Origin of the sequence: Pseudoalteromonas luteoviolacea S2607, from assembly GCF_001625575.1 — a bacterium.
Taxonomy (GTDB): domain Bacteria; phylum Pseudomonadota; class Gammaproteobacteria; order Enterobacterales; family Alteromonadaceae; genus Pseudoalteromonas; species Pseudoalteromonas luteoviolacea_E.
This window is the reverse complement of sequence record NZ_AUXV01000007.1, coordinates 57,672-115,342: the sequence shown is the minus strand read 5'-3', so window position 1 is coordinate 115,342 and position 57,671 is coordinate 57,672. Positions and strand designations below refer to the sequence as shown.

At 42.9% G+C, this 57,671-nt stretch carries 48 protein-coding genes (2 of these 48 cut by a window edge); 34 read left to right on the top strand and 14 right to left on the bottom strand.

Annotated features, from left to right (window positions below; translation table 11 throughout):
• From N480_RS06010 to N480_RS05990, 4 genes are all read right to left on the bottom strand, one after another.
• A protein-coding gene (locus tag N480_RS06010; protein ID WP_063371621.1) for a TonB-dependent receptor domain-containing protein crosses the window boundary here: on the bottom strand, positions 1–646 show its 5' portion. It extends 2,183 nt beyond the left edge of the window; 646 of the gene's 2,829 nt are visible here — the first part of the coding sequence; the start codon lies at positions 644–646; its stop codon lies beyond the left edge, outside the window.
• A gap of 794 nt (positions 647–1,440) precedes the next feature.
• A complete protein-coding gene (locus N480_RS06000; protein WP_063371619.1) occupies positions 1,441–4,248 on the bottom strand; it encodes a TonB-dependent receptor in 2,808 nt (935 codons plus the stop codon).
• Positions 4,249–4,960: 712 nt separating this feature from the next.
• Positions 4,961–7,630, bottom strand: coding sequence for a TonB-dependent receptor domain-containing protein (locus tag N480_RS05995; RefSeq protein WP_063371618.1), 2,670 nt, complete (start codon positions 7,628–7,630; stop codon positions 4,961–4,963).
• Positions 7,631–8,123: 493 nt separating this feature from the next.
• Positions 8,124–10,496, bottom strand: a complete 2,373-nt coding sequence (locus N480_RS05990; protein ID WP_231102230.1) for a DNA polymerase II — start codon at positions 10,494–10,496, stop codon at positions 8,124–8,126.
• A gap of 23 nt (positions 10,497–10,519) precedes the next feature.
• On the opposite strand from N480_RS05990, the gene dinG reads away from it, so the two are divergent.
• The 7 genes from dinG (at position 10,520) to N480_RS05960 (ending at position 16,364) form a co-directional block, all read left to right on the top strand.
• Positions 10,520–12,589 carry an ATP-dependent DNA helicase DinG gene (gene dinG / locus N480_RS05985; RefSeq protein WP_063371617.1) on the top strand — a complete coding sequence of 690 codons (2,070 nt, stop codon included), beginning with the start codon at positions 10,520–10,522 and terminating at the stop codon, positions 12,587–12,589.
• A 3-nt stretch (positions 12,590–12,592) separates the two neighbouring features.
• The gene (locus N480_RS05980) at positions 12,593–13,372 is read left to right on the top strand and encodes a sulfite exporter TauE/SafE family protein (RefSeq protein ID WP_063371616.1); all 780 of its coding nucleotides are present in this window, start codon (positions 12,593–12,595) and stop codon (positions 13,370–13,372) included.
• A complete protein-coding gene (locus tag N480_RS05975; RefSeq protein ID WP_063371615.1) occupies positions 13,369–13,968 on the top strand; it encodes a primosomal replication protein in 600 nt (199 codons plus the stop codon). Before N480_RS05980 ends, N480_RS05975 begins: the two co-directional genes overlap by 4 nt.
• Before the next feature lies 1 nt (position 13,969).
• Positions 13,970–14,872, top strand: coding sequence for a histone deacetylase (locus N480_RS05970; protein ID WP_063371614.1), 903 nt, complete (start codon positions 13,970–13,972; stop codon positions 14,870–14,872).
• 118 nt (positions 14,873–14,990) lie between these two features.
• The gene (locus N480_RS05965; RefSeq protein ID WP_063371613.1) at positions 14,991–15,266 is read left to right on the top strand and encodes a late competence development ComFB family protein; all 276 of its coding nucleotides are present in this window, start codon (positions 14,991–14,993) and stop codon (positions 15,264–15,266) included.
• Positions 15,259–15,429, top strand: coding sequence for a pleiotropic regulatory protein RsmS (gene rsmS, locus N480_RS24950; RefSeq protein ID WP_081225474.1), 171 nt, complete (start codon positions 15,259–15,261; stop codon positions 15,427–15,429). Before N480_RS05965 ends, rsmS begins: the two co-directional genes overlap by 8 nt.
• 140 nt (positions 15,430–15,569) lie before the next feature.
• Positions 15,570–16,364 carry an NPP1 family protein gene (locus tag N480_RS05960; protein ID WP_063371612.1) on the top strand — a complete coding sequence of 265 codons (795 nt, stop codon included), beginning with the start codon at positions 15,570–15,572 and terminating at the stop codon, positions 16,362–16,364.
• A 36-nt stretch (positions 16,365–16,400) separates the two neighbouring features.
• Here the strand turns inward: N480_RS05960 and N480_RS05955 are convergent, their stop codons facing one another.
• Positions 16,401–16,859: a hypothetical protein gene (locus N480_RS05955; protein ID WP_063371611.1), complete on the bottom strand. Its 459-nt coding sequence runs from the start codon at positions 16,857–16,859 to the stop codon at positions 16,401–16,403.
• 585 nt (positions 16,860–17,444) lie between these two features.
• Here N480_RS05955 and N480_RS05950 point away from each other — a divergent pair.
• The 3 genes from N480_RS05950 to N480_RS05940 all read left to right on the top strand — a co-directional run bounded on the left by N480_RS05950 (position 17,445) and on the right by N480_RS05940 (position 22,796).
• A complete protein-coding gene (locus N480_RS05950; RefSeq protein ID WP_063371610.1) occupies positions 17,445–20,564 on the top strand; it encodes an efflux RND transporter permease subunit in 3,120 nt (1,039 codons plus the stop codon).
• A gap of 10 nt (positions 20,565–20,574) precedes the next feature.
• Positions 20,575–21,660: an efflux RND transporter periplasmic adaptor subunit gene (locus tag N480_RS05945; protein WP_063371609.1), complete on the top strand. Its 1,086-nt coding sequence runs from the start codon at positions 20,575–20,577 to the stop codon at positions 21,658–21,660.
• Between the two features lie 200 nt (positions 21,661–21,860).
• Positions 21,861–22,796, top strand: coding sequence for a glycoside hydrolase family 16 protein (locus N480_RS05940; protein WP_196761457.1), 936 nt, complete (start codon positions 21,861–21,863; stop codon positions 22,794–22,796).
• Here N480_RS05940 and N480_RS05935 read toward each other — a convergent pair.
• Positions 22,793–24,430 (bottom strand): tetratricopeptide repeat protein, encoded by a 1,638-nt coding sequence (locus N480_RS05935; RefSeq protein ID WP_063371608.1) that lies wholly within the window; start codon positions 24,428–24,430, stop codon positions 22,793–22,795. The genes N480_RS05940 and N480_RS05935 overlap by 4 nt on opposite strands.
• Positions 24,431–24,810: 380 nt before the next feature.
• Between N480_RS05935 and N480_RS05930 the strand changes: the two genes are divergently transcribed.
• The 6 genes from N480_RS05930 (at position 24,811) to N480_RS05905 (ending at position 32,483) form a co-directional block, all read left to right on the top strand.
• On the top strand, positions 24,811–26,772 hold the full coding sequence (locus N480_RS05930) for an FAD-dependent L-amino acid oxidase (protein WP_063371607.1): 1,962 nt from the start codon (positions 24,811–24,813) through the stop codon (positions 26,770–26,772).
• 73 nt (positions 26,773–26,845) lie between these two features.
• Complete coding sequence (locus N480_RS05925) at positions 26,846–28,636, top strand: alpha-keto acid decarboxylase family protein (protein ID WP_063371606.1); 1,791 nt, start codon at positions 26,846–26,848, stop codon at positions 28,634–28,636.
• Between the two features lie 146 nt (positions 28,637–28,782).
• Entirely contained in the window at positions 28,783–29,484 is a 702-nt protein-coding gene (locus N480_RS05920; protein ID WP_063371605.1) for a spondin domain-containing protein, read from the top strand.
• 9 nt (positions 29,485–29,493) lie between these two features.
• Entirely contained in the window at positions 29,494–30,192 is a 699-nt protein-coding gene (locus N480_RS05915) for a spondin domain-containing protein (protein WP_063371604.1), read from the top strand.
• 84 nt (positions 30,193–30,276) lie between these two features.
• Complete coding sequence (locus N480_RS05910) at positions 30,277–31,008, top strand: response regulator transcription factor (protein WP_063371603.1); 732 nt, start codon at positions 30,277–30,279, stop codon at positions 31,006–31,008.
• Positions 31,005–32,483 (top strand): sensor histidine kinase, encoded by a 1,479-nt coding sequence (locus tag N480_RS05905; protein WP_063371602.1) that lies wholly within the window; start codon positions 31,005–31,007, stop codon positions 32,481–32,483. Before N480_RS05910 ends, N480_RS05905 begins: the two co-directional genes overlap by 4 nt.
• A 33-nt stretch (positions 32,484–32,516) precedes the next feature.
• Here the strand turns inward: N480_RS05905 and N480_RS05900 are convergent, their stop codons facing one another.
• Positions 32,517–33,893 carry an MATE family efflux transporter gene (locus tag N480_RS05900; RefSeq protein WP_081231772.1) on the bottom strand — a complete coding sequence of 459 codons (1,377 nt, stop codon included), beginning with the start codon at positions 33,891–33,893 and terminating at the stop codon, positions 32,517–32,519.
• A 309-nt stretch (positions 33,894–34,202) separates the two neighbouring features.
• On the opposite strand from N480_RS05900, the gene adhP reads away from it, so the two are divergent.
• From adhP to N480_RS05875, 5 genes are all read left to right on the top strand, one after another.
• A complete protein-coding gene (adhP, locus tag N480_RS05895) occupies positions 34,203–35,216 on the top strand; it encodes an alcohol dehydrogenase AdhP (RefSeq protein WP_063371601.1) in 1,014 nt (337 codons plus the stop codon).
• Positions 35,217–35,450: 234 nt separating this feature from the next.
• Positions 35,451–36,254 carry a TetR/AcrR family transcriptional regulator gene (locus tag N480_RS05890; RefSeq protein WP_196761456.1) on the top strand — a complete coding sequence of 268 codons (804 nt, stop codon included), beginning with the start codon at positions 35,451–35,453 and terminating at the stop codon, positions 36,252–36,254.
• A 156-nt stretch (positions 36,255–36,410) separates the two neighbouring features.
• Entirely contained in the window at positions 36,411–38,762 is a 2,352-nt protein-coding gene (locus N480_RS05885; protein ID WP_063371599.1) for an efflux RND transporter permease subunit, read from the top strand.
• Positions 38,763–38,829: 67 nt separating this feature from the next.
• Entirely contained in the window at positions 38,830–39,624 is a 795-nt protein-coding gene (locus N480_RS05880) for an outer membrane lipoprotein-sorting protein (protein ID WP_063371598.1), read from the top strand.
• A 2-nt stretch (positions 39,625–39,626) separates the two neighbouring features.
• The gene (locus N480_RS05875; RefSeq protein WP_063371597.1) at positions 39,627–40,793 is read left to right on the top strand and encodes a hypothetical protein; all 1,167 of its coding nucleotides are present in this window, start codon (positions 39,627–39,629) and stop codon (positions 40,791–40,793) included.
• 66 nt (positions 40,794–40,859) lie between these two features.
• On the opposite strand, the gene N480_RS05870 is transcribed toward N480_RS05875, so the two are convergent.
• Both N480_RS05870 and N480_RS05865 read right to left on the bottom strand, forming a co-directional pair.
• Complete coding sequence (locus N480_RS05870) at positions 40,860–41,270, bottom strand: ACT domain-containing protein (protein ID WP_063371596.1); 411 nt, start codon at positions 41,268–41,270, stop codon at positions 40,860–40,862.
• Positions 41,271–41,327: 57 nt separating this feature from the next.
• Entirely contained in the window at positions 41,328–41,549 is a 222-nt protein-coding gene (locus N480_RS05865) for a hypothetical protein (RefSeq protein WP_063371595.1), read from the bottom strand.
• A gap of 163 nt (positions 41,550–41,712) precedes the next feature.
• Between N480_RS05865 and N480_RS05860 the strand changes: the two genes are divergently transcribed.
• Entirely contained in the window at positions 41,713–42,420 is a 708-nt protein-coding gene (locus tag N480_RS05860) for a hypothetical protein (RefSeq protein WP_155732771.1), read from the top strand.
• On the opposite strand, the gene N480_RS05855 is transcribed toward N480_RS05860, so the two are convergent.
• The 5 genes from N480_RS05855 to N480_RS05835 form a co-directional block, all read right to left on the bottom strand.
• Entirely contained in the window at positions 42,401–43,024 is a 624-nt protein-coding gene (locus tag N480_RS05855; RefSeq protein WP_063371593.1) for a GNAT family N-acetyltransferase, read from the bottom strand. The two genes, N480_RS05860 and N480_RS05855, sit on opposite strands and share 20 nt — an antisense overlap.
• On the bottom strand, positions 43,008–43,733 hold the full coding sequence (locus tag N480_RS05850; RefSeq protein WP_063371592.1) for an SIR2 family NAD-dependent protein deacylase: 726 nt from the start codon (positions 43,731–43,733) through the stop codon (positions 43,008–43,010). The genes N480_RS05855 and N480_RS05850 overlap by 17 nt, the downstream gene beginning before the upstream one ends.
• 104 nt (positions 43,734–43,837) lie before the next feature.
• Positions 43,838–44,299, bottom strand: coding sequence for a hypothetical protein (locus N480_RS05845; protein ID WP_063371591.1), 462 nt, complete (start codon positions 44,297–44,299; stop codon positions 43,838–43,840).
• 270 nt (positions 44,300–44,569) lie between these two features.
• Complete coding sequence (locus N480_RS05840; RefSeq protein WP_063371590.1) at positions 44,570–45,070, bottom strand: winged helix-turn-helix domain-containing protein; 501 nt, start codon at positions 45,068–45,070, stop codon at positions 44,570–44,572.
• A gap of 255 nt (positions 45,071–45,325) precedes the next feature.
• Complete coding sequence (locus tag N480_RS05835; protein WP_063371589.1) at positions 45,326–46,213, bottom strand: DMT family transporter; 888 nt, start codon at positions 46,211–46,213, stop codon at positions 45,326–45,328.
• Positions 46,214–46,342: 129 nt separating this feature from the next.
• Here N480_RS05835 and N480_RS05830 point away from each other — a divergent pair, with 129 nt between their 5' ends.
• From N480_RS05830 to N480_RS05785, 12 genes are all read left to right on the top strand, one after another.
• Complete coding sequence (locus N480_RS05830) at positions 46,343–46,915, top strand: hypothetical protein (protein ID WP_155732770.1); 573 nt, start codon at positions 46,343–46,345, stop codon at positions 46,913–46,915.
• A 125-nt stretch (positions 46,916–47,040) separates the two neighbouring features.
• Positions 47,041–48,444 carry a hypothetical protein gene (locus tag N480_RS05825; RefSeq protein WP_063371588.1) on the top strand — a complete coding sequence of 468 codons (1,404 nt, stop codon included), beginning with the start codon at positions 47,041–47,043 and terminating at the stop codon, positions 48,442–48,444.
• Between the two features lie 110 nt (positions 48,445–48,554).
• On the top strand, positions 48,555–49,541 hold the full coding sequence (locus tag N480_RS05820; protein WP_063371587.1) for a polysaccharide deacetylase family protein: 987 nt from the start codon (positions 48,555–48,557) through the stop codon (positions 49,539–49,541).
• Positions 49,525–50,970, top strand: a complete 1,446-nt coding sequence (locus N480_RS05815) for a glycosyltransferase family 4 protein (protein ID WP_063371586.1) — start codon at positions 49,525–49,527, stop codon at positions 50,968–50,970. The genes N480_RS05820 and N480_RS05815 overlap by 17 nt, the downstream gene beginning before the upstream one ends.
• Before the next feature lie 7 nt (positions 50,971–50,977).
• Positions 50,978–51,805 carry a glycosyltransferase family 2 protein gene (locus N480_RS05810; protein ID WP_196761455.1) on the top strand — a complete coding sequence of 276 codons (828 nt, stop codon included), beginning with the start codon at positions 50,978–50,980 and terminating at the stop codon, positions 51,803–51,805.
• Positions 51,806–51,838: 33 nt separating this feature from the next.
• Positions 51,839–52,003, top strand: coding sequence for a hypothetical protein (locus N480_RS25240; protein WP_155732769.1), 165 nt, complete (start codon positions 51,839–51,841; stop codon positions 52,001–52,003).
• Between the two features lie 194 nt (positions 52,004–52,197).
• Positions 52,198–52,359: a hypothetical protein gene (locus tag N480_RS25235; RefSeq protein ID WP_155730426.1), complete on the top strand. Its 162-nt coding sequence runs from the start codon at positions 52,198–52,200 to the stop codon at positions 52,357–52,359.
• A gap of 62 nt (positions 52,360–52,421) precedes the next feature.
• On the top strand, positions 52,422–54,041 hold the full coding sequence (locus N480_RS05805) for a hypothetical protein (RefSeq protein ID WP_155732768.1): 1,620 nt from the start codon (positions 52,422–52,424) through the stop codon (positions 54,039–54,041).
• A 12-nt stretch (positions 54,042–54,053) separates the two neighbouring features.
• Positions 54,054–55,373: a UDP-N-acetylglucosamine 2-epimerase gene (locus N480_RS05800; RefSeq protein ID WP_063371583.1), complete on the top strand. Its 1,320-nt coding sequence runs from the start codon at positions 54,054–54,056 to the stop codon at positions 55,371–55,373.
• Positions 55,374–55,375: 2 nt separating this feature from the next.
• A complete protein-coding gene (locus tag N480_RS05795) occupies positions 55,376–56,458 on the top strand; it encodes a hypothetical protein (RefSeq protein ID WP_063371582.1) in 1,083 nt (360 codons plus the stop codon).
• Positions 56,449–57,147 (top strand): sugar phosphate nucleotidyltransferase, encoded by a 699-nt coding sequence (locus N480_RS05790; protein ID WP_063371581.1) that lies wholly within the window; start codon positions 56,449–56,451, stop codon positions 57,145–57,147. Before N480_RS05795 ends, N480_RS05790 begins: the two co-directional genes overlap by 10 nt.
• An 80-nt stretch (positions 57,148–57,227) precedes the next feature.
• Positions 57,228–57,671 carry the 5' portion of a hypothetical protein gene (locus N480_RS05785; RefSeq protein ID WP_063371782.1) on the top strand. The gene runs 3 nt beyond the window's last position, so only the first 444 of its 447 coding nucleotides appear in the window; the start codon lies at positions 57,228–57,230; its stop codon lies beyond the right edge, outside the window.

Below are 57,671 nucleotides of genomic sequence, written 5' to 3'. Positions count from 1 at the left end.
TCCAAGCGTTACCTGAATCCCAAGTGTTACCTAGAGTAACGTTTAAGCTGTGCTTTTCACGGTCACCACGGTCAGAAAGACCTGTTTGACCTGATACTTCTACACCTTCAATATCATCACGTAAGATGATGTTTACAACACCAGCTACAGCATCAGAACCGTAGATAGCTGAAGATGCACTTTTAAGGACGTCAATACGCTCAATTAAGCGAGCTGGGATCGCGTTCAAGTCAACTGCATAACCAGCTGATGGGATCATACCAGATACGAAACGACGGCCGTTTACTAGAATAAGTGTACGCTCTTCACTCAAACCACGAAGTTCAGTAGTGTTCAAACCAACTGAAGTCGTTGTGAATGCAGAAGACGTTTGGTCAGAACCCGCAAGTGCAATTGGTGAACGAGAAAGAATGTCTTGGATGTTCAGAGTACCAGTTTCACCGATCTCTGCTTTACCGATTGTAGTTACTGGAACAGCAGTCTCTAAATCAGTTCTTTTGATACGTGAACCAGTTACTTCGATGCGCTCTACTTTATCTGCGCCTTCTTCGCCTGCTGCCATAACTTGGCCAGCGAAAGTTGCTGACGATGCAGCACCAAATGCGATCGCTAAGCGAACCGCTTTTGAAACTCTATTGTTTAACATTTGTTTTCTCCCTGGAGCTTTTTGCAAAGCTTTTATTTTATTTTTTACTTCAATATAAGGTTAAGCAGGTTGCTTTTATGTGTACCCCATATGAAACAACGCGGGTATAGTAACCACAAAGTAAATACCCATGCAAGTTTGTGAAATGGAATTGAAACAAACAAAAGTTGCATTTTACACAATTATCAATTGAACAAAATTAATACTAATAAACAAACGTTTATGTGGCTTATCGACACTATACATTCGTGCAGAATCGTACTAACCAGGCCAGCTTAGACTGACCAATCTCTCATTCATACAAGCAATACACAGAGATATAACCCGTTCCAAAAAACAAGCCAAACCCCATATAAAACAAAGACCGCCCACCGAAATCTTTTACATGAATGATGTAGAAAAATTCACTTTCGCCCAAAGAGGTAGGCGATACTTTTTGAATAGTTTGATGACAATTGAATAAATAGCATACGCCAGTTTCACGTAAAAACAGCGGTGTAAAAGGTTTGCCAACCAATCACACAAAGAAAACACCATACACAATTTATAAACAAAAAAGTTGACAAAAAAGAAATAAAACAAAGAAAAAAAAACCCCACTTGTGTGGGGTTTTTAGTCAGTCTTTAATTAAAAAAGTATGCTGTGTTACAGTAGCTAACGTTAATGTACAAATTTCAGGTACCGTACTTACATACTCATAATGAATTTCGAATTTTTCTTACTAAGAACTCAAAAATCGACTTATAAATTCAAGCCTTGAGTAAGTAATCTCAAAGCTTGAACCTTAGGCTAGATTAGAATGTGTAATCAGCTTGTAAGTAGAATGAACGACCGTATGCATCTGCATAACGTGGGTCATAACCAACTTGGTGACCTGCCGCAGCATTAAGCGTGAACGGAGGCTCTTTATCAAATAGGTTCTTGATACCGAAACCGATGTTTGCGTTATCACCCCAAGCATACGCTAGACGGTAATCGAAAGTCATGTAAACAGGAACATGCTTCTGGATTACACTACCATCAACAGCCTCGTTCCAATCATCAGCTTGAGCAACATAGAAGCTTGTGCTTGCTGGTGCATCAGTGTAACCACTACGAGCCTTGATGTTGAAGCTGTGAGTGAAGTCACCGTGCGTGAACGTGTTGTTGAAGTTTACGATGTTACGGAAAGTAACAGCTTCGTTTGTACCAACTTGACCTAGGCTTGTATCCCAGATGTTGTCACTACCTACACGTAGGCTTTCGCTCTCAATCATATAAGTACCCATTAACTGAGACTTAAGCGTACCGAAAGAGAATTCAGTCGTAAAATCAAAGTGCCAATCGATACCTGAGTTTCTAGATTCACCAACGTTATCAGCAGCCTGAATGATAGCAACAACAGTGTCACCTGTACCTGGATCTACCTTAGTAGTGAACCACTCAGCATAAGTTACTGGGTCGCCGAAGATCTGGTTTTGAGTTAGACGAGTAACCTGGTTTTCCATCTGTACATTCCAGTAGTCCATACCGAAACTTGTACCTTGGTCGCCAGACCATACGAAACCGTAAGTATATTGCTTAGAAGTTTCTGGCTGAAGATCCGCGTTACCTTCACGATATACATCATATTGAAGTTTGTCTGTGTAGCAGAATTGAGCGATCTCTTGTCTCAAACCTTCTGGACACTCATATGCTGATGCAGTTACACCAAACTCTAAACGAGGTGCAGCGATTTGACGCATTGTTGCAGCTTTAAAACCAGTACCGTAAGAAGCACGTAATAGTAGCTCATCAGTTGGACGGTATGAAACGCTCAACTTATAAGTTGTGTCGTCAACGCTTTGGTTAACTGTTTGGTTACCTGTACGCTTTGAATCAGTGATTTCACCAATTTCGTCATAACGTAGTGAACCTGTAACTTCTAAGTTCTCTAGTACTGGAACTACTACTTCAACGAATGCACCGTAGCTGTCACGCTCTAAGTCAAACTCAGTACCAGCCGACTCAAAAAGAACAACTTCGTCGTTTTGACCTTTACCATTTGTTAGTGAGTAGCTTGATTTACGGTAATCCCAACCCGCAGCCATGTACACAGTACCTGCGTCAAGCTCTGCGATTGGACCAGACACTTTACCATCTACAGCGAATAGATCAGTATCTGTTGTTTCCCAGTTGCCGCTAAACATTGTGTTTCTAACCGCTGCATTTTGCTCGTCAGTCAAGCTTGCAGGGTCTGCGAAGATATCTACTGCACCAGAAGTTACAAGCGCCATGAATTCTTCTTCAAGTGGGTAACCAGTAATACGGTTTTGCTCACGCTCAGCACCTGAACTTGTGATTGCAAAATCATAGTTCCATTCGCCGAAATCACCGCGTACACCAGCAACGATATGGTTAGTCGTTGTGCTCCACTCATCAGTACGGTTACCGCCAGGAAGTACACGCCAACGTGCAGCAACTCTAGTCATATCCGCTTTAACGTTCTCTGGTAGATACTTAGTAACATTTTCTTGCACTAGAGCTGAATCGGCATCAAGTGAGAAAGTACCTGTTGGGTATGGTGCAATACGAGTTGTCATTTCAAACTTTGAAGCAGACGCCGTTACATATGCTTCTGTTTCGTCGTTGATTGCGAAAGTACCTTGTAAGAAACCGTTTACACGCTCGCTTTCCGGCTGGATTTCAAGTGTACTTGTGTAGTCGAATTGACATGCATTACCAGAAGGTGCACTTGTTGCGTGACAGTCACCATTTGCTTCTCTATAAGGGTTTAGAGAATAAGTAGCAGTAACGTTTTTGCCCGCGTCATTAAGAACAAGGTTACCATCTTCATCACGAGTATTATAAGTAACGTATGCGTTACCTGGAATTGCGTTTGAAGAACCCGCAATAGCAATTAGGTTTTGACCAGCATGCTCGAATTCAACAAAGCCAGTTTTTGCAAAGTCACGGTCAACTGAGCGAAGGTTATCTTGTTGGTCATAGCTTAAACTTGCCATGATGTTGAAACCATCTGAGCTCAAATCACCAAAACCACCTGTGAAAGAAAAGTTCGAGCTAGAAGTATCTTTTGGCTTGTCATGACGAGCTGTGATAGTGAAGTCTGTCACGTCATCTTTGAGGATGAAGTTAACAACACCCGCAATTGCGTCAGAACCATATAGTGCAGACGCACCATCTTTTAGAATTTCAACACGCTTGATAGCTGCAAGCGGGATTGAGTTAATGTCGATACTTGAACCTGAGTCTGAAGAAGCCATACGGCGGCCATTGATAAGTACAAGTGTGTACTCAGCGCCCAAGTCACGAAGTGAAGCAGTTTGGATACCACCACCGCCACCACCTACAGATTCACCTGCAGCAGTGAAGCCCTGCATTGACGGGATGTTTGCGATAAGGTCAGGTACAGACGTTACACCTGACTTTGCAATATCAGCAGAGTCAATAACGTCTACTGGCAAAGCACCTTCAAGGTCTGTACGTTTGATAGCAGAACCTGTGATTTCAATACGCTCTACTTCTTGCGTATCTGCTTCTTCTGCAACAGTAACAGCAGAAGCTGATACCGCACCTAAAGCCAATGCTAGACGCACAGCCTTGGTTACTTGATTGTTTAACATTTGAATCTCCCTGGACCACATTTGTGTGGTTATAATTATTTAATTGGTGTAAACCAAATCTTTATTGTTGCGCTTGCAGCAACATGGTGCAGGAATACTAAACAATCCAAACCCGAAGCGTCAACAATTTTATTTCATATATCATTGCAAAAATAAACATAAACTAACAACATCAGTTACATTGGGTACACATATAAAACATTAACCCCCTGTTTTTAATTGAGATATTTTAGGTTAGCTCAAATTCTCAGAATATCCAGAATAATTACAAAAACAATACACCCAGATAACTAGATCAAAAAACACAATAATAACCCAAAACCACCCGTACCCAATTAACAAACTGTGTACAATTAAAAAATAACCTCTTATAAAACAGTTAGATAAAAATAAAACAAGGTAAAAACCCATAGGTTATCCCTTTGTTAACAGTCAACTTTAGATAAAATAAAGTAAACACAACAAGGTAAATCAGAATCCAGTTTACATAATGGATACAGAATAAACCTTTACTTGATCTTTTACCTATTTAAGAAACAAAAAGATGCACACTGATTAAATTGAATTTATGCAACAGTTGAATCTAGCCTAAAGTAAGGCAATACATTTGGCGTATAGATGGAATTGATGTGTGAGACAAAACTATTGGAGATAGGGATAATCAAAAAAAGCCTCGAATTAATTCGAGGCTTTTACGTGTTTAATTTCTAGATTAGAAACTGATACTGTAACCTGCGAAGATCTCTCTTCCGATATGGCCGGTGTTATACATTGCGTCATCCACCCACTTACCGTTCTCATCAAATAGTACATCTTTGTCGAATAAGTTACGCGCGCCTAAAGTGAATGTACCGTAAGTCTCAGTGTAGAACTTCATGTTCAGGTTGTGAGTCACATACGTTGGCAAGTTACCCGTGTACACAATGTAAGGGTTGTCATTTGCATCAACCTGTACAACGTCATTTTCGTACGTGTTTGAAATAATGTCAGTCGTCCAGTTCAATGAGAAATTATCTAAAGAGTAATTAACTGTGAATTGTGAACGCCAATCAGGTTGTTGTGGTCCACCTTTCTGATCGCTAGTTGGACCAGAGAAGTAAACATCTTCACCAACTTCTGTTAGAAGAGTCGTTACGCTCTTAAACTTAAACTCACCAAAGTGTGTGTCTAGCTTGTATGACAAATCAATATCAAAGCCTTTGCGTGACATAAATGAACCATTCGCAGACTGAGTATAAGATTTACCAGCAATAGAACCATTTGAACCACGGCTTAAGCTCACATCAGGGAACTTTGCATAAATCTCATCAAGACGATTGCCATTCTCCAAGTGAACTAAATCTTGGATAGTGATCAGTGAAATTACGTTGTCCACCTCTAGTTCAAAGTAATCCACTTTGATAGAAACGTCTTCAAGGCCAGAGTAAACAACACCTAAGTTGATATATGTAGACTCTTCAGGGCCTAGATCTGGGTTGCTCTGCCTAACTTCTTTGAATGAGCTCGTAGGGCATTTCGCATACGCTTGAGCAATTTGTGATTGCGTTGCATTTGCACCAAGCTGATTACGACATGCAACATAGTCCGTTGTAGTCGGGCTACCTTCAGAGTCAGCACCGTATAGCTCTTTTAGCGTCGGAGCACGGAAACCTTCAGAGTATGAACCACGTACTAATAGGTCATCCATTGGGCGGTATTCGACCTTAATGCTTGGATTACCAACGCTACCAAAGTCACTGTAGTCATCGTAACGATATGCTGCGCTTACAATTAGGTTATCTAGGACTGGGAGTGCTACTTCGTAAAACAATGCAGACACATCACGCTCACCGTGGCCAGAACCACCTGCATTACCGCCGATCAAGCCTGCGTCATTTTGTGCATCATACTTTGAAGATAAGATCTCTTCAAAATATTCACCACCCACATAGTGGCTGATCATACCGCCTGGCAATTCACCAAACTCAAAACCTAGGCCTGCAAAGAAGTGATCCAGTTCACTTTGGTTCTCAGCATACGTTGTTGCACGCATGTTGTTGATACCTTCCTCTGAACCCATATCAATTTCATTTAGCTCATTGTATGCAAGACCAGCATAACTTAGGTAATAGCGACCAGCAGTGCGGTAGTCTAATCTTGCTTTATGGTAAGACACCTCCCACTCAGCCGTGTCACCAGCCATACCCTTAAGACCAATTAGTAGGTCTTGTTGATAATCTGTCACTTCACCGTCACGATTACCCAGTTGGTACCAACGGAATTGACCATTTACTACGTCATTAGTTGGGTTGTGCTCGTTGTCAGCAGCCATGTTTTCCCACTCAGCTGCTGGCGGTGCGTAACGGCCAAAAGAATCGTTACGGCTAAACATACCGCGTGCATACAATTCGATGTCATCGGTTAATTCGTACGTAAGGCTCGTCATGATTGAATCACGCTTTGTAGAAGCCATGTTTGCCGATACATCTGCAAATGCATAACCACATACTTCACCTTTACCAATACCACCTAAAGCACTACCTTGATCTAGCTTACCAACAAACCCAGGTACATTTTTAGATAGCTCATCACACTTAGGTGAAGCTAAATAGTTACCATCTTTACCTTGAACCGTTGCACCAAAATAACTAATGCCCGTTGTTTCGTTGTAAATTGAGATTACACCGTCGTTGTTTGAGTCTTCCATCGTCGCAGATGTGTATGAACGGTCACGGTCGAAGATTGCACGACGCTCCTGGTGGTCATAAACAAACGTAATATTACCTTTGTCCGAGCTCACACCAAATGACATAGACATTTGTTTCGTCTCGCCACCATCAGCCTCTGGGCGGCCAACTTGAATATCGAATGCAGCACCTTCAAAATCTTTTTTCAAGATTACATTGATAACACCAGCAATTGCATCAGAACCATAAATTGCAGATGCACCATCTTTTAAAATCTCGATACGCTCTACTGCCGCCATCGGGATAGAGCTAAGGTTTGCACCACCTGCATTAAGTGATGGAGAACCACCTAAACGTTTACCGTCTACTAGTACCAGCGTACGGCCAGCACCAGCGCCTAATAGGCTCACAGTGCTTTGTGACTGCCCACTGCTACCAGAAGTTGGGGCAACTGAACCAAAGCTATTTGAAGTAACGCTCTGCAGCGCCTCTGCTACAGATACGCGACCTTGGCTCTCAAATTCAGCTGTCGAGATAACCTCAACAGGGCTTGCGCCTTCCATGTCAACACGCTTGATGCGTGAACCGGTAATTTCGATACGTTCTACTTTTTCAGCGCCTTCTTCAGCCATCGCTACATTCGCGACAGCAGCAGAAGAAGCTGCACCAAATGCCAATGCAATACGCACAGCTTTAGTAACTTTAGTGTTCAACATGTGATTCTCCCTGGGCTTACTACAGTTGGTAAGCTTGAGTTTTATAAGTCTTTATATCTGGCTCTAATGGCCTGATTTGAAAATTCGCGGAGGATACTAATCGGGAGGCATGTTAAGCGTCAAACTTGATACAGTTAACACTCACTTACACAGAGTAAACATACAAAACCCCATTATTTAAAGGCTTTAAAACGTAAATAAACACTTACTTCAAAATAATGAAATAAATTAATTAATTTCACAGTTAGCAAGTTCACTATTTAGGCGCAAAAAACTAAAGCTGAAGAAATCAACAGCTAGAAAGGTTAAAAAAAATATTTTTTCTTTTTGTCTAAGTGCCTAAAATTTATCCAAGCCCACTAAATTAATACATTTTCTTTGCATTGCAGGGAGGGAGATTTACAAGATGATAATCGGCATTTTGAACACTGACTAAGTGCTGAACAGTTAATTCGTGAATATTACAAAGCGATAAACAATCTTTTTCAGAGGTTTACAAGTCCAATGAACGCTGCCCAGCCAAATTGATGGCATTTTCATCTATTTCGGGCAGCATTTTGTATATAGGCAGTATTTGCTTCTCTATATAATGTGTGTAATCGAGATATGTCATGCTATTAATAAACAGCTTAGGACCGGTGCCACTAATATAGTAAGCAACTTGGCTCCCCTTCCCTAAACCTGAAACAATTCCTTGTTGCGTTGCCTCTTTAGCCGCTCTGACGTGAGGGGGAATATTCTTAACGTATGATTCCAAGGATTTCCCCAGCCGCTTTTTGTAGATTAGCTTTTCATCTACCTGACCAGAGATTATTTGGTTGATATAGTCTTCCGTTACTTCCACTACATTCTTTCCATCAAATAAAGCCCGTATCACCGCTTGCTGATACTCCTTGGCTATTTGTGTCCAATCGCTGCGTACTGTTTCCATCCCTTTAAACACCAGCTCTTGCGAACCTGCTTTTTCTATTTGCCCAACGTAGCGCTTCTTAGATCCTGTCTCTTGCCCACGAATCGTCGGCATAAAAAACGGGTTATAGTGCGTTTCGAATTCAATTTCTAAATAGCTCTCCAGTTGATATTCATCAAGGATAAGCTTGGACCAGCGCTGATTGATATCTTGCATCAGCTTCGCACCCAATTGTTTACACTCAACCTGTGATAAATGGTCTGCAACTTTTACAAAGGTAGAGTCCGTATCCCCATAAATAACCTCATAGCCCATCTCTTCTATCCAGCGTCGAGTTGTCTGCATGATTTCATGGCCTCGCATCGTAATTGAGCTCGATAATCTCGGATCATAAAACCGACATCCTTTGGACCCCAATACGCCATATAAGCTATTCATGATGATCTTAATGGCTTGTTGTAACATCTGCTCACCCTGTAGCTTCGCTTGCTGCCTTTCATCGGCAAGTTTTGCTACTAACCTAGGAAGGTGGTGTAACTCTCGAGAGAATTTCCCTTTATTAAATCCAGGAATGGCTTTTTCTGGCGCTTGCTCCCCCTCAATCAACCCCATTGGGTCAATACAAAATGAACGGATTATAGACGGGTAAAGACTTTTAAAATCGAGCACCAATACATTCTTGTATAGCCCAGGTTTTGAGTCCATCACATACCCACCTGGGCTATCAAAGTTTAGCCCGTGTTCACCTAGATTTGGGGCTATGTATCCACTGCGATGCAGTAAAGGTAAATACAGGTTGGTAAATGCAGCAACAGAGCCTCCCATTCTCTCCAACTCAAGCCCCGTCAATTTAGTTCGCGCGATTGCAAACTCCAATAACGACAGCTTGCAAAAGATATCCCAAACTAGCACGCAGTCCTGCAAGTTATAATTGGCTAGTGACACCTTATCTTCATGGAATTGGCGTACTATTTCTTCCAATCGGTCATCTTGACCAATCAATTTGGTGCGACCAAGTACTTCATGCGCGATAAAGCTCAATTTAAACGTTTCGAAGTGGTAAGTTGCATTTTTCATGGTATCGATGCCGTCAATGACCACACGACCTGGGATGAGTACACGGGTAAAGTGACCACTGGAAACCAGCATGGCTTTACCGTCTCTACCAATATTAAGGGCGACACCGAGTGCCTGCGCTCGCTCGTGCAGTACGACACAGTCAAACTCTATAACATTCCAACCAATCAGCACATCTGGGTTAAGTCGGTTTATTTCTTCGCACAAAGTATTGAGTAAGGCTATTTCGTCTTTAACCCAAATGATTTCCATATCACTGGATTGCGCCTCACCAATCATAATCACTAAGCGCTGCGCTTGTGTGACTATGCCCACCGAGAATAAAATGCCATCTCCACTGCACTCAATGTCAAAAGACAACATCTTAAAGTGCGGCATAAATGCATCATTGGCTTTAAGCTTGGCATGGTTTAGCTCGGTGTATCCTAATTTTTGATTTGGCTCACCGGTTACCCAAACACCGCCTTTGATATAACGCTCCATCAAATAACGATCAGCGTGGCGAATATCCTCTTCATATATAGGGAGTACTTTGTCCAAAGCTTCTTTGGCACGGTAGAAACCGCTCAGGTGAGAAAAGTACACCCCTGTCATTGGCGATTGATCGAAGTGTTTAAGTGGCAAAGATGACATGCTATATTCACCTTCAAGCAGCTCTAATGCGTGCTTGGCCTTTGCAATATCTGCCGTTTTAATAAAAAACACACACCGCTCATTATCAACAAACGCTTTGACAACCCCTTGCTCAGTTTTTAGCCAATAACATAAACGCAACCGCCCTCGATGAGACACTTGCTGCCTTGATAAAATAAAGCCCTGATATACTGCTTGTGCCAAATGTGAACCCCGCCTAAAATACACCCCTGTAATTATATCCATACTTTTTTGCTTAGGCGATCCACATGTTGTCAGACTCATTAAAAAAAACCGTACGTCATGCCCATCAGAACATCGCCAATCAATTGGAAGACTATCGCCCGCGTAGCAGCCAAAATTACCTAGTCGCAGAAATCGCCAAAACGCTCGCTGGTGAATATCATAAGTCTCAGCGTATTTGTGTCATAGAAGCCGGTACTGGTACCGGTAAATCTTTAGCCTACTGCCTCGGCGCGCTTCCTTTGGCCCTCGCAAAAAAGAAAAAGCTCGTTATCTCGACCGCCACGGTTGCACTGCAAGAGCAGCTTATAGAAAAAGAGCTACCTTTCTTTAAAGAACACAGCGGGATCGACTTTAAGTTTGATTTAGTAAAAGGCAGACAAAGATACATTTGTGTGCAAAAGTTGATGGCGGCTGTCAATGAAGATGACACACAACTCTCTTTGGTACCTACCACCACTTCCCCCCTCTCTGATATGGAGCAAAAGTGCTTGAGAGAGCTTGCAAATGCCTATCAAAACAAACAGTGGGCAGGAGACAGAGATAGTTGGGAAGACACAATTCCCGACAAAGTTTGGAACTTAATTGCCTGTGACAAACACGCGTGCCAACGGCAAATGAAATCTCATCATTTATGTCCATTTCATTTAGCACGGCAAAAGATTCAACAAATGGACGTGTTAGTCATTAACCATGCTTTGTTGCTTGCCGATTTAGAGTTAGGTGGTGGAACTATCTTACCGGAGCCAGAAGAAACGTTTTATGTCATAGATGAAGCCCATCATCTACCACACATTACGCGAGACTTTTCTTCAGCTGCTGCAACAATAAAAGGCACAATTGAGTGGCTTGAGAAGCTGCTTAAATTCAGCGGTAGGATGGCTGGCGCCATTGTCTCTCAAAAAGCCATTGGACAAAACTTTAAGCTCAATGATGCGGCTAATGACGTCAGCAAGCTATTAAAATCTGTACGTGATAGTTTAGACCAAGCTGACTTTAAGTATAACGACGATGACACCTACCGATTCATTAACGGAGAAGTGCCTGAGTCACTGACAACACAAGCCAAAGATATTGCAGATGCGACCTTAGATGCCTTAAGAGCACTGAATAAAATGCATGATGCATTAACAACTGACGTATCAGATGGAGATGTGCAGGCGTTTTTAGCAGATCCATTTCTCGTTGAAAGTGGTCAATATATTAATCGCTTAGAGCAACTGAACAAACTGTGGTTTAGCTATGCAGCCAAGGGGGAAAGTACCCCTCATGCTCGGTGGATAAAGCGGATGGAATATAAGCATCACCATGATCACTTACTTTGTGATTGCCCCATTGAGGTTGGGTTTTATCTCAAAGATAAACTTTGGCGAGAGTGCGCAGGCGCAGTGTTGTGTTCTGCAACCCTGACAGCGCTCGGTAGTTTCGATCACTTTTCCAAAGAAAGTGGGTTAGCCAGTGAACCAGGCGTAAAATTTATCAAAGCGGACTCCCCATTTGATTACGACAAACAGGCAACCTTGCATATTCCAAAAACAAAAGTAGAGCCAACTGATAAAGCCTTTAGTGATTTCCTAGCCGATGCATTGCCGACTTATCTAGATAAAAATAAGGCAAACTTAGTGCTCTTTGCTTCTTATTGGCAAATGGGCCATGTTGTTACTGCGCTTAGGAAGAAAAAGCTCAACATTTTGGTGCAAGGAGAAATGTCTCGAGAAGCCTTACTCACTCGTCACAAAGCCGCGGTAGACTTAGGAGCAGGTAGCATTTTATTTGGAACGCAAAGCCTTTCGGAAGGACTTGACCTACCTGGAAAATATCTCGAAAACTTGGTGATCACCAAAATTCCTTTTGCCGTTCCGACTTCTCCTGTCGAAGAGGCGCAAGCTGAATTTATTCAATCAAAAGGCGGAAATCCATTTTTATCTATCACTGTGCCAGATGCAGCAAAGAAATTAGTGCAAAGCTGTGGTAGACTGCTGCGCAAAGAAACTGACTCTGGTCGCATCACGATACTTGATAGGCGCCTGATAACAAAACGTTACGGTAAAGCCATGCTTGACACGCTGCCACCCTTTGCAAGGCAAATAGACTGATAAATGCTTGAACTCGCTTTTGATCCGCTTACTTGGGCACTTTTATGTGCAGTCGCTTTAGCCGCTGGCTTTATTGATGCTGTCGCAGGTGGCGGTGGTATGTTGACCGTACCCGCTTTACTAACTGCTGGACTGCCTCCCCATGTGACTTTAGGTACCAATAAGCTAGCTGCAAGCTTTGGCTCATTAACCGCAAGCTTTACTTATTATAAAAAGCAGCTGTTTAACCCTCGGTTTTGGGCCGCATCGACCTTAGCGACAGCCATCGGTGCGCTCTTAGGCACATTACTTGTAGACAAGCTGAGTATCGAATTTCTTAACAAATTACTGCCCGTCATCATTATTATGGTGGCGCTATACAGCTTATTTGGTAGCTTAAGCAAAACAGAACACCACACCCTGCCCGAAAAAACCAAAATGCTTAAGGTAAAACAGTGGTTGCAAGGCCTCTCATTAGGTTTTTTTGATGGATTAGCAGGCCCTGGCACCGGCACTTTTTGGACGGCCTCCAATAGCTTGCTCTACAAAATGAGTTTGTTGCTCAATTGCGGTTTGGCCCGCTCTATGAATTTTATCTCTAACTTCATTTCACTCATTACTTTTGTCGCACTTGGCCATGTGAACTTTTTGCTGGGCATTACGATGGGGGCGTTTTTAATGTTAGGGGCTTGGATCGGTGCACATTCAGCGATAAAGTTTGGTAATAAGCTAATAAAACCCATATTTAACACTGTGGTGATTCTGTTAGCGGGCAAACTCATTTTTGAGGCATATGTTGCATGAATCAAGCTTTTCTCAAGCTCAAAAATAAGCTCGAACAGTTAGCGACGCAAGCAGCTCAGTTTGACAATGCTAAATGGTTTGACAAAAATCGCTATATTCAAAATCAACCCAGCTTGTTCGACAGCCATCTCTTCCATACCAAAAGCTTACTATTAGCAGACTATGTGGAAGAAATACAAACAGCGTTAAAAAACTTACCGCCTGAACAAAACCGCCATGCTTACCAGTTTGCTGTTGAGCAAGTTGGGGAGCAAATGCAAGCGGTAATTAAAGTACTTAAATCAACCCCTGTTTGGGCAAAAGAGAACAAGCTTAATATACCTAAAAAAGCCAAGGTTTATCGCAAAGCCGTACAGCGCATCATGCAATCTTCCCACGAGCTGTATCAAGAACTCTCGCAAAATCATGAATTCGAGAGGCGCTTGCAAGAAATGATCGATATTCGCAAATCCCAACTAGATGGCGCGGACGCAGAAAAAAATGCGCAACTAAATGCAGAAATACTCGCTCTGCACACTCGGTTAGGTCGCTGTCGCAAGGCTATTTCAGCCACAGAGGAAAAGATCCAGCTTTTGGAAAAACAAGGCAACCGATAGTATGTTGTACTACAACCCTATCTATAGTGACCTTGAGCTCCCAGCACGACATCGCTTTCCTATTCTGAAATACGCCGAGCTCAAAAAACTACTCGATAATATAGGGTTAGCTCAACATATTTTAGTCAACCATAACAAAGCTTCGTTTGTACAGCTTAGTTTATGCCACTCCCCTGATTATGTCGCTTCATTTTGCCAAGGTAAAATGCCGACATCGGACATAAAGCGTATGGGGTTTCCTTGGTCCGAAAACCTCGTCGAACGTACCCTACTTTCAGTCGGTGCAAGTATCCACGCTGCCCACGTAGCGCTTGAACAAGGTTTTGCGGCAAACTTGTCTGGCGGTTATCACCATGCTTACGCAGATAAAGCCACTGGCTTTTGTATCTTTAATGATTTAGCCATCGCCGCTTGCGACTTGATTGAGTCTGGAAAAGCCGAAACGGTATTAATCCTTGATTGTGATGTACATCAAGGTGATGGTACCGCCGCCATCTTGAAGGATCGCCCGGATATAATCACCTGCTCAATTCACTGTGAGCAAAACTTTCCTAGATTGAAAGAGCACTCTGATTATGATTTCGCATTACCCAGAGATACTCAAGACGACCAGTACATCGATACTTTAGAGCAGGCACTATCTCTGTGCACGCGCTTGCACAATCCAGATATCATCCTCTACAACGCAGGCGCGGATATATTCGCGCTCGATGAGCTGGGAAATTTTGCCGTTTCACTTGAAGGGGTTCTTCGTAGAGAAGAGCTTATTCTCAACTATTGTCATCAACAATGTACTCCGTTGATGTGCGCACTTGGGGGCGGATATCAAAGAAATTTACACCGCTTAGTTAATGTCCACGCGCAGCTCTTTCACGCTCTTTTACACTCTAATTTTTTAAAGTAGCGTAACCCAACGTACCCTCACTCTCTTTAGCACACTGTCGAGATTTTGCTTTTATAGTAAGTCGCACACCGAGACTTTATGTTGTAAACTTAAAAGACCTACTGTTAGAGATAACGCCATGAAACTACATGATGATTTGCATAACTACTATGAGAAAGTTATGCTCGAAAAAATTGTAGAGCGAAAGTTACATGAAATGTACGACGAAAATGTTATGGCTGATTTTTGCTGTACAGTCCTAAATCAACTTCCAGCTCGATATATTCGCTATGATGTGGATATGGAATTTTATTTACCGCAATCCGAACGCCAGCAAATGGAAGAACGCGTCGATGTCGCCATTGAGGTTGCCATTAAGCAAGTAGCCAAAAAGAAACAGTTTAGTAATGAATAAAAAGACTTCCCCTCTAGATGATGCACCGCAACATGTTAAGCTCGCGGTAGACTTGATTATGTTGCTTGAACAAAATGAAGTTGTCCCTGAAGATGTATTAAAAGCACTGGAAATCGTCAAACAAGACTTTTCAAACAAAATTCAATTAGAGCAAAAAACTTAAATTTAACATTTACAATACAAATATGTCATAGTATTTCTCTATCGTGCATTTTTTCCGTGTTTTTACAATGAGCAGCAATGCAATACTCATTGTGAAAGCATCTCTGAAATGTGTATACCTTTATGACAATAAGGATAATTATGAGAAATACAAAGGCACTTCTGTGCCTAGCTTTGCCCCTTACTTTATTAAGTACATCAGCAACCGCGAACAATTTTGCAGCACTGGATGAAGCGCTTCCGCCAAGTTATGTGATAAACGGCACAGAGCCGGTCTTTGATTTTGATACCGATGGCTGTTTACCGAGTGCAGGTATAAGTCGCACAGGCCTTCAAAACTCAGGCCTTAAAACCTCTGGCTCATTGGGCGGTAGTTGCCGTGACAATCAATTTTTAAACACGTCAAATACGGTCCATCGCTACGCGTGTAAAAATGTAGAAACAGGCTTGTACTGTGGGCACTTTTACGCCATGTATTTCAAAAAAGACCAAGTTTTCCCATATTTTGGCGGAGGCCATAGGCACGACTGGGAATACGCGGCAGTGTGGACAAAAGATGGAATTGTGACACATGGTAGTTACAGCGCACACGGTGATCTTTATACCAAACCAGCCAGTGAGCTGCCTTTTGAGAATGGCCACCTAAAAATTGTCTACCACAAAGATGGCATACTCACTCATGCTTTTAGGTTTGCCAAGTCTAATGAAGTCGCTGAAAACAGCTATAACCGCTTTGTCACACCAAACATTATTAGTTGGTACACAATGCAAGGGGATGGAGTAAGTAATCAAACGCTTAGAGCTAAGCTCAATCAATATGATTATGGCTCAGCGACATTGCCAGTCAAAGATAGCCGCTTTTTACACAACCTAAACAGGTTTAAGCCAACTAACTTTCCGACCTTCTCTAACGCTGACGTAATCGCTGCACAATAAGCTTAGGAAGGGTCTCATTGAGACCCTTCCTAGTGATCATGCGCTATGCAGTATATATTGACCGTCAATCAAAAGCTTATACTGAGCAAAAAATCGACTATCAGACTCTGATTCTTCAGGACAAACAAAGTAAGCAACGTCATTGCGAACTGGCTGCGATTCAATATGCTGGCCGTCTTCCCAATACAAAACGGCATGCTTCACCAGCTCTTCAAGGTACGTATGATCCCATTGATAATGCACAAAGCCGTGATGATCAGATAAGTAGGGGGAATAATCCTGCTCACAAGACACGCTCGCTACACCATTTTTGTGATCCGCAAATGCCTTTGCATCTCGTTCTGCAGTTTGGGGATTGACAAAATATGCAACATCTCGGCGTGGCGGCAGCGCCTGAGGCAAACCAAATTTATCTCTTATTGCCGAGCACTCAACTACAATCCAAGATACAAAATGGGCACCTATTTGATGATCCCATTTTAAGGCGACAAACATTTCGATACTCCTTTCTATTAAACTTCAAATTTCAGGTGCTATGTCGTTTGTCCATAAACAAGCTCATCCATAACGTATTACCTCAATAGCACGTATGTAATGAAACGAATTATTCATAGTTTCAGGATGATATTTCCATTTTTCTGCTCGGATTTTAATCCAGCAAATAGACCATATACAGTTAAACTTTAAGAGATCCTAGCATTTTTAACCTATATCAAGTACGCGTCAATTTAATGTCCGATTGATGTCAGCAATATGAATTTATTTATCATCCAGCTAAAACTCTAGGCTGACGAATTAGTGACCATTTTGGTCAACGCATCGTCCAATATTAATTTTCTAATATGGATACAGGGTTAGAAAAGGCTAAAACCTCTCTATTTTGCGATTAATTTTTCGCCGGCAAATGATACGGTAATATTTCAAAATCTGCAAAATCGTTACAAGTTATTACGGAGGTGCAAATGAACTTAGAAAAGTGTTCATTTATCGCGATTTTGAGTTATCTGTTCATTTTTGGTGCTAGCAGTTTTTCACCTAATCGTTAAACTGCAACTAGTACTGTTAAACTTGGAAGTTGTCATGAATTTAACGCGCAGTTCACTAAAAAACCCAGCCAGTGTTATTGTCCTACTGGTACTGGTTATGGTGTTTGGATTAATCAGTATTTTTAAACTCCCGATACAACTCACACCCGATATAGAACAACCACAAATCACTATTTTTTCAGGTTGGAGACAAGCTGCACCTGAAGAAGTTGAGTCTGTTATCCTTGAGCCCCTTGAGAATGCCGTTAAAAACACCCCTGGCGCACTCCAAGTTGACACCACGATTAATCGCGGTAATGGATTTATTACACTGACTTTTGCCATTGGTACAGATATGCAGCAAGCCATGCTGGATGTATTGACTAATCTTAATCAAGCTCCTCCCCTACCTTTAGATGCTATCGATCCCGTGGTATCCGCTGGCGGAAACTTTGGTGGTTCGGCAGGTCAAGCAGCGACGCTGCTGGTCTTGCCGCTTGATGCTGGCGATGACGGTCTCAGTTTTGATATGGCCCAATACCAAAAACATATTGAAGAAATTGTCGAACCTCGCTTGGCGCAAATTCCTGGTATTTCGCGTGTCGATCTTGCCAGTGAACGCTCAAGAGAACTGCGTATCACGTTCGATCCACACAAAGCAGCAGCATTGGGGATCAGCCTCAACCAGATCCGTCGCACCTTACAAGCCTCTCGGGACACCTCTGCAGGGCTTGCAAATGTTGGTCGTCGGCAATATACGGTCCGCTTTACTGGCCAGTACGACCTGCAAGACATGCTTCAAATGCGCATTGGCTACTCAAATGAACGACCGATTTACTTGGGTGATATCGCTACTGTTGAGGAAACATTTAGTGATCGGCTTGCAATGAGTGGCCGCAATGGACAGCCAGCATACTACATTCGTGTCGCAAGAATTAACGACGCAAACACTGTGGCACTGCTAGATAATATTAATATTGCTATCAAAGAGCTAAATGCAGGGCCGCTTAAAGAGGCTGGACTGTCTATCGAGCTGAGCTTTGACGCGTCGGTGCATATCAGAAATGCACTACTATTAGTAAAGAGTAACCTAGGTTTAGGGGTGTTGTTGTCTTGTATCATCCTCTGGTTGTTTTTTAGGGGCCTCAAAACCACGCTGGTTATTGCCGCCACGATTCCGGTCTCATTAATGGTAGCCTTCTTAGCACTGAATATTTTTGACCGCAGTATCAATGTGATTTCCTTAGCTGGCCTTGCTTTTGCCGTCGGCTTAGTGCTCGACGCCGCTATCATTGTACAAGAAAATATTGCGCGGCTTAAAACCGAGGGAATGGATAATGCAAAAGCGGCCCTAAAAGGGGCAGCACAAGTTGCTGGTGCCCTCTTCGCTTCAACAGCGACCAGCGTTGCTATATTCTTGCCCATCATGTTTATGGCGGGTATTGAGGGTCAGCTGTTTTCAGACTTAGCCTTAACCTTGTCTATTGCCGTCATCGCATCCTTGGTCAGTGCACTTACCATCATTCCAATTGCAAATCGCTACTTGCCTGATAGTAAAGCCAAGCAAGACCCATATAAGCAATACTGGCACAAGCTCACGGGCATGGTCATGACATTGACTAACACACGGACAAAGCAAATCTCTTGGATCGCTGGGCTTATTGGCGGCTCTTTGTTCATTACCGTAACTATGCTGCCCAAAACAGACTTTATGCCACAAGCCCCTACCGATGGCTTCTTTTTCTCACTCGTTACGCCGCCTGGCGCAAATATTACCTATATGGAAGAAGAGCTACTCAAACGCGTTAAGGCACGTCTAATGCCCTACTACAATGGTGAAAAACAGCCTGGCATCAAAAGTTTTAACCAGTTTGTATTTGGTTCTAATGCTGGCGGCTTCATCTATTCAGCCGATCCACAAAGAGTGGAAGAGCTGATGAAAGTGACAAGAGAAGAGATACTCGTAGATTTGCCAGATACCCAGGTATTTTTATTCCGAGGTTCCATGATCCAAGTGTCCAACGGCGGCGATGGTCGCAATATTAATATCGATTTAACTGGCCCTAACATGGACGACTTAATTGTTGGTGCCCAAACAGCACTGGCGGCTGTCAAAGACGCGATGCCAGAAGCGACAGCTCAGCCACAGCCGAGACTGGATATGGCCGAGCCAGAACTCAGGCTCCACCCAAATGATCGTCGTATTACTCAGGCAGGCCTCACCCGACAGGATGTCTCACAAGCAATGCAAGCATTTACTGGCGGCCTGTTTATCAATGAATATTTTAACGGCAACGATCGCATGAATGTGATATTGCGTGCTACATCATGGGACTCGCCAGAAGAGTTAAAGGCGCTTCCTATTGTTACTCCTGATTCGGGTGTTCAAACGGTTGGTGAGCTTGCGCGAGTTGAGCGTACAGTTGGGCCAAGCCAATTACGCCGTGTCAATGGACGCCGCACCGTAAGTGTGGTTGTTACTCCACCAGCAAATATGACTTTGGAGCAAGCTCAACAAATTTTAGTTTCTCAGGTGCTACCTAAAGTAAAAGAAACACTGCCTAGCAATGCTGGTGTCATTTTGGCCGGAAATGCGCAAAAGCTTGATTCTGCGATTCAAGAAATGGCGCTTAACTTTGTATTGGCATTGTTCATTTTATTCCTCCTAATGAGTGCCTTGTTTAAATCGGCCAAAGATAGCTTATTAGTACTGATGGTTATGCCTATGGCCGCAGCAGGTGGTGTTATTGCACTGTATATACTGAACTTATTTACTTTCCAGTCTTTAGACTTACTGACCATGATTGGTTTTATCATTCTGTTGGGGTTAGTTGTCAATAATGCCATCTTACTTGTTGATCAAACTCGAGTAGCCGAAGCCAATGGCTTGGCAAGGCAAGAGGCGGTGCGCCAAGCAGTGCTAATGCGTGCAAGACCTGTCTATCTCAGTACGTTAACGAGCTTGTTTGGTATGTTGCCTTTAACTCTAGTACCGGGAGTGGGATCTGAAATTTATCGAGGTTTGGCGACAGTCATCGTCGGAGGCATGGCTATCAGCGCGCTATTTACGCTTATTCTGATGCCAAGCCTGTTGCAATTAGGCAAAGCTAAAAGCCCCAATTCAAATAAGCAATCTGACCCACAACCTAAGCTTAATTTAGTGTCGAATCAATAAGGAAGTCCCAATGCATCATTCATTTTTTACCAGTAAACTTTTTTCTTTCGCATTGGCATGTAGCACGGCAATGTTTAGCATTAGCGGCCACGCTGCGCTCCCCGTCACGGTGGAACCGGTCACTCAAGCCCCTTTGACCAGTTCATTGGCAGTCAATGGCACGCTCTTTGGCAAACAAGATGTAATTCTCACTGCTGGTATCTCTGGCCGAGTCTTATATGTTGCCGAGCCCGGGCAACGTGTCAATAAAGGCGATGTCTTAGTTAGAATGGACACTTTACCTTTGGAGCTAGACAAAGCACGCCAAAAAGAAATTCTTAACCGTGCGCAAGTAAACTTGAAGTTTCACAAACAAGAGTTACACCGATTAAAACGATTAGCTAAATCGAATAGTGCCGCCGCAACTCAAGTAGACAGTGTGCAAAACCAACACGATCTCGCGCTTTCAGATATTGAGCTAGCAAAAATTGAGTTGAAAGTGATTGCTGATCAGTTGAACCGAGCCACGATTCGTGCACCATTTTCAGGTATTGTTAGTAAACGCCATAAGCGCGCAGGCCGAGAGGTCAGCCGGGCGGATGAGTTATTAAACTTAGTGGATATCGACAATTTAGAAGCTCGTTTGTATGTGCCGGTCAAATACTTACATTATTTGCAGCAAGGGATATCACTCCCTATTCAAAGTGGTAATTTAGACATGCCATTAACAGCACAAGCCACCGTTACCTCCGTGATCCCTGCAACCGACCCTCGCTCTCAAACAGTAGAAGTGCGTGCTGAATTGGGCAAATATAATCCACGCACTTTCGCGGTTGGCCAACTCGTGGACGTCACTGTTCCATTGCAATCACAACAAGCCCAAATGCTGATAAATAGAGATGCCTTGATCATCCGAAAACAAGGCGTACACGTTGTTAAAGTGGGTCCGGACAATAAAGTGACGCAAGTGCCAGTCGAGGTGGGTAAAGGCGAAGGCAGTCTAGTTGCCATCACACCAACTGAAGCAAATGTCCTAAAAGTAGGAGACAGAGTTGCCGTACGCGGGGCAGAGAGGCTCACCGATGGCCAGGAAGTCGATGTACAACCTCTAAATTAATCTACCAAATTACTAGCCCAATGAGCCTGCTTATGGAAGAGTAACGGCTCATTTTTTATTTAAGTATGTATATCATACGTTTAATTTTTTTTAATACTGCAGATTATCTCATTTAAGCAAGTTTAATTAGCTAACTTCTCTGCTCTTGTTCAAGCTAACCACACGGCTAGCCATACGGTAATACACAGGAGTAAACACCCATGCTAATCAACAAACTACTAATAAAAACCCAACTTGGACTCATGACCGCAGGCATGATTGGTTTTTGTGCAACGGCCCCTTTTGCCAACGCAAAATCTCAAGCAGTGATGTTTGACGATTTTAGTTATCGACAATTTTCAGATGCACAGCAAAACGGCTGGCAATTTCGTTATGAAACAGGTCACCCAGGCATTAAAAATGCCACTTGGTGGAAAGAAGGGATCAGCTTTCACCCAGACCCCATGGACAATAGCAATACGGTTATGCGTATTACCGCAAAAACTGATGGTACTGCTGAAAACACTCGACATACGCAAATATGTCACAAACGAAAGTATCGTGAAGGGACTTATGCAGCGAGGGTTTACTTTAATGATGCACCGCAATATGGCCCAGACGGCGATGCGGTTATTCAAACTTTTTATGCCATCAGCCCTTTGCAAGCACCGATGGATAAAAACTACAGTGAAATGGACTTTGAATATTTACCAAATGGCGGTTGGGGGACTGAACGATTGGCTTTATTTGCCACATCTTGGGAGACCTTTCAATTGACGCCTTGGACTAAGGTCAATGCCTATGACTATCATATTGAATCATTACAAGGCTGGAATACGTTGGTACTCCAAGTCGCCAACAGTACGCTAAAATACTACATAAATGGCCGACTCTTTGCTACGCACGGCGCGGATGTATACCCAGAAGTACCGATGTCAATCAACTTCAATCAATGGTTCGACCCAAACAAACTCGTGCAATCGAATCTAATGCGTCAATATCACCATGACGTTGACTGGGTATACTTTATCAAAGACGAGGTGATATCACCGCGCGACGTGACCTTATCAGTCGAACAGCTTCGTAAAAGTAACGTTGCACAAAAAGATACAGTGCCTGACTGGCAACCCAAACAAAAGGATTATTGTAGCCTTTAGTTTACTGTGTGAATTGGCACTTGCGCGAACCATGCCTCAACTCTGGCTATAAGCAACGGACTGTCAGCTCGGTATGCGACCTCAAGTGCTTGTTGTGCATGCTCCAAGGCCAGAGTTTGTTCATTCAAATCCCTGTACATATCGGCCTGTGCTAACAACACCCAGATCTGATTTGGGTGTGCCTTGCTGTCATCTGCTATTTGCTTTGCCTGTGCAAAGTATCGTTTAGCCTCTTCCAGTTCCTCTTGCGCAATCGCAATGCGGGCCAGTTCTATTAGCGCTGCGGTTTGCCCATAGCGACCATGAAAGCTCTGGTGGTACTCTAGCGCAGCAAGTAGCAATCTCGTTGCCTCACTGTAGTGACCTTGCAGACGTTTAATTTTTCCGAGCTCTTCATAGGAATAAGCAATAAACAGCTTATCTTGACTGGACTGCGCTAAGTTTTTTGCACGAGAAATATACTGTTCAGCCTTATCTAACTCTCGTTGTCTATCACTGTCTTGAGGCCAATTAATTAACAAGTACCCTATCATTAGGTTCGCACGTAAGTGCTCTTTTTGACTTAAGGAGGTATCAGCAATTTTAAGGCTACCACGAAGTATGCTCAGTGCTTGTTCTAACTCATAAATATTCGCAAGGCTACCAGCTAAGTAACGCCTCGCCGTAAGCATATCTGGCTGCTCGATCAGTGCACTACGAAATAAATTAATCGCAGCATCATAGTCTCTTTGAAGGTAGGCGTTCACCCCTTTTGCAAATGCCTGGTTGCTAAATGCGCTGTGATAATACTCCGTTGACGGCTGCACAGCCTGACCAAACTTATGCGTCAATATGCCAATCAATTCATCAAAAGCGTTGTCCACACTTGAGGCCAAAACAACGCCTTGTTGGGGGCCAAATTGCGAATGTAGAGTATAGTGAAGCTGTAAATCTTGTGGGTAGCCCGTCAAACGAGTTTGTACGATTAACTGTGCTCCTAATCTTTGTTGCAATTGAAAGAAATAGTGTGGCCCAAAAGCGGCGTTGCTATTACTGCCCTTGTTGGCCCGCTCTACAGCCAGCAGCACGTCATCGACGTCGCTGACCTTTAATTCACTTTGCTGACGTAGTGAGCGAGATAGCTGGTCCATCCCTTTTATCGGCACCCAGTCATGTATTTCATCTGGCATTGCATTTTCCACGGGTAAAAATGCCACCTTAGGGAGTAGTTGTGCTGAAGTGCTGTTAATTACTCCAAGATACACGCCACAAATCACGATTAAACACAGCACAGTGCCAACTATGAGTTGATTAGTTTTGCGTGCAACCCAGAGTCTCGAAGAAGTATCTTTGACTTCTATAGTGGCTACCCAACGATAACCTAACTTAGGGAAAGTTTTTATGGTACCCGCCCCCAATAAATCACGCACTTCTTTGATTGATTGCACTAACACTTGTTCTTGTACAACCAAATCACCCCAGACACTATCTAATAACTCTTGTTTCGTGACGACCCTATCGCGGTTATGCACCAACATCTCCATAACTTGGAGCGTTTTGGCTCTGATGTCATAAGATTGATCTGATTGAGCATCCAGCGAATATACCTTACCTTGCGTAAGATCAACCTCCTTATTTTCAAGTCTGAAGCGCATCGATTAACACCTTAATGATTGGCAAAATGCTGTCAATATCAATTATAACCACATGTTTTAAATATAGTTTGCCCTAACTCAAAGACACTCTCAAGCAACGACTGTGGTTCTTTACAATATTACTCACTACAAATTGTCCACCATTGCAGAAATTGTGATTTCTCAACATTATGACGCGAATAAATTAACCTGTGTGCTACATTTATTGAGATGTTTACTGGCGTTACATTTGCTTTAACCAAGCGCGCCAGAAACACCATGATAATTTTCAACAAATACTGCAGATTTAATCATCTGCTTTGCAGCACAGTCGCAGTAGTAGTTTTATAGGAGTAGTCGTCTGTCAAAGTAGACTTAACCATCAAGGCTAAGGAAAAACGATGACACATTACGCATTTGGAAAAGAAATAACGGATAAGTCGCTTCCCTCTCAAGTTAAGGTAGCCATTGTCGGCGCCGGTATGTCAGGTTTATACAGCGCTTGGAGACTCCAACAAGAAGCAAATTGTCAGGATCTTGCCATTTTTGAGCGTTCAGATAGAACGGGAGGGCGTTTAGATTCAGACCTCATCGAATTTAAAAACCTGCGCTCAGAACAGCCCAAAACTATCACGGTTAAAGAAGAGCAAGGTGGCATGCGCTTTTTGTTTGATGGTATGGATGATTTAATGGCGCTGTTTTTAAAGCTAAACTTGCAAGATGACATCGTGCCATTTCCCATGAATAGTGGCGGCAATAACCGTTTATTTTTCAGAGGTGAGAGCTTTAGCGTCGAGGATGCCCAGCAAGATGATTATGCTATATGGTCCCACTTATACAACTTAGATCAGTCAGAGCAAGGTGTTAACCCCAAAGATATCGTCAATGTCGTCTTCAATCGTATTTTAGAAGCTAACCCCCAATTTCAACAAAGACCAAAAGTCCGAGGCCCTCAATTTTGGCAAGACTTTAGGCTTGAGTGTCAATGGAAAGGGCAAGGGCTCAATGAATGGACGCTTTGGGATTTATACACCGACATGGGCTACTCTCAAGAATGCATAAACATGCTGTATCGAGTTTTGGGATTTAATGGGACATTCTTGTCGCAAATGAATGCTGGTGTAGCCTATCAGTTATTGGAAGATTTTCCAGCAGGCGTCAAATTCAAAACATTTAAAGATGGCTTTAGTACACTTCCCAATAAATTGGTTGAAGAAGTTGGCACAAATAATATCCACTTACAAACAGCCATTGAGGAAATCGATTTTTCCGAAGAGTCTGGGCTATATGAACTGCGATATGCTCACACTGATGCACATGGTAAAGTGCACAAAGGGCTAGTTAAAGCAGAAAAAGTCATCTTAGGCCTGCCTAGACTTGCATTAGAAAAGCTATTTGTGCGTTCTGATGTGATTAATCGCTTAGAACAAGACCGCTCAGAGCTGCTGTGGAATACACTACAATCTGCCAGTAACCAACCGCTGCTAAAAATCAACCTCTACTATGACTCTGCTTGGTGGGGTCGCGGCACTACCGGTCGACCAGCGGTTGAGTTCGGCCCAAACTTCGCTGATCTCCCCACAGGTTCTGTCTATCCGTTTTATGCTGTAAATGAAGAATTGGCAGCTGCACTTATGTATCAAGAGCGCACCACTCATCCATCGAGTGCAGTGGAAGAAAAACTCGAGCGCATAGGCAATGACAAATACGAACGCCCGGCAGCATTGACCATTTACTGTGACTATCTCAACATCAATTTCTGGAGCAATTTACAAAACATTGGTGAAACCTACCACAATCCAAAACAAGACCATTACGTAGAGAGTGTCCCCAATGACATTTACCCAGCCTCTACCGCCGTTGTTGAACAAGCCACTCGGTTCTTCAAAGACATCTTCAACACTCACTATGTACCAGAACCAATTTTAACCAGTGCGAGAATTTGGGAAGGAAGCGTCAAATTAAATATCCCAGCGAGTCGTCAATTTGGATACGGAGTACATCAATGGGCTGTTGGTGCCAACGATAAAGAAGTCATGGCTACCCTAGCTGAGCCATTGCCAAACCTATTTACCTGTGGTGAAGCATTTTCTGACTATCAAGGCTGGGTTGAAGGCGCATTGCGCTCTGCTGACCTAGCGCTTGAAAAAGGCTTTGGCTTAAAACCTCTTAGCCAAGTGTATTTTGAGACTACTAACATTTCATCTTCCGACGCTATCAAGGCTGTTTACGAAGAGAATTCAAGCAAGCTGATCAATCAATATATCGAGACTAATTTTGCAGCCAGTGCCGCGCCTATTGAAAAAGCGGACGATAGCGCAAGCGTCATTGGCGTCAATCTAAGTTACTTTGATGTGAAGTAATCATACATTGCCATCCATAGCAGCGATTAAGCACTCTTAATCGCTGCGCCTGATGAATTCATTGAGATTTATTATGACTACGAGTTTTAAAGAATATACCGTTGCGGATTACTTCAAAGATCGACTAGAGGAAATTGGAGTCGACCATATGTTTGGCGTAGCCGGCAATTACACTGCGGGGCTATTAGACACCATTTTAGCTGATAGCCAGTCTCCTATTTCCATCAAAGGTAACGCCAATGAAATATGTGCAGGCTTTGCAGCTGACGCTTACGCGAGACTAAAAGGCCCTACTGCGCTTTACGTTACCTACAGTGTTGGGGCATTTAGCTTGCTCAATACCATAGCTGGCTCCTACGTTGAGCAAGTACCTGTGATTCTGATAAACGGTGCGCCCACCAATAAAGAAGATCAAATTTCTAAGTGTGCAGGGCTGCTGTATTCACACACAACAGGCTACGAGTTTGTCGACATTCATATGTTCAGGCCCATTACCGTCGCCGCCGAGCGTGTAACTAATGCATTACAAGCGCCATTTCAAATAGACTCTGCGCTCACGGCACTTTTAAGTGAGCAGCGCCCTATTTATTTTGAAGTCACCGAAGACATTTGGCGCAGCCCCTGCCAAAGACCACAAGGTCGTATTAGAGAACGCCAGAACGACACGCTTACGGTTAGTTGCGCACAAGAGGCTGCGCAAGCAACCTTAGAATTAATGCTTTCAAAACCTAAAAGTATTTTTTGGGCTGGTATTGAATTACAGCGTTTAGGTTTGCAGGATGAGTTTCTCAATTTACTTGAAGTGATAAACCGTGAACACAGTATGCCTGATGGCCATATTCATTTTGTCACCTCCGCACTCAGCAAATCTGTCATCGCTGAAACTCACCCGTGGTTTGAAGGATGCGTAACCATGTCGCCAAGCGAAGTGGAGCAACTTGTCGGCGAAGATGGTGTATTGGTCGGTATTGGTGCTTGGACAACAGGTAAAGATACAGGTAATCAAGATATCCGTTCTGGCAATACCATTTTGGCGGCGCATCAAGGGGTATATGTGGGTGCTAATTTCTACCCTTCTGTGATGTTAAAAGATTACTTGAACTATCTTACCGAGGCATTCATCCAACTCGCCAAACAAAGCCCAGCAAATCTGACAGGGATCAGAAAAGCGCAATCTCTTGCGCCATCACAAAATGCTAAAGACTACTTGGGATACGACAGTTTTTTCTCGGCAATGAGTAGCTGGATAACAGAAGATGATGTCTTGATTGTTGATGCAGGCTTCCCACTAATTGGCGCTCAAGGTGTCAAAGTGCCTGCCCGCAATGGCTTTGTTGCGCAAGCTGCTTGGTTATCTATCGGCTATTCAGTTCCGGCTGGCACGGGTATCAAATGCGCTTACCCAGATAAGCGCGCGGTCGTTGTTGTCGGTGATGGAGCCTTCCATGAAACATGTCAAGCCGTCGCTGATCAACATGCTTATGGACAAAATACGGTTGTTTTCGTTTTGGCAAATGGCATTTATGGCATTGAACAATATCTGGTAAACCCAAATCCGTTTAGACAACCGCCTGTCGAATACCAAGATAAGCTACTCAATAACGTGTATAGCTACAATGACCTACCAAACTGGCAAATCTCAAAGCTGCCCGATGCATTTGGTGGCAAGGGGGTTAAAGTCACTACCATTGAGCAGCTGCTGGGGGTTATGGAAGAAATACGCACACAGGACAACATCAATTATGTCGTAGAGGTGTGTATTCCCAAAGAAGATACTCCACTGACCATTAGCAAAGAAGCTGACAGCGCGGTTGGGGAGGATGAAATTAGTAACCCGAATTGGCCACCCGCGGGCAAGTTTTAAACCGTAACCAGCCTCTAAGGCTGGTTTTTCTGTGCCGCAATTAAAAAATGATACATTCGTGATACTTTTGTGATAATTGAGCGAGTGTTTCTCAATAATTGCGTTGCATGCTTACTTACGTCAAATCCAAACAATAAGAGCAGATTATGAAAACACGCATACTATCACTCATCGCAGGATCACTTTTGGCTTCAGGTGCAGCAAGCGCCGCATCGTTGGAAGTCAAAGTTACCAACCTTACACAAGGCATTTACTTTACCCCAATACTAGTCTCAGCACACACCAGCGATGCGATGCTGTTCAATGCTGGCGAAAAAGCCTCAGAAGCTTTGCAAGCCATGGCTGAAGGCGGCAGCTTGGACGGCTTAAACGAAATTTTAACAGGGATCAGCGCCAACACAGTAAGTAACCCAGCTGGCGGTTTATTAGCCCCTGTGGCGAGTACTATGGCAAGTTTAGAGACTAGCGATGGTAATGACAGGTTGTCTATTGTTGCAATGATGCTTCCGACCAATGACGGCTTCATTGGTTTAAACAGTTGGAAAATTCCATCAGAAGCTGGAACCTACCACGTTTACCTTAACGCATACGACGCAGGTACCGAAGCCAATAATGAACTTGTAGTTGATGGCTCTGGCGCACCTGGCACATTAGGTATCCCAGCGTCACCAGGCGTAGATCCAGGTACTCAAGGCAGTGGTGTAACCAGTACAGAAAGCAATGAAATGATACATATCCACCGCGGTAACCTTGGCGATGACGAAGCGACGGGTGGAAAAAGTGACTTACACAACACAGTACACCGTTGGCTCAACCCTGTAGCAAAAGTTACCGTTACGGTTAAATAAGGGGGCACCATGAAACTGTCTAAATTAATTATTCCACTAGCCTGTTTAACCTTAGTTGCATGCAGTGATGACGATGATCCTCCAATGACCGTAGACCCAACGCCAACACCGACAGAAGCGATGATTAAAATCACTGCGACTAATTTAACTTATGCACAACCCCTTTCACCGATTGGCGTTGCGCTGCACAAAGAAGGTCAATTTTGGCAACTGGGCGAGCCGGCCAGTGAAGCACTTGAGGTGTTAGCTGAAGGTGGTGACAACAGCGGGCTGCTGGGATTAGACGTGGTTCAGGCAAAAGCAAGCACTGACGCCCCATTAGCACCTGGCGCAAAAGCTGAGCTAATGTTAAGCCAAGAAACCCTCGCTGACCAAAAATTATCAGTAATTACCATGATGGTGAATACAAATGACGGTTTTACCGGTCTTAATGCTCTAGATGTCTCTTCAATGGCTGTAGGCGAAGAAATGCGCTTTGTAACCTATGCTTATGACGCAGGTACAGAAGCGAATACAGAAGCCAGTGGCACGATCCCAGGACCAGCTGATGGTGGAGAAGGGTTCAACGCACAGCGAGAGACATTAAATAAGGTCGCAATGCACCCGGGTGTTGTAGGTCAAGATGATGGTTTGTCTAGCTCAGTATTATCGAGCGACCATAAGTTTGATAACCCATTGATGGCGATCACTATCACAAGAATGAAATAGCCTCCTACTCGCTCCAGCTCTCATTGCGAGTGGCTGGGGCGAGTACATGTCAACCACATCTGTGGTTTGGCTGGAGGTTAGTATATGCATCAAAAGGTTCTCATTGTCGAAGACGACTTAGATATTGCACACCTATTGCGTGTTCACGTCAGTGAGCTTGATCTAGAAGTAGATCACCTTGCAAGTGGAGAGGGCGTTATGTCCCAGCTTACCAACCAAAATTACGCCATTGTATTGCTTGATATCATGCTGCCTAGCGTAGATGGCTTGACGTTGTGCCGGGAGATTAAAACCCTACATCCAAAAATCAGTGTTGTGATGCTGACATCAAAAAGCAGTGAAATGGATCGTATCATTGGCCTTGAAATGGGTGCTGATGACTATATTTGTAAACCTTTCAGTTACAGAGAGTTTCAAGCGCGCATCAAAGCACAATTGAGGCATGTAAAGCTATTACAAGCTGAGCAATCTAGTCAAATCGCTCAAGACTCACCAGCGCCGATCACCGTTGGTAACTTGCAAGTAGACCCACACTGCCATGAAGTATCGCTACACGAACAACCACTGGATTTAACCGCCACCGAATTTGACCTGTTAATGTTTTTTGCCAAACACCCAAATCAAGTTTTTTCACGCTCTCAACTCTTAGAGTCTGTTTGGGGTTATGACCATTTAGGTTATGAGCATACGGTAAACTCTCACATTAATCGCATCCGAACTAAATTAGAAAAGTTAACAGACAAACCCATCATCGAAACAGTGTGGGGCGTTGGCTATAAGTTAAATTCAAAGCCACTACATCAGGAAATGATATGACACTTTCTCTTTATCATCGCCTTGCACTTGTCATCACCAGTGTCTTTATGATCACTGTTTCGGCTTTTGTTTTTTGGTCTCAAAACTTATCAGCTGTTTCCCGGGCACAAGCTGAGCAGCAATTACACCTTGGTCTTGCTGAACACTTAGCACAGGATAACCCACTTTTAAAACAAGGCGTATATGACTACAAAGCCCTAGAAAACCTGTTTCATATGCTCATGGTTCTTGGTCCATCCTTTGAATTCTATTTTGTTGACCCGAGTGGAAAACTTCTAACTTACTCGGCCAAACCCGGCGAAGTCAAACGCCAAGCAGTCGACCTTAGGCCACTGATTCAACTGATCAATGAGCCGAGTAAACTGCCTGTTTACGGTGACGACCCTCGCTCTACAGAGCTCAGCAAAATCTTTTCAGTTTCACCTGTTTATAATGGCGAAACACTACAAGGTTATCTATACGTTATTATTGGCTCTTCTATCTCTGATTCCATTACAGCCCAAATCAAAAGCTCTGAGCAACTAGTCAAAAACACCACTGGGCTAATTGTGATGGTGGCACTGCTGTTTATCACGTTGCTACTGCTTTTTCGTACCATGACACAGCCGCTACAAAAACTGGGCAAGTACATTCGTAAGGTTGAACAAAATAATTTTGATATTAAAGCAGTGCCAACCCTGGAGTGGCCCTCCAAAAGCAACGAAATTCACTTAGTTGGACAAAGTGTGAATGGCATGCTCGAAACCATCAATCAACAAATGACCCAGCTCACAACACTGGATGAACAGCGCCGTAAATTACTCGCACATTTGTCTCATGATTTACGCACCCCCTTAGCATCATTACAAGGGTATCTAGAATTGATAGAAAGACGTCCACCAGCAGGAATTCAAGAACAGGAATACCTCGCAATTTCCTTAAAAAATTGTAACCAGTTGAAAGGCTTGATTGACCAAATATTTGAGCTGGCACACCTTGAGTCCGGACAATCCAATGTACATTTTGAAGTGTTCAACTTGGGTGAGCTAATCTATGACATCATGGCTAAGTTTGCGCTCAAGGCACAGCAGGCCGATGTTTCTTTGAGTGTCTTTCCTGTTGAGTGTGATTTTACCGTTTACTCGGACATTGCCAAGTTAGAACGTATCTTAAGTAATCTAATTGAGAACGCGCTGCGTCATACACCCGCAAAAGGCAACATATGCATTTCCATCTGTGCCATTGATAACGCTTACAATATTGCAGTGCAAGATACGGGTGTAGGAATTAGCCCTAAAGAGCTCCCCTATATTTTTGAGGCAAGATATCAAGCAAGTAATAGTAAGGGGTGTAAAAAATCTCACGCAGGGCTTGGTTTAGCCATTACAGCTCGGCTGATAGGTTTAATTAAGTCAGAAATCAAAGTCAATAGTCGCTTAGGCCAAGGCAGTGAATTCATTTTTCAAGTAAGAGGCGCCCGCGCCTCTTCAAACTAAACACAGTCATCCTAATAGCGTGCTCTCGTGCTATTAGGATATTTGCGTTTGGGCTATTTGTTCTTCTTTTGTAGTCTGACTCAGTTTATTTTTGAATTCCCGTCTCAATAAATAAAAGCTCACCACAGCCTGAATATAATAGGTCGATACTGAAAGCACCCAGATGTTTTCGAGCGTAAAGTTTGCCTGCTCAGAAACAATCATCAAAGACACCGAAAATAGACTAAGTCGCACAGCCGTACTTAACAGCGCCGGCCAAGCATTGCCAAGCGCTTGGAACATACCAGATGCAGCCAACACATACCCCGCTGGCACAAAATTAAAACATACATAGCTAAGAAAAACACTCGCTACACTGATTACGTCTGGCTCGCTAGAAAATGGCGCCAAGAATACTTCTGCATACAAAGCACATACCACGGTGATCATCAACATAAGGCCGCTGGTTATCGCAGTACATTGAAAGTAAGTTTGATATACGCGTTCTGTAATACCTGCTGCAAAGTTTTGACCTGCAATCGCAGGAGCAGCAAAAGTCACGGCAAGGACAGGTAGATACAGTGCTTGCATAATCCGTGCGCCTAGCCCAAAGCCAGCTTGTGCTGATGCGGCAAAATCACTTAAAACCCAATAAATAACTGACATATAGACAAAAGCTAATAGAGACTCGCCGCCAGATGGCAAACCCAAGCCAATTATTTTCTTGATGGTATCGAAATGTGGCTTGCACTCGGTAATAGAAAAACGAAGATAAGATTCCCTTAACTTGAAATACACACAGATCAGTATGAGCCCAATACATGCTGAAATAGAGCTAGCTAAACCGGCCCCAGCAACCCCCATCTCTATCCCAAACCCCCAACCTGTGATTAAAATGGGGGAAAGTATCGCATTGACCACCAACGCAAACATATTAATCAACATTGGTTGTTTTACTACTCCAGCCCCCCGCAAGGAAGCCAGCATCACGGTCACAGGAAATTGCATCAAGAGCGCAGGCATAAACCAATAAAAATAACTTAAACTGGCAGCAAATACATCTTCATTTGGCGCGATATTTTCGAAATACTTGTCACCACCTGCAAGCGCTAAACTCAGTAAAGCCCCAATGCACATAGCACAGATCAATAAACCTTGATTGAGCAAGAGGTTTGCCTCGTGCTTGTCTTTTCTGCCTATGGCATGAGCCACCAATGTGCCAACACCAACATTGAGCACCTGTGTGATAGCCATGACGAAGAAAAATAGTACACCTGCACTGCTCACGCCCGCTAACGCGGCATCTCCAAGTTGCCCAACAAAATATAAATCTATGAGAAAGTAAAGCGTCTGAACAAGCATGCCAAATAGTATTGGGACGCTCATTGAGATGAGATGCCTATAAATCGGCCCTTGAGTAAGGTCTTTCATTTAATTTCCTTTTAATACTGCGACTAACTGATGCTCTTTTGTATTTCCCCTATGATCATTAAAGTGTTAAAGATAAAGGAATAAACGGAATATCATAAGCTCATGATGTTACTCTTTCAGCTACGTTTAGACAATTGTGATACCGTAAATAATTCAGCTTAAAAACCGTACACGTTTTACATCAATTTTTAACACAGTAAAAAACAGCTTCAAAACCTTCTTTATTGCGCCCGATCAATAGCACTATGTGTCAAACCTATACACTCTAACTTACACAATCACTCCTCTTTCTTAGGTTAAGGAAAAAACATGAAAGCAGCCGTTGCACACGAGTTTAAGGCACCGCTGCGCATCGAGACGTTAGCGCAGCCTGAAGTAACACAAGGTACGGTTTTGGTAAAAATAGCCGCTTGTGGAGTATGTCATACCGATCTCCACGCCTGCCACGGAGACTGGCCTGTTAAACCCAAACTTCCACTGATACCGGGCCATGAAGGTGTAGGGACTATTGTCGCTAAAGCCGATGATGTAAAACACTTATCAATCGGTGATAAGGTAGGCGTTCCTTGGCTACACTCTGCGTGTGGCCACTGTGAGCACTGCTTACAAGGCAATGAAAATTTATGCCCATCCCAGCAAAATAGTGGTTACTCTGTAGATGGTGGATACGCTGAATACTGCTTAGCAAACGCAGATTATGCCGTTAAAATCCCAGATAATTTAAGCTTTGTTGAAGCAGCTCCCCTATTTTGTGCTGGTGTCACCACATATAAAGCACTTAAAGTCAGTGAGGCAAAACCAGGTCAATGGGTTGCCGTCGTCGGTGTCGGGGGACTCGGTCACTTGGCAATTCAATACGCAAAAGCCATGGGGCTTAACGTTGTCGCTGTGGATAGTACAGAACAAAAGCTAGCCTTAGCCAAAGCACTTGGGGCCGATCAGTGCATCGACTACCAAGTCCAAGACCCTGCCGCACTAATTCAAGAAAAGTTAGGTGGCGTTCAAGCTGTGATCTGTACGGCTGCTTCAAAAGCGGCGTTCTCAGGGGCCTATCATAGTGTAAAGCGTGGTGGTAAATGTGTGCTCGTTGGATTACCTAATGATGACCTGCCAATTCCGATTTTCGATACTGTGCTTAAGGGAATTAGTGTGATCGGTAGCATTGTCGGCACACGCCAAGATCTTATCGAATGCTTGGACTTTGCCGCGGCAGGAAAAGTAAAAGCCATTGTGCAAACAGAGTCACTCGATAATATAAATCATGTATTTGAACAAATGCAAAATAACCAGATTCAAGGTCGAATTGTTTTGACCATGACGTAAATATCCCAACTTGTCAGGCTGTGAGAGCAGCCTTTTTATTTTTCCAATTCATTGACCTGAGCTCCCTCTTTTAATTTTTAACCTAAAATCGATTAAAAATTCTGCTTGACCAATTCTTCTCCTCACCTATAATGACGAAAAGTCAAAAAATGACTTAAGGTCAAAAAGTAGCTTTCCTAAAGTACTGGCAAGGTTTATGAGTGTTTAGCACAAGTGTGATATGCTAGGGCTAGATTGTTACAGCTACTTAGTGAAGAAATGTTTAAATTTGGCAGTGAAATCAACAATGATGATGAAGTGATCCCTCAGAGAAGCAAAAAACAGATGGCCATTGCAGAGCGTCACCGTGAATTGCTACTTATTGCAAAAGACATCATTTCAGCTGAAGGGTTTCATGGCTTTACGATGGACAAACTGGCATCGGCAAGCGGTTACTCAAAAGGTACTATCTACAATCACTTTGTCAGCAAAGAAGATGTGATAGTGACCATTAGTTGTGAAGCTTTAAAAACATTGGCTCAAATGTACAAAAAGGCCTACGGGTTCGAAGGCGGCAGCCGTGATAAAGTTGTTGCGCTGCACGTTGCTTATCGGATTTTTTCACGATTGGAACCGGTTTTGTTTATGTGCGTACTTACTTCTAAAACACCTTGGGTGGTAGAGAAGAGCACAGCAGAAAACATTGAGAAGCAAAACTTAGCAGAAGAAAAGCTCGTGGAGATAGCCGACAAATTTATCCTAGATGCCATAGATGGTGAAGATTTAACGCTGGCTGCCACAGCCAGCACTGATGCACTCATATTTGCGAACTGGGCGGTGGCATTTGGCTCAAATGCCCTACTAAACAACGCAACCAATAGTCAGTGTATTCAACGTATTGAAGACCCGTACTCGGTGCTTTATAACGTAAACATTGTACTTGATGGTATGAATTGGCAGCCATTATCTAGTCGCAGAGACTATAAAAAAGTTTGGCGGGAAGTCGAGCAAACGATTTTTGCAGATGAATCGGCTTACTTGGCTCAAATAGGCCGCTAGAAAAGAGTGAATTAGCCCGTTTTTTACGGGCTTTATTTGAAATATAAGTGACGAATCGTCATATTTTTATTTCTTAAGCAGGTTTCAACAATTTTTCAGCAGTTACTGCTGATTTTTTTAACTATTATTGACGTTTCGTCATTTTATGGAGCTATTATGGACGATCTATGGCACAGGCGTATTCTCAATTACCCCAAAACTTGGATAGTAATATGTTTGGTCTTAATTGCTGGCGCAACAGTAGGGGCTGGTAACCTCTACTTTCGAGGGGATTACCAAATATTTTTTGACGACACAAACACCCAACTTTATGAGTTTCAAAAAATTGAGTCTATTTTTAACAAAAGCGACCTCATCTCAATTGTCATGGCGCCCAAGCAAGACGATATTTTTACCCCACAGACTTTGAATCTTGTCAGAGAACTCACCGAACGAGCTTGGCAGGTACCTTACTCAAGCAGAGTCGACTCAATTGCCAATTACCAACATACTTTTGCAGAGCAGGATGATTTAGTCGTACTAGATTTGATCCCTCCTGAAATGACCATTACCGAAAGTGATATCACAGCCATTAAGCAAGTTGCACTCAGTGAGCCAGCGCTGCGTCAATCTTTACTTTCGCAATCAGGCAAAGTAGCAGTCATCAATATAACCGTACAGCTACCCGAAGCTGATAACACTGAAAAAATGGTTGAAGTAAAAGAATATGTAAACCAGTTAATTGTAGAGTATCAAGCCAAGTACCCTGATATGGAGTTTCATCAAGCGGGCATCGTGGCAATGAACTATGCCTTTATGCTTTCCTCACAAGAAGACTTTGCCACTTTAGTACCTGCTATGTTGCTACTGGTAATGGTGTTTTTGGGTATTGCATTGCGTAGTATCGCCGCTGTTGTCTATACCCTAGTGGTCATTGTTGGGGCGGTCTTAGCGACTTTAGGCCTTGCTGGGTGGCTCGGGTTTTTCTTGAGCACACCGACGGTAAACGTACCAACAATGATATTGACGATTGCTGTTGCAGACTGCGTACATATGCTGGCAAGTGTACGTCACCACATGCGTCAAGGCCTTACAAAACAACAAGCGATTGCAAAAAGTCTTGAGCAAAATTGGATGCCCATTACCATTACCTCTGTGACCACAGCCCTAGGCTTTATTTTAATGAACAGCTTAGATGTCCCTGTGATCCGCGATCTAGGTAATCTATCTGCCTTGGGCGTTATTTTGGCCGGCTTGCTCTCTCTCACATTACTGCCAGCTATGCTCAGTGTCCTTCCCTTTAGAGTTACTCAAATGTCAGCCTCTCAAAGCAACGACCGCTATGACCGCTTCGCGCTGTGGATTATTCGTAACAACAAGGTACTTGGCTTCAGTGCATTGATAGTAGTGATAGGCAGCGCTTTTAGTCTCACCAAAAACCATATAAATGATGAAGCAGTCAAATACTTTTCTACACAAAATGAATTCCGCCAAGCAGCTGACTTTATGGCCGAAAATATAAGCGGTATGAGCTCTCTCAGTATTGCTATTAATAGTGGTAGCGAGCAAGGGATAAGCAGCCCAGAGTTTGTAACCATGCTAGGGAAAGCCACTGATTGGTTGCGTATTCAACCGGAGATACACCATGTACAGAGCCTCGCGGATACGCTGAAGCGACTCAATAAAAATATGCACAGTGATGACAATCACTACTACACCTTGCCTCAAGATCAAGCACTTGCTGCACAGTACTTGTTGCTCTATGAGATGTCATTGCCTTATGGCTTAGACCTTAACAATCAACTTAACTTAGATAAATCGTCACTGAAACTGCAACTTACCATCGACAATTTAGGCAGTAAGGAGATGGTCGAACTTGAGAGCAGATTAAGAACTTGGTTTGCACAAAATGCACCGCAGTACAGCGTTATGATCTCAAGTCCAACATTAATGTTCGCCCATATCGGTGAACGTAATATGCAAAGTATGCTGAAATCCCTGCCAATGGCACTGCTGCTGATCTCGGTGTTATTAGTATTTTCACTTCGCTCCTTAAGGCTAGGCCTTATTAGCCTGATCCCGAATATGATTCCAGCAGTCATTGGATTCGGTATTTGGGGCTTATACAGTGGTGAAATTAACTTAGGTCTCTCTGTCGTGGTCACTTTGACACTCGGCATTGTTGTTGATGATACAGTACACTTTTTATCTAAATACCAAACAGCAAGAAGGCTGGGCCAAAGTGCAGAGCAAGCCATTCGCTACGCTTTCGTCACCGTTGGCCGTGCGCTTGTTGTCACCTCCACTGTATTGGTCGCAGGATTTACTTTATTAGGAACATCTGACTTTAGACTTAACTCTGACATGGGGCAGCTCAGTGCGCTGGTCATTTTTATTGCCTTAATTGTCGACTTTATCTTACTGCCCTGCATCTTGCTTTGGTTCGATAAGTATAAATATGCGCAAGTCCAAAGTAATGATGAAACCCATGCAGGTTTAGCAATTAATAATCCACAAACAAATAGCTAATCAAATAATTGAACGAGCAAGGCGCTATGTACACTACCCGCGCCTTGCGTACATACAGGAATTGATCATGAACATAAATTTTAAAGCCACATTAGCTGCGGGTCTTGTTGCAGTTAGCCTACTGCACGCGACAACTGCCCTAGCGGATCAAGACAAAGGCCTAGAGTTGGCAAAGTTACGCAAACAAGCAGATAGCGGCTGGCAAGACTCTCAAGCCTCGCTCACTATGGAGTTAAAAAATGCTGCGGGTGATACCAGCCTTAGAAAGTTGCGGATTAAATCGTTAGAAATTGACAATGACGGTGATAAGGGGCTCACTATTTTCGATACCCCGCGAGATGTAAAAGGCACGGCTTTTTTAAACCATTCACATGCAGTGGAACCAGATGATCAATGGCTTTATCTACCAGCATTAAAGCGGGTCAAGCGCATTGCATCACGTAATAAGTCAGGGCCTTTTATGGGCAGCGAGTTTGCCTATGAAGACCTCAGCTCATTTGAGTTAGAAAAATACACATTTCACTTTGTAGAAGAAACCATGCTGGAGAACCAACCGGTCTATTTACTTGAACAAATACCTGTTGATCGCTATTCCGGTTACACAAAACAGCGCGTTTGGTTAGCAAAAACACATTATCAACCTCTTAAGGTCGAGTACTACGATAGAAAAAACACCTTGCTAAAAACGCTAGAATTACAAGATTATCAGCAGTATCTCGACAAAATTTGGCGTGCAAATAAGTTGGTCATGAACAATGCCCAAACCAAAAAAGCAACGACTTTGACAACAACTGAGCTTGTTTTTAAAACAGGGCTAAAAAGCAATGACTTTAATAAAGCCAGCCTAAAGCGTGCGAGGTAAAAATGAAATATACCGCGCTGTGTAGTGCTGCTATTTTACTTGCTTTTAGCCATTTTGCTAACGCAGAAGATTGGCAGCAAAGCGGGGAAATACAAGTTCAGCAAAGGATATTTGTCCACAGTGTCGACCCTGGCAATGATGCACCAGCACATTGGCAGGGCTCTGCCATGATCGAGCCTCACTGGCAACAAGTAAACGATACGAGTTTAACCTCTGTAAAATTGTTTGCGCGCATAGACAGTCATGACAAAGAGCGCACGCATTGGGACATACGAGAGTTATCATATCTTACTTACTGGGATGACTATGAGCTTAAAATTGGTATTGATAAGGTATTTTGGGGGGTTACTGAATCACAACACTTGGTCGATGTAATCAATCAAACCGACTCAGTTGAAGGGTTTGATGGCGAAGATAAACTCGGGCAGCCTATGGCCCAGTTTAAAGCTGTGAAGGACATTGGCACCTTTGATCTCTGGCTGCTGCCCTATTTTAGGGAGCGCACATTGCCAAGTCACGAGGGACGCCTTGCACTGCCTGCGCCCTTGTCGGATGCGAAATACGAGTCTAGTAGTGAACAACGGACACTAGATTTCGCCATTCGTTACAGTCACACCCTAGAAGATTGGGACATCGGTTTAAGTTACTTTGATGGCACCAATCGTGACCCATACTTGCAATACAGCTCAGAGGGTATCACCCCCTTTTACGCACAAATGTGGCAGTTAGGTACAGATATTCAGGGTGTATTTGGTGATTGGCTGGTAAAACTCGAAGCTATTCACAGAGATAGCCTCGAAGCACATTTTGCGATGACAACTGGGTTTGAATATACACAAGTCGGGATATTCGATACGGTTATGGATCTCGGATGGATTGCTGAATACAGTTTTGACGAGCGAGATAACGCTCCGAATCAAAATGATCTTTTCATTGGTTGGCGGCTCGCATTAAATGATATGGATGGTTATGAAATACTTTTTGGTGTCAATCAAGATTTAGACTCCCACCATACTTTTTCGGCGAAACTTGAAGCCTCTGGACGGCTTAATGACAGCTGGAAGTGGCAGCTCGATGCCTGGACCTTTGCCAGCGACCAACCAAGCGATCCCCTTTACAATTTAAAAGATGAGGATTTTATTGAAGTTAGTTTGACCTATTTCTTTTAAATAATTATGCCAACCCATAATACAATTCAGGGGCAGTTCTCCCCTGAATTTAGACCCTAATTACCGTTACTTTTGGTACTGCTTAGCAAGCGCTTGTAAACATGCGAGTGCTTTTTCACCATCACTGCTCGGCACGAATATATGGTCGTGATAGTAACCTGCAACCACGTTGGCACTGATATTTTCGCCACCCAAAGCATTCGAAAAGGCAGCCGTTAGACCTACAGCTTCTAAGCTTGAGTGCACATTTAGAGTCAAACATCGGTATTCCCCTTCATATTTCAGCCCCAAGTCTTTAGCATGACTCAGCTGCGCAATGATTGTTAAGCCTTCCCGCTCACGAAAGCAACCTTTGATGATACTCATAGGTAAACGATTAAATTGTGATTCATCAATGACCGTAAAAACATAGGTTTCGGCCAGCAACTCTGGTTCCATACTTGCGATTAATACTGAAAGATTCGTTTCGCCCGACATAATTGCTCCTCTTAATTATCTCTGCCAATTTGAAGCCAGATCTTTTTGATATACATGTTATTTTTCATCTTGCTTTTGTTTTTTACGCTGGGTTTGTTTCGCCTTCTCTAAATTTTTAAACTGAGGAGGCGGGATCGGAAATAGCGCAATAAGCGGCATAATGGCCATAAAGAAAAAAGCACCTTTTGGCATTTTTTTCGCCCATAAAACTGCCTTGTACAATGGAAAAGCCAATATCACGATTATCAACACAGTGAGTGCAACCGCTTGCCAACTCATATTGAGCCTCATTTCAATAAGCTGTTTATACCATTCATAATTGGGGGATTATTAATCGACTTTCAAGACAGTGGTTACAAATACCTCTGTATTTATATTTTTTATCGCTTACTCAAATGATTGATATACAATGAAGCTGATTAAAAGAAAAAAGGGCTGGGCGATGACTTCGACACAACAAACTAGTGACTCACTGGACCAGGCAGTTGCAGATTTGATTTTGGCTATCAAGAGTAAAGACATAGAAAAAATATGTAACGCTTACCAAAAGCATAATGATTCAGCTCGAGCCGCACAGCTTAAATTTTGCTTTGAAACTGCAAACGCACAGCCAAATACTTACGAACACTATCAAAATATTGCTGCCCAGTGCATCGTTGCACATGGCTTGCCCTCAGGCGTCATTGCTGGTTTAAACAATAATGATAGAGTGACCTTTTTTATGCCCGCTTTGCAAGCTTGTGAGGCATTTTCACAGACAAACCATCAAGGCAATACTTTTTTACACGCCCTATTTGCTAACCCAGAGCAGACGCTTCCACCTTTTAATTATATTCGTTCTCTATTATTGTTCGAGAGCAATGAAGCACTCGTCCAAGCACTGAGAAGTCGCAATCAACATAACTTAACACCTATTGAATGTTATTTTATCTATAACCTACGTACAACCGCTATGCCCGAGCATGAGCTCACAGCTTTATTTGCACTGATAGAGGCAGAAAGGGCTGATAAATCCCAACCAGACATCAGAAACATCAAGCACGTTAAATCGGTTTTGCAAAAGCTTTCATTTGATAAAGACAATCAGCAGCTCTTAGTAATTGCAAGCTATTATCAAACACCTGTCGAGTCTATTTATCATCTCCATTGAACTGCATGAAAAAGCTGAGTTCCTCTGGCGTTACTCGGTATAAACAATGCGCCTGCAATGGGTGCCCGGTTGGCAAATTGGGATGTAAAAAATCCCTTTCACAGTTTTTCATCCCTAGGCGGGTCATCAACTTTTGTGAAGGCGTATTAGGCAGCGCTGTAAACGCATACACTTCTGAAAGGTTTAAAACTTCAAATGCAAATTGTAATGCAGCTAATGCAGCCTCAAATGCATAACCTTGACCCCAATATTCTCGTGCTAATCGCCACCCTATCTCCATAAAAGGCTGTTCAGGGTTAACCTGCGTTTGCCAATGCAGACCTACAAATCCGATAAACTCTTCAGATGTCACTTCATTTGACTCGGTCATACCTTCGTTGTCTCGCGCCAGAGCCCAAAATCCATACCCATTCTCTACTATCAACTGTGCAATTTTATCAACCAATGCATCACTTTGTTGCCTAGATAACGGGGATGAAAAGTAACGCATAACCTCTGCGTTCGCATTCATAGTCGCAAACGCCACTTTGTCAGGCTCTCGCCACTGGCGCAGTCTAAGGCGCTTTGTTTTTAACTCAACAGGTTCTTTAAGTACCGGTTTCATGCGCAATGTACTCCTTTGCACTCATTGGAAAATATTGCACATTATCATGCATAATGTGCGCAGGAGATGGGTCAACCACTTCTACTGGTATCCCTTTATGCCTCGCGACATCCAGCGCCATTTGTGTAATATTGACACTAAATGAAGTGCCTATAAATACCATTTTAGATGCATCCCACATCCCTTTCTGAGCTCTATCAATACTGTACAACTCGGTATAAAACTCATCAAATAACAACACATAAGGTTTGAGAGAAACATTTAATTGCGGGCCTCTGCTAGAAATCTTAAACAGTTCAAGCAATGACGAAGTTAAATTATTCTCATCAACTAGCTCCCAAGGAGTATCAATGATTGGAACCAAGTCACCTTGATCATGAAAAATAGTCATCTTATCTATTCGGCCATGAATCGAAATGTACTCTTTGTTGCCCGCTTTGCCGTCTAAGCCATCTATATTCTGAGTAATTAAGTTTTTATCTGCTAACCAATGGTGCACAGAGTTAGGCCCATGATTTCGATAAGTTACAAATCTTTGATAGTACCACGCGAGGAATTGGGCTGGATTCTCCATATACATGGCTCGGGTAGCCATTTGCTGCGGTGTATAGTTTCTGCTGCCTATCGTCCAAAATCCGTCTTCACCACGAAAGGTCGGGATACCGCTTTCAGCGCTCACCCCAGCGCCAGTGATATATAAAGTTGTCATTCGACTTTCCTACGAGTTGAAAGCGATATTAAAGCATAAGGCGGAGCATTTGGAGTAGTGGCTAGTCTTTTTTAGGCGGTATTCATCAGTGTATTGCAAAAAACTTACGATTGAGTCGGCACTTCGTTTATCCATTTAGCTTTATTTCTTATACAAAAACTATGAATACGTCCACCTGTCGATTTATCTCTGCGACATGCGTACTGCACGGCTTCAAATGCACTTTTTCCAAAGTCCATAGCCGCGATTGCCCAGTTTGCGCCCGAACCAATGGCCCAATTAACTTCCAACGGTTCAATAAAACGCCTTCCATGTCTTATTTCTCCATAAAAGACTTGGTCTGCTTTATCGATAAAGAAAAAGGTACACTCTATGGCTTCGAAACAGTTCTTTCGCCAATTACTGAGCAGGTGATAAATCTCGGCACAATTACCAGATGCAAACACATATCCATTGTAAACAGGTTGGCACTTTTGCGCATGATGGGTAACGATGGTTCTTGCAGTGGTAGTCAAACTATCAACACAAATAGTCTGTGTCGGATGGTGATATGCTATCGTAGTCAAATAATACTCCTTATTTGTCAAATTGCACTTAAGCTAACCTAACAATATCGCTAACAACAGGACAAAACTGCCCTAATTTAGGAAATTACTACCTACTTTTGGATAGCGAAACTGAACTAAAGTTCCTTCTTTAGTAGTACTTTAAGCCATGAAAAAAATAATATCACAAAGTACAGCTGTGTCACGGCTAAAATTTTGACAAATAATTCAATAATTGATTTACGTGTATGATATGCCCTAACGAAAACTTTTATTATACATACAAGAGTATTAACTAAGTGCTAAATAGCCTGCTAAGGCAGCAGCAGCGATTAAAATTGGCGCAACAATTGGCCAAGGTAAGCTCGATGATTTGTTCGCAAGTACTGAATCAGCTTGATGCTCGGTTTCACATCCCACTTCGGCTTGCTCATTTACTGGATTGGCATCAGTTTTTTCTATTGATTCAGATACATTAGAAGTAGTGCTTTGTTCACTCACAGCCGCTAGCGGCAACTGCCATTGATACCCTTTTTTTGAAAATGTTTTAATTGCATCATCACCAAAGAGTGCACGTAAATGACCAATATTTTGAAATACAACCTGTTCAGTTACAGTTCTGCCCGGCCAAACTTCTTCTAAGATTTCACTCTTACTATGTATCTTTTCAGGTTGAGTTACTAGTAACGCAAGTATTTGAGCAGGTTTCTCTTTCAAAGAAATCTTTCGGCCATCTTTTGAAAGTGTCAATTCTTGACAGTCAAATTGAAAATCTTGGAATGCTAATCTCATTGTCCCTAAGCTTATAATTATAATTTTCACCAATGTAACTATTTTTACCACAAACTAGGATGTTAATTAAACCTGTTATTTCTTTATATAGTGAATAAAATTGATTTGTGCTTGTGAAATAGCCCCCTGAGCGCTGCTACGATTTTGTAACAAATTGCTTTTAACTTCACTTTGTCATTAAACCGCATTCAGCGCTTACAACTAAGTTAACGCCCAAAAAGTGAGCATATAACATAAGGAGCAAATAAACGTACGTTACATTCTTTTATCTCGCTTTTGAAAGAGCCCACTAAATTGATACATAGCTAGGCTGAAAATAATGGTAATGGCACCAATAAACAGTAACGTGGTGATCTGCTCGCCATTGATCAATGCGCCCAATGTCATTGCAAAGCCCGGCGTGATCAAGGTTGTCAGCGCAACAGTACTCGCTTTCATATGCTGTAGTATGTGGAAGTAAGCCAAAAAGCCCAGCAGTGAGCCAAACACGCCCAAATATAACGTTGACCAAATCGACTTCATACTCCATGCCTCCACCGCAAAAGGCGCCCCCGCGATCAGCCACATAATTACAAATCCAGGCGTGGCAATTAACAAAGAGCCAAAGGTTGTAGCCATTGGATGTATTGCGATTTTTACGCGTTTAATGAGCACCCCGCTGAGGCTAAAATTAAATACCGCGCACAACACATAAATTAGGCCAATGGGGTCTAAATTTAATTGTTGCAACTGGGCATAACATACCATCAACATTCCAAGCATAGCCAAACCCAAGGCGCACTTTTTAATAGCCGTAAATTTCTCTTCTCCGAGTAGCTTTTGAGCTAGTAGCCCTGAGATGATTGGTGCCAAGCCAAACACAAGAGAAATAACCCCCGAAGGGACTGATTGCGACGCTAAGTAAGCGAACAGCATGCCCACTAAAATGCCCCCACCAGAATAGGTGTACAACAGCCAAGCTTTTTTACTCCATTGCATTCTGATTCTAGTGCAAGCCATGACAAGTGCAGCTAACACCAATGCGAGCACCATACGCAATAACACACTGGTAGTCGGCGCCATAGAGCTACTGCTCCAAACGATAGCCAGCGGCGTCGTCGACCATATTAAAACCACAAAAGCATAAGACAATTGCACGGGCATTGGTTTACATCCTTAAAATGCGGGACAATAAACGAGGAAAGAAAAGAAAAATATAGGCTAACCGCATCTATTGTCGCGGTTAGTAAAAGAGACTTAACCGCTACACACTAAGCCACATGACTGGCAGCCATGATCTATTTAGCACTGTATTGGTTAGTCGGTTCATTGTTATTACTTTTTATCCTGATAAGCAGAGCATCTACTATGTACTCGCAAGCTGATAGAGTCAACACCATTGACAAAGAAAATCTGATAACACTTCAGAGTATTTCAGATAGACATCACAAATCACCTTTCATACCATCGCGAGCGATACAGCAAAGCAGTAAGGTACTTATGACAGTTGCATATATTTTAGCCGCCATATTAGTTAAGACATCTCTTCTAGGGTTGGGTAGTGTCAGTATTATACTCAGTATATTTGCGCTACTGATTATGGGCATCAATAGGTTAAATTTATCGTCAAGCGCTCGAGCTAAATTCAAAAGGATTTTTAAAGTGGCACTCGCCGGGCATCTACTCGCTTACTTAGGCTTGCTTGTGAAGGTATTATTGATTGATGGCGCAGAAGACATTCCAGCATTAATCGTCAGCCATTTTGTTTTACATCACGTGCTTTGTGCGTTAGTAGCGGGCACAATAACTTATTTAACCCTGCGCTTGTACACACAGATCAGTAACGAAAACGATGCAACTGAATGACTCGAAATACCCATAAACTAGATGAGTATTAGACACGTAGTTAAAAATTAATGTAGTTTTGTCCCTAAAGGTTTTACTGTTTCGGTCGAAAAACAATCTGTACATCGATAACTAAGGATAAGGTTATGATTGATAAGCTCACCAAACACTTGCATATTGCCCAGTCGCAATCTACATATAATCATAAACTCAGTAACTTCAACGCCAAACAGGCCTCCCCAGCTGCCGCACCTCAACAAGCGCCACACACTAATCATGACTACACTGTGAGCCTATCATCTCCCGAAGAAAATGCTCTGAAAGAAACCGAGCTTGAAGCAGCCTTGGCTCGCCCCATCATACTCGGCTTCGGCCGAAGTTACACTCAACCACACGTTACGATCACTGGACTTGGCACTGACGAGTTTAAAAAAGATTACCGTTTGGGAGAGCTAACAAACAAAGCTGAAGTTGAGGATTTTCTAGCGCAAGTAGACCGGCTACCACCTGAGCAACGGCACAAGTTTCAGCACTTAAAACCCACGAGAGAACTACTCGAACTCACAAAAAAACTCAGTGATGAAGACTTGGCTAAATTCGCTGATGTCATTGTTGCTACTGCAACATTCGACCCTAAAACAGGAAGATTCAATAATATCAGTCAAGACCTAATTCAGCAGTTTAATACTATGTCTGAAGAGGTACTCAGTAGCGCGATAAACACAATGTCGCATTTACTCGAACAAGGGCAAGCGTATGACTTTTCTTCACCCTCACCTCCTTTGGGTATCTTGGATGATGAGGGCAGAGAAGATGCGCTGCTCACAAGATATGACGAAGGGCATAACATACTTTCGCAAAGTTTTGGTATGCAAAAAACGGCCAATGTTCATCGCTACGCCACGCTATTACTCGACAATAAGCTATCTGATGGGCAATTACTGGAATTAAATGCGCACCTTGATGAAGGGGATTTTCAAACCAATGTTGGTATTGTCGACATGGCAAAAACCATAAAGCCGTATCAGCAAGATAGCTTTTTTGCCATGCTCAATGAGACAGACAAATCAAACACACAAAATATATTTGCGTTAGTAAGTAAACAGCTCGACTGGCGTGAACACAAACACTATCTGCAATCTGACACAGGCGAATTCGCTGTCAATCATGACTCGCTAACTTCAGATAGCGAAAGACAAACCCTATACTCGAATATGCTTAAAGCATACGACGAAGTGGGCCTTAGCTGGATGAATGAAGTCATTGATCTCACCCATGACGTTCCAGCAAAAACTCAAAGTGCAATCTGGCAAACTCTCATGGCAGATCTTGAAGAAAACCCAAACGCGTTTATTCATTCTGACTCAATAGAGAGATGGGTGAACACTAACCTAGATGCATTCGTGCATGGCTTTGTCGAGCAACAAATTAAAGACATTCGCAATTTTAATCAAGAGTTAGAATCCCCCTTCCATCTACCAGGATTAAGCTATGTCCATTTAGAGAAACAACAAGATACAGTGCAAAAAAATCAGGCGCCTATAAATTAAATAAAACCTAACCCAGTTACAATAATTAACATGGAAGCATAAAACATACATTGATAAAAAAACTGTAACATGCTTATATTCCATTTATTCAAGGAAAGTGAAATGTTCTCATGTTAATTATGAAGAAGCTGGTTAATATATTTACCCTCGCCTGTGCGTATTTTACAAGTATTCACGCGATTGCAGGCACCCCCTACCAGAAAAAAGTATCAATTACTTTTGATGATGTACCTATTCATGGAGAGTTTACTTTATCAGAGAACTCTCTCAGAAAAATTAATAAACAGCTACTTGATACCCTCGAAAAACATAATATTAAAGTGACGGGATTTGTTAATGAAGGGCATTTAAAAAACAACCCTAAACTGCTAAGAACCCTATTGTCTGATTGGAAAATGCGCGGACACCAGCTTGGTAACCATACCTTTTCTCATATTTCCTACCATCAGAGTGAACTAAAGCTTTATTTAGAAGATATCAAAAAAGGCGCAGTTATAACGCAACAAGTGCTCGGTCAACAAAAGCAGAGGTATTTTCGCCCTCCTTATTTACATGCAGGAGAGACCAATGAGTCTCAGCATTTACTTCACAATGGCCTAAAAAAGCTAAACCTAGAGCTTGTTCCTGTCACTATGGAAAATGCAGATTATATTTATGATGCGCCTTATACTAAAAAGCTAACAAGTAATAAACTTAAAGCAGCAAAAAGCTATAAGGAGCAGTATTTAGCATTTACCGAACAACGTTTAGACTTTTATGAACGTGCAAGTTTAAACATGTTTGAAACGAGTATTCCTCATATACTCATGCTCCATGTAAATCAGTTAAATGCAGATAGCCTTGATGACATATTAACGTCTTTAAAATCTCGAGGTTATCAATTTCAGACAATTGATAAAACCTTACAGCACCCTATTTATACCCAACCCACGCAGGCATTTAAATTCGGTATACATTGGCTATATCGATGGGATAAGTCCAGAGCAAATAAAGTGAGCTGGGCAACAGAACCTGAACCTTCTTCTGACGCATTTTCGGCCCACAATCGCGCAATAACAACACTAAAAAAGGAAACCAGCCATGTCTCAGTCGATTAAAAATCTCACTATCGGCGTGTCTGGAATGGGAGAGCAGTTCTGGGTTAGCGTTGGTAAAACAAAACACTTTTATCTTTCGGCTCTTATTCAAGCTGGCGCTCAACTTGTCAACCTAGATCAAGAAAATGCACCTAATGAGCAACTAGATTTGTTACTCAACTTTTCGGGAAATCGATTGTGGCAAGACGACTATAAAAATGGACCCCCTCGGATCATGGCTCTGCATGGCGGTGCCACATTAGACACGCACTTTTTACAAGCGCACTTGCCCAAGTTAAGGGCATGTGACGGTATCATTGTTAATTGCCAATCTGACATCGACGTGATTAAGGCGATTTGTCCAAAGCTTCAACCACATATTATATTTCTTCCATTACCTGTATCTGAAGTATTTTGGCAAGCCCCAGAAAAGTCGCTCGCTAAAACGCAGTTAGACATCTCACCATCTACTTGGGTATTAGGGCATGTAGCGAGATTACTACCACAAAAAAATCTACATCGATTTTTGCAGTACATAAAAGATTTAAAAACCGCATTTCCAGAACAGCCGATAAAAGCCATTGTCATTGGTAATTACTGGGTCGATTATCCCGTTATGCCCTACATGACCGAGCAATATCCAGACTATATTCAATCCTTACTCAAACTCTATGAGCTTGAGGATATTGTCACATTTTCAGCTGGTAATCTATCAGAGCAAGTCCTAGCCACCAGCATTGCAGCCATGGATGTTTTGATACACCCGACAAACTCGTTAGATGAGAATTTTGGATATATCGCCATTGAAGCCATGGCCGCTGGCACTCCCGTATTGGGCTGTCGCTATGGCGGCTTGAAAGACACTGTTATTGATAGTAAAACAGGTAAGCTTATGCCAACTTGGATCACTCAGGGCGGTATCCGCTTCAATTACCAAAGTGGGCTAGCGTGGTTATCCGAAGTGCTCAATAACAATACTCAGCGTGGTGAATTAAGCAAGCAGTGTAAAGCGCACGCATCTCAATATTATCGCTATGGACACTTTGTATCGCGATTAGAATCCGGATTATTACGTTGTCTCGGTTTACATAAACAGGGGATAACCACGCCTATCGCGCATCACGTACCCATCATTAATGACAGCCAATGCCTATTACCACATGTGCCACTGGGTTTTGAAAACTATAGCGGCGTGGCGCACTACTATGTATCTCATACGCTCGAACAACGCACCCCTATCACCTCAAAAGTCGTCGCGGTAGATCACATTCAACAAGGTCAGTGGACCATAGTTAATGACCCATGTTGGCCTGCCGAGAAAAAGCTTTCTGACGAACAGCTGCAAATACTGGATGAATTAACCACACCTATTGAGTTATCGCGCTTCAATCACACAGCCCAAGATATTATTTGGCAGCTTTTGAATGAAGGCTTTGTGGTATTTGCCTGAGGATTTTATGGTGATTAGTGTAATTATACCTTGGAAAGACCGCCAAGAACTTGGCCAGACATTGGTACAAAACTTACCTGCGTTAGAGCAAATACCAAAGCTTGAAATACTCATTGTTAATATGGGTGGCGACCAACAGCGCCTGCAAGAGTTGCTCAATGGTGTCGACTGTAAAGGCATTACGGTCAGGATCGTGCATATATTTACTCAGTTTTTTAACAAGTCTTTCGCGTTAAATTGGGGAATATATCATGCTAGAGCAGAAACCATATTTGTCTTAGATGCTGACGTAATATTGTCTGAGACCACACTCTCGGAGCTCTACTCGCTCGTCACTGAAACCAGTTTTGCAAACTTACATTCAGTGTCAGAGTCAAAGCCTCAATCGGTGACCCAATTTCAACAGCTATGCCAAACTCGCACAGTACTTACATTACCGATTGGCCAAAATAAGCATACGGAAATATTGGTCAACCAATCCTCTTTGAATAATGACCAACGCACAGCCCCCGGCCTTGTAATGGTAAAGAAGCAACATGTATTGGACGTTGCGGGCTTCGATTCGAAAATGAACTTTTGGGGTTGGGAAGACCTAGATTTAATTGTTCGTCTTAAAGCTAAGCTCATGTTAGAGCAGTCACTGGCCGGATGTGCCACGCACTTAACTCATGATGACTCTGCTCGCAATTTGGGTGAACTGAGTAAATCGCAAAGCGATCATCAGAACTTTTCATATTGCTTAGACAAATATGCGAATGGTCACTTTTCAGGTAGCTTCTTGCAAGATACCAGCAACAAATTTGAACAGTATGTCTCTGTTCATCAACACTGTTAGCTCTGCTAACTATTTTTAATTTAAGGAAAAATAATGAAAAATCTAGAAGAAATGAAACCTTTATCACTTGAAGAAATGGAATCAATTGTGGGTGGCGGCCCAAACAAGTTCGACAAAAATGACTTGTCAAACGAGCCGATTTTAATCCGCGGTTGTTGTAACCAAGGCTGCTGCGAAGAGCCACCTCAAATCTTCTAAATCCTGCATCAACAGGATTTGAAGGTAAAAAGCTGGATAAGACAGCTTTTCACTCTTAAAGAGCCCGAACTCATAGCAAGTTTTAATGCAATTAAACTCGTTTGCTTTGGTGCGAGCTATGAGCCACTGTCGCCTTACACAATTCGATTGTGGCGGCTCTTTTCAATTACTTTGATTTTAATAAGGAAAATACTATGAAAGACAATCAAGAAATGACGCCTCTAACACTTGAAGATTTGGATGCCATCACAGGTGGCACGGCAACTAAAGTAAACCAACAGGATTTGGCCAATGAGCCAGTCTTAATCCGTGGTTGCTGCACACAAGGTTGCTGCGAACAAGAGCTTAGAAAATAAGTACTGTCCCAGGGGGTGCTACGCACCTCCTTCTAATAACAACAAAAATGGGTCAAACTATCATGTCACAAACCACGCCATGGTCACCACTACAGCTCAGCGACGAATGCTGGCAAATAATTAATCAAACTAAAAAGAGCATTCATACGCCACAAACGATCGATACAGAGCTTGCCGATCAAGTGATCAATCTTGCTGATCTGCTGATTGCTGAAAACTTGGACAGTATTGTCGAACGGGATGGGTTGCCTCATCTTTGCCATGTTATAAATGGCTGGGGCAACCTGAGCTACCAAGATAAGCCCTTAACAGATTTAGTTGCAGGCTTTGTGCATTTTAAAAAAGACAAACAGCCTTATATTTATCAATGTGATCCCGAGGGTGATTTTCATCCGTGGCAAACTTTCGCTTATTCTGCAATGGCGGGTGTACCTGCAAATATAGAAATTGCCAAGACCGGTATAACGTTTGCTGACTTGCTCAACGGTTCAACTAATATTATGACAAATAAAGGGGTTGAGCTTGGTCATATGCTATTCGCGCTCGCCCATTATTACCCTCATATTGAAGCCAAAAGTTTTACCTTCTTTGCCCCTGATGGCACACCACAAATATTCGATATTGAACAACTCATGGTACAAGCTGTACACGCCCACTATGTTGGTGATTACACAGTTTGCCGCAAGTTTCATCTCACCGAAGGGGTACTTGCAATGGTCGCTAGAGTGCCTGAGCTGGATAAGTTTAGACCCTATGCTGAACTCTTTTTAAACAGTCAACTCGAGATATTACATGTCCTGCTGAGCGTACTGAGATTGACGGTCAAATTGTTAGACAACCCTCAAGATACACAAAGTAAGCAACAACTGGAACAATTGCGTACTGACATGGTGATGTCTGACTTAATCGAAAACCAAGTTTATTATGCAGGTCATGTCATAGAAGTCATGGACTTTGCTATTTTAGATGGTTACGAAGTCTCAAGCGCAGATTTCAATTGTGCGGTTGAAATCGTTAACACATTAAATAAGATTTTGTGCAACTCTCTGCATCAAGTAGATTTTCAAGAAGCATTCTTAGGCCTTGGCCATTACCGTCGCGCTCAAACATTACTTAACCAACTGATGCAATCTGAGCAGCCTGATCTGACCGCATACATGGTTAACCTAGCGCAGTTAAAGCCACATGCATCACACATTGATACCCACTGGGATGTAATTGCCAATGGTATTTTTGCTGCTCATAAGGTGGTTAAAGAAAGACCAGAACGGTTTTTAGAGATCATTGAAAAATATAATGCTCAAGCCGATGAACAATGGCAAACTCGCGGCTCATTTATGCATTTTAGGCGAATTGCACCGAGCCACTGGCCAAGAGCTTGCCATTACGAATTTCTCACACTTCCCGATGCCATTGGCGTTGAAATTCATCTTGAGCGAGATGAGCTTGCTTTCATTAAACCTTACTTAGTCCAAATAGTCCCGACATTGCGACAGGCAATCGGTGAGTATCAAACATTAGATTGGGACGAGGAATGGAATAAAAGCCGTGGCCGTTTATTTATTAGTTTTTCTAACCAAACCAATACCGAAGTGATAGTCGCAGCCATGCAAAAACTCATTGCCCTGACCCGCCAAGATATTGAATCTCTGCTCGCAGAGCACAGTATGATAGCCGCCTAATACGGAGTAACTATGGCACTCAATATACAGCATGACAAAGTAAAGGCCGTTTTTTCGGACGCAGAGCGCAATAACCGACCAGTATTTATGATAGTTATCGCAACGAAGCCTTGCTATGTAAAACTGGCTTCTTTGATACATGCATGTGACGCACAAAACATGTCAACGCTTGTTATAGAAAGTGGCCAACACTACGATGCCGTGCTGACTGAAGCGGGTGCTCTTTTTGATATTGCCGACAAAGTTGCTATCAATTTAAATGTTGCTGGCAGCATGCTATCAAAAGCTGCCGATATGGCCTTAGCCATTGAGCAACTTGCTCATTATTTTGTGGAGCTCGCCCCAAACACATGTGTGGTTCCCGTTGTCTCAGGAGACACCCTTACATCCAATTTGCTACCGCAATATTGGTATTTGGCAACTGGGATCCGCGCGGTACATGTTGAAGCTGGACTGCGAAGTATGGGGCCTAGCTGTTGGCGGTCGTTACGCGGAGAAGCTCTTTTATCACAGCGTCAGTGTGACTGGATGTGGTATCGTGATATGCCTTTTCCAGAGGGCGTAGATACCGTTTTAACTTCTTGTGTATCTGACTTGTTATTGGCCCCACTAGAGCGCAATCGTCAAGCATTATTGAAAGAGGGGTACCTCCCTGAAAATATAGACATTGTCGGATCGCTTAGTGCCGATGCTGTGACTTTGCAAAGTCAAAGTAAACCAAAGCAGACCATTTATGATTGCTATCCAGAGCTTGCCAATGGCAAGTGGATAAGAGTCGATATTCATCGCAGAGAAAACCTAACCAAACCGATATTAACTGCGCTCCTAAATGCCTTAACTCAACTTGCAACTGAACAAATACAAATCGTGTTTGTAAAATACAATGCCTTTATCAACGCTGTGGCGCGTTATCAATTACAGTCCTTGGTATCTAAAGCGAGTGAAGCAGGCGTTGTTTTTCATGAATTATGGCCAAGTTATCAACATGTCTTGGAATTTGTCACAGGCGCACATTGTCGCTTTGTCTATAGTGATAGCGGAGGTTTACAGGAAGAGTTAAACACGCTTGGCGTTCCCATGCTCACCTGTCGCGCTAACACCGATAGGCCCGAAACGGTACTCGACAGTCAATCCAATCTACTTGTTCCCCCTCTGGATCAAGCTTTTATTTATTCAGGCCTCAAGCTCGCAATCGACAACCCGGAAAAAGTATGGCCGCGTCACGTTGCGCAAAAGCTCTATGGTGAAAACGTCGGACAAACCATCGCCGCCAGCCTGTGTCGCTATCAAAGTAAGGTGAAGCGCCACATTGATATTCTCGAAGGTTACTAAACATGACTGAGAATGACATAATTCAGTGCCGTGCCCCGTTAAGAATTGGTTTGGCCGGCGGAGGCACCGATATTCCTCCATACGTAGATATACATGGGAGTGAAGTACTCAATTGCACAATTAATTTGTATGTTCATGGCCAAATAGCCACAGGTGGAAATGAATTGCTGATCCGCTGCCGTGATTCTGAGGTGCAATTTAACGCCAAAAAGTTAAGCCAACTCACTTTGCAAGGAGAGCTGGCCATACAGCAGGCCGTGTACCTGTACTTTGTTGAGAATCACCATCAGGGGAAGTTTTTCCCATGTTCGATAGAGACATGGAGTGAAGTCGGTTTTGGTAGTGGTCTAGGAGCATCATCCGCGCTCACCGTGGCATTAATCAAAGGGTTTTGCGAGTTACTTAACGTCTCTAATAGCCCTCAAATGCTGGCGCGCACAGCATATGAAATTGAACGTACTAAATTACGACTCAAAGGCGGATTACAAGATCAGTTCGCTGCCGCTTTCGGGGGGATCAATCATTTTTCTTTTTTGAGTCAATACGATAACAAAGTTACCCCGCTAGAGTTGGGCCAAGCAACACGCCATGCGCTAGAATCTCAAATTGTCTTAATAGACAGTCAGGTTTTACGCAGCCCAGGCGCAGCCATTGAAGCGCAATCTTTACAGATCAAGCAGTGTAATACGCAAAGGTTAAATTATTTGCACCGTATCCGCACGTCAGTTATCCCCATGGCGCAAGCTCTAATAGAAGGAAATACCATACATTTTTGGTCTTTATTTAATATAACAAGTGAATTGAAGCACCAGCTTGGCGAAGCAGTACTCCCGCCCAACATAGGCCCCCTTTTCGACTTCGTTATGCAACAAGGCGCCTTGGCAGGAAAAATCTGCGGTGCCGGTGGTGGTGGCTTTATGCTCTTTGCACTCCCTAAAGGTGGTGTAAATCAGCTCAAAGAAAAGATAAGACTGGCTTTTCATACCGATATTATACAAGTAAAAATCGTTGAACACGGTGCACAGGCGGTTACTGTTAAACGCAACACCAAACGTAAAACGCAGGAACCGAGCATATGGATGTGATCGTGTTGGTGGGTGGCAAAGGTACACGGCTAAAAACTGTTATCAGTAACCTACCCAAACCTTTAGCGCCGATTGGCAATCGGCCCTTTTTTGACCTTGTTTTACATAAGCTACACGACGCATTTGACCATGATCTTCATTTGATATTGGCCACAGGGCATATGCATGAGTGTTTTGAGCAATATGCAAAAGCCAATCAAACGCATGCAAAAATTTCTTTGAGTCGCGAAACACAGCCGCTTGGAACGGGCGGAGCGATCCGCCGCGCTATGCAATTCAGTACTCAGGAAAACGTCTTGGTGTTAAATGGAGATTGCTATTTTGATATTAATTACCGGGATTTTGCACAGCGTGTGACGAGCAAAAGTGCGGTATGCCTTGCCGCCGCCCATGTGACAGATATCAGTCGTTTTGGCGCCTTAACGATTGACGCGAACACCGGCCTTGTTACCGAGTTTCTTGAAAAGGGAAAGCAAGGGGCTGGTTACATTAATGCAGGTGTATACTTGCTCAACAAAACTGAGTTTTTGGCCAGCACACCCAGTTGCCCTTTCTCATTTGAGCAGTATTTGTCTGAATATGCATTTACTAAGGCGCTATACAGTCAATGTTATAGAGCTGACTTTATAGATATTGGTACACCAGACGATTATCAAAAAGCGCAATCAATGCTCAAACACCTCACATAATAAACCTGCACTTTCACATTGTTTGCGCATTTTGTATACACACTAATTGCTGTAATCAATAATATGAGTGTGTAGTGATCATGATAGATGCAGTGTCTAACAGTCAAAACATGTCTTTTGGCCGCCCACAGAACCAGCTTAGTTCGGAACAATCCGACACAATTAAGGCAACCCTTGAACAATTTGACTCGCAAAATCTCAGTGAGGAGGATGCTAAGTCAATCGTCGAAACCTTCAAAGAAGCGGGTATAAAGCCGGGTAAAGCGCTTGCTGAGCAAATGTCTGAACTGGGTTTCGATGCCAAAGCAGTAGGAGAGTTGGCTGGTGTTGAGCCGCCGCCAAAGCCACCCAAAGGAGGTGAGTCTTCCTCAATTAATTTACAGCAGGTCGTAGATTTTTTGTCAAACACGCTGGAAGAATTGGACACTAGCAACCTTGATGAAGAACAAAAACAAGTACTATTTGGCGAACTAAAAAGCGAGTTTGGTCTTAAAGAAGACAGCAATTTCGTAAAAATTAGTGTT

What these genes read in the sequence shown, in the direction of transcription:
- N480_RS06000 (WP_063371619.1), bottom strand. Translation starts at nt 4,248, where the DNA reads ATGTTAAACAATCAAGTAACCAAGGCTGTGCGTCTAGCATTGGCTTTA.
- N480_RS05995 (WP_063371618.1), bottom strand. Translation starts at nt 7,630, where the DNA reads ATGTTGAACACTAAAGTTACTAAAGCTGTGCGTATTGCATTGGCATTT.
- N480_RS05990 (WP_231102230.1), bottom strand. Translation starts at nt 10,496, where the DNA reads ATGGATATAATTACAGGGGTGTATTTTAGGCGGGGTTCACATTTGGCA.
- dinG (WP_063371617.1), top strand. Translation starts at nt 10,520, where the DNA reads ATGTTGTCAGACTCATTAAAAAAAACCGTACGTCATGCCCATCAGAAC.
- N480_RS05980 (WP_063371616.1), top strand. Translation starts at nt 12,593, where the DNA reads ATGCTTGAACTCGCTTTTGATCCGCTTACTTGGGCACTTTTATGTGCA.
- N480_RS05975 (WP_063371615.1), top strand. Translation starts at nt 13,369, where the DNA reads ATGAATCAAGCTTTTCTCAAGCTCAAAAATAAGCTCGAACAGTTAGCG.
- N480_RS05970 (WP_063371614.1), top strand. Translation starts at nt 13,970, where the DNA reads ATGTTGTACTACAACCCTATCTATAGTGACCTTGAGCTCCCAGCACGA.
- N480_RS05965 (WP_063371613.1), top strand. Translation starts at nt 14,991, where the DNA reads ATGAAACTACATGATGATTTGCATAACTACTATGAGAAAGTTATGCTC.
- rsmS (WP_081225474.1), top strand. Translation starts at nt 15,259, where the DNA reads ATGAATAAAAAGACTTCCCCTCTAGATGATGCACCGCAACATGTTAAG.
- N480_RS05960 (WP_063371612.1), top strand. Translation starts at nt 15,570, where the DNA reads ATGAGAAATACAAAGGCACTTCTGTGCCTAGCTTTGCCCCTTACTTTA.
- N480_RS05955 (WP_063371611.1), bottom strand. Translation starts at nt 16,859, where the DNA reads ATGTTTGTCGCCTTAAAATGGGATCATCAAATAGGTGCCCATTTTGTA.
- N480_RS05950 (WP_063371610.1), top strand. Translation starts at nt 17,445, where the DNA reads ATGAATTTAACGCGCAGTTCACTAAAAAACCCAGCCAGTGTTATTGTC.
- N480_RS05945 (WP_063371609.1), top strand. Translation starts at nt 20,575, where the DNA reads ATGCATCATTCATTTTTTACCAGTAAACTTTTTTCTTTCGCATTGGCA.
- N480_RS05940 (WP_196761457.1), top strand. Translation starts at nt 21,861, where the DNA reads ATGCTAATCAACAAACTACTAATAAAAACCCAACTTGGACTCATGACC.
- N480_RS05935 (WP_063371608.1), bottom strand. Translation starts at nt 24,430, where the DNA reads ATGCGCTTCAGACTTGAAAATAAGGAGGTTGATCTTACGCAAGGTAAG.
- N480_RS05930 (WP_063371607.1), top strand. Translation starts at nt 24,811, where the DNA reads ATGACACATTACGCATTTGGAAAAGAAATAACGGATAAGTCGCTTCCC.
- N480_RS05925 (WP_063371606.1), top strand. Translation starts at nt 26,846, where the DNA reads ATGACTACGAGTTTTAAAGAATATACCGTTGCGGATTACTTCAAAGAT.
- N480_RS05920 (WP_063371605.1), top strand. Translation starts at nt 28,783, where the DNA reads ATGAAAACACGCATACTATCACTCATCGCAGGATCACTTTTGGCTTCA.
- N480_RS05915 (WP_063371604.1), top strand. Translation starts at nt 29,494, where the DNA reads ATGAAACTGTCTAAATTAATTATTCCACTAGCCTGTTTAACCTTAGTT.
- N480_RS05910 (WP_063371603.1), top strand. Translation starts at nt 30,277, where the DNA reads ATGCATCAAAAGGTTCTCATTGTCGAAGACGACTTAGATATTGCACAC.
- N480_RS05905 (WP_063371602.1), top strand. Translation starts at nt 31,005, where the DNA reads ATGACACTTTCTCTTTATCATCGCCTTGCACTTGTCATCACCAGTGTC.
- N480_RS05900 (WP_081231772.1), bottom strand. Translation starts at nt 33,893, where the DNA reads ATGAAAGACCTTACTCAAGGGCCGATTTATAGGCATCTCATCTCAATG.
- adhP (WP_063371601.1), top strand. Translation starts at nt 34,203, where the DNA reads ATGAAAGCAGCCGTTGCACACGAGTTTAAGGCACCGCTGCGCATCGAG.
- N480_RS05885 (WP_063371599.1), top strand. Translation starts at nt 36,411, where the DNA reads ATGGACGATCTATGGCACAGGCGTATTCTCAATTACCCCAAAACTTGG.
- N480_RS05880 (WP_063371598.1), top strand. Translation starts at nt 38,830, where the DNA reads ATGAACATAAATTTTAAAGCCACATTAGCTGCGGGTCTTGTTGCAGTT.
- N480_RS05875 (WP_063371597.1), top strand. Translation starts at nt 39,627, where the DNA reads ATGAAATATACCGCGCTGTGTAGTGCTGCTATTTTACTTGCTTTTAGC.
- N480_RS05870 (WP_063371596.1), bottom strand. Translation starts at nt 41,270, where the DNA reads ATGTCGGGCGAAACGAATCTTTCAGTATTAATCGCAAGTATGGAACCA.
- N480_RS05865 (WP_063371595.1), bottom strand. Translation starts at nt 41,549, where the DNA reads ATGAGTTGGCAAGCGGTTGCACTCACTGTGTTGATAATCGTGATATTG.
- N480_RS05860 (WP_155732771.1), top strand. Translation starts at nt 41,713, where the DNA reads ATGACTTCGACACAACAAACTAGTGACTCACTGGACCAGGCAGTTGCA.
- N480_RS05855 (WP_063371593.1), bottom strand. Translation starts at nt 43,024, where the DNA reads ATGAAACCGGTACTTAAAGAACCTGTTGAGTTAAAAACAAAGCGCCTT.
- N480_RS05850 (WP_063371592.1), bottom strand. Translation starts at nt 43,733, where the DNA reads ATGACAACTTTATATATCACTGGCGCTGGGGTGAGCGCTGAAAGCGGT.
- N480_RS05840 (WP_063371590.1), bottom strand. Translation starts at nt 45,070, where the DNA reads ATGAGATTAGCATTCCAAGATTTTCAATTTGACTGTCAAGAATTGACA.
- N480_RS05835 (WP_063371589.1), bottom strand. Translation starts at nt 46,213, where the DNA reads ATGCCCGTGCAATTGTCTTATGCTTTTGTGGTTTTAATATGGTCGACG.
- N480_RS05830 (WP_155732770.1), top strand. Translation starts at nt 46,343, where the DNA reads ATGATCTATTTAGCACTGTATTGGTTAGTCGGTTCATTGTTATTACTT.
- N480_RS05825 (WP_063371588.1), top strand. Translation starts at nt 47,041, where the DNA reads ATGATTGATAAGCTCACCAAACACTTGCATATTGCCCAGTCGCAATCT.
- N480_RS05820 (WP_063371587.1), top strand. Translation starts at nt 48,555, where the DNA reads ATGTTAATTATGAAGAAGCTGGTTAATATATTTACCCTCGCCTGTGCG.
- N480_RS05815 (WP_063371586.1), top strand. Translation starts at nt 49,525, where the DNA reads ATGTCTCAGTCGATTAAAAATCTCACTATCGGCGTGTCTGGAATGGGA.
- N480_RS05810 (WP_196761455.1), top strand. Translation starts at nt 50,978, where the DNA reads ATGGTGATTAGTGTAATTATACCTTGGAAAGACCGCCAAGAACTTGGC.
- N480_RS25240 (WP_155732769.1), top strand. Translation starts at nt 51,839, where the DNA reads ATGAAAAATCTAGAAGAAATGAAACCTTTATCACTTGAAGAAATGGAA.
- N480_RS25235 (WP_155730426.1), top strand. Translation starts at nt 52,198, where the DNA reads ATGAAAGACAATCAAGAAATGACGCCTCTAACACTTGAAGATTTGGAT.
- N480_RS05805 (WP_155732768.1), top strand. Translation starts at nt 52,422, where the DNA reads ATGTCACAAACCACGCCATGGTCACCACTACAGCTCAGCGACGAATGC.
- N480_RS05800 (WP_063371583.1), top strand. Translation starts at nt 54,054, where the DNA reads ATGGCACTCAATATACAGCATGACAAAGTAAAGGCCGTTTTTTCGGAC.
- N480_RS05795 (WP_063371582.1), top strand. Translation starts at nt 55,376, where the DNA reads ATGACTGAGAATGACATAATTCAGTGCCGTGCCCCGTTAAGAATTGGT.
- N480_RS05790 (WP_063371581.1), top strand. Translation starts at nt 56,449, where the DNA reads ATGGATGTGATCGTGTTGGTGGGTGGCAAAGGTACACGGCTAAAAACT.